Genomic DNA, 56,197 nt, shown 5'->3' with positions numbered 1-56,197 from the left:
GCAACGACATCGACTGGCAGGAGCGCGACACCGTGCTGAAGGCGGCGTGGCCGCTCGATGTGCACGCGGAGCGGGAGAGCGCCGAGATCCAGTTCGGGCATGTGCAGCGGCCCACCCACGAGAACACCAGCTGGGACGCGGCCCGCTTCGAGCTGTGGGCGCACCGCTGGGTGCACATCGGCGAGCGGCGCTGGGGCGCGGCCCTGCTCACCGACTCCACGTACGGGCACGATGTGCGCCGTGACACACGGGCCGACGGCGGAACGACCACCACGCTCCGGCTCTCCCTGCTGCGCGCCCCGCACAGCCCCGACCCACAGGCCGACCGAGGCCGGCACACCTTCGGCTACGCGCTGCTGGCCGGTGCCGGAATCGAGGAGGCCATCGCCGGTGGCTACGCCCTCAACCTGCCGCTGCGGCCCGCCCCGGCCGAGGCGCGGGCCCTGATCACCGTCGACACCGCCGATGTGGTGGTGGAGTCGGTCAAGCTGGCGGACGACCGCGGTGGCGATGTCGTGGTGCGGCTGTACGAGGCGTGCGGGGGAGCCGTGTCGGCGCGTCTGACGGCCGGGTTCCCGCTCGCCGCCGTCCACGACTGCGATCTGCTGGAGCGGCCGGAGCGGGAGGTGGCGCCCATCGACGGCGAGGGCGCCTTCGACCTCGGGTTCCGGCCCTTCCAGATCCGTACCCTGCGGCTTCGTCCCGCCGGAAGCGGTGCCAAGTAGCCTGAGCGGGCAGGCAGGCGGCGCGGTTCGGCCCGGGTGCTCATGGCACCGGGCCGGACCGGCGGCGTACCCTGCCCCATCGATTGCGGGAGAGGCAGTTTGACGACCGACACGGTGCGGACCGCGAAGCGCACGATCCGGCGCGGCACCAATCTGCCGCGGATGGGCGACTTCAACGAGTCCGTGGTTCTCGACGCCATCCGCCGGCACCCCGCGGGGCTGAGCCGGGTGGAGCTGGCGCAGGCCACCGGCCTGTCCGCGCAGACCGTCTCCAACATCACGCGCAGGCTGCTCGACCGGGGAGTGGCCCGGGAGTCGGGCAAGCACAACACGGGCAGCGGAAAGCCCCGGACCCTGCTGGAGATCGTTCCCACGTCGCGCTACGCGGTCGGGGTCCATCTCGACCCGGCCGTCATCACCTGCGTCCTGGTGGACCTGCTCGGCACGGTCGTGGCCCAGCGCAGCCAGCGCACCCCGAGCGGCGGGGACACGGACGGGATCACCGCGGACATGGCCGCCTCGGTGAGCGCGCTCATCGCGGAGGCGGGCATCGACAGCGGCCGCGTCCTGGGGCTGGGGATCGCCGCGCCCGGCCCCATCGACGCGTCCGTCGGCTGGGTCATGGACCCGCCCGAGCTGCCCGGCTGGGGCCGCTACCCGCTGCGCGAACGGCTCAGCGAGGCCACCGGACTCCCGGCCCTGCTCGACAAGGACGTCACCGCGGCCGTCGTCGCCGAGCGCTGGGCCGGGGCCGCCACCGACAGCCGCAACCTGCTCTTCTTCTACCTCGGCACCGGTTCCGGGATGGGCCTGGTCGTGGAGGACACCGTGCTGCGCGGCGTCTCCGGGAACGCGGGCGAGGTCGGCGGGCTCGGCGCCGGGTGCTCCACCCGCACCCTGGTCGACGAGGCCATCGCGCTGGGCGTGCTCGGCGCCGAGTACACCGTCCTCGACCCGGCCGACGCCCAGCGCGGCCTGAAGCGCCTCGCGGAGCTCGCCGCCGGGGGAGAGGCACAGGCGGACGGCATCATCGAGCGCCTGGCACTGCGGATCGGCCGCGGTGTGTGTGCGGCGGCCACCCTCCTGGACGTCGACACCGTGGTCTTCGGCGGACCCATCTGGCAGCTGCTCGCCGACCGCCTCCTCATCACGATCGAGCCCATGGTCGCCCGGTCGCCCTTCGTCCGGGCGACCCACCCGACCGCGGTCGTCTCCACCACGCTCGGCGAGAACGTGGCCGCGGTCGGGGCGGCGTCCCTGGTCCTCGACCAGGCACTGTCCGCGCAGCCCAGGTCACTGCTGCTGACCTGAACACCGGCGGCGGGGCGGCGAGGGCGCGGGGTCAGACGGTGGAGAGGTCGATGGCGCGGTCGATGTCGTCGGGGCGCAGCACCCGCAGGATGCCTTCGAGCAGGTAGTAGTCGGCGTAGGGGAGCGAGATCTCGACGCCGTCCTCGCTGGGGCGGTTGCGGGTGCAGCGGGCCACGACCGCTTCGGCGCGGGTCGACTTCGTGGTGAGGCAGGTCCGGGAGAGCGCGTTCAGCAGCCGCAGGGCCGCCTCGCGGTAGCGGGGCTCGCCGGTGGCCTCGGCCAGGTCCAGCAGGCCACAGGCCATGATCGCGCCCGCCGAGGCGTCCTTGATGTCGTTGGGCGCCTGCGGGGCGAGGTAGTCCCACACCGGGACGTTGTCCGGGGTGAGCGCGCCCAGGGCGAAGTCGGCGAGTTTCCGGGCGGTGGTGAGGAATTCGCGGTGGCCGGTGCGGCGGTAGGTCGTGGTGAATCCGTAGATCCCCCATGCCTGCCCGCGTGACCAGCAGGAGGCGGGGCTGTAGCCCTGCACGGTGGCCGGGCCGAGGGGCGCGCCCGAGACCGGGTCGAAGTCGAAGACGTGCGGGGTCGAACCGTCGGGGCGGGGGAAGTTCCGCTGGGTGGTTCTCGCGTGTTCCACGGCGATGTCGAGGTACTTCCGGTCCCCGGTCTGGCTGCTCGCGAACGCCAGCAGATCGAGGTTCATCATGGTGTCCATGATGACCCGGCCCGCGTTCGCGGGATCGTTCAGCGCTCCCCAGGCCCGGATGAAACGGCCCTTGGCGTTGTACCGGCGGATCAGCGAGGAGGCGGCCCGCAGCGCGCCCGCCCGCCAGGTGTCATCACCGGTGAGCCGCCACGCGGTGACCCACGAGGGGTAGAAGAGGAAGCCAAGATCGTGGGTGCCGGTGTCGTCCTGGCGGGGGGCGAGCTTCTTCGCGGAGGCGAGGGCCAGGGTGCGGAACCGCTCGTCACCGCTGTGGAGCCACGCCATCCACAGCGTTCCGGGCCAGAAACCGCCGACCCAGTCGCCGTTCTGGGAGTACGTCCACTTCTCGAACTTCGTACCGACCGGGAAATCACTCACACCGGGTGCGACCGCGCGCAGCTTCGCCACCGCGTAGTCCGCCGTCTCCTGGAGCGTACGGAGTGCGGCGGCACGGCCGGGAACCTCCTGTGCGGCCTGTGCCGGGGGAGCGATCGAGGTCGCCGCGACCGCGGTACCGGCCGCGGTGGTCAGCAGGGTTCGCCGGGAAACGCTCATGAGTGTCCGCCATTCACGAGGGGGGAATCCGACAACGACATGCGGTGCGGGTACATCAGCCGCCTGTGGGGCGCGGGCGAGGTGCTCGCGCCCCACAGGCGGCTTGCCGGAGTGGGCCGGTCAGCCGGGAGGATCAGGGATAGTCGGTCACGTTCGCGACGTTGCTGTTGGCATCCGAGGGGCCTCCCGTGTCATTGATGACGTGGTTGATGGTGCCGGTGCCGCCGAGCGAGACGGTGACCAGGTCGTGGAACCTCACATCCGGGCTCTGCGGAACCTCGAAGGCGTGCTCGGCGGTCACGGACTTGTTGGTGTTGAAGAAGCAGTAGCTGCCCAGGCCCCACGCCTCATGGCTCTTGACCGAGTCGGCCACCTTGTAGGCGGCGTATCCCTTGGTGGAGCCGTTCATCCAGGCGTCCTGGTCCGGCGGGTCGTAGGGCATCTCGTTCTGGTAGAAGTACGTACGGCCGCCCTCGCCGTTCCAGGTCGTCTGGTGCTTCTGGTAGTGCTCGACGAACAGGCCGTACATGGTCACGTCGTCGCCGTTGACGACGAGCCCCTGGTCGGCCGTGTTGCTGTCCCAGCCGACGCCGTCACCGTGGTCGGCGCGCCAGATCCAGGTGTGGTCACCGATCACATCCGAGCTGTTGACCACCAGGCTCGTGGACGCCTTGCCCACACCCGCGCCGCCGACCCGGAAGAACACATCGTGCAGCGAGGTGGGGTTGTCGCTGTGGCTGGCGGACGAGTCCTCGGGGCCGAGCTCCATCAGCGTCTTGGAGTTCTCGGTGCCCGCGTCGATGAGCAGCCCTGCGAGCTTGACGCCGTCGACGTCGGCCACGTCCATCGCGGTGACCCCGTTGTCGGGAATCAGCGTGGCCAGCCCCAGGCCCAGCACGACGGTGTCGGGCTTGGTCACCTTCAGCGGCGCGTCGAGGTGGTGGACGCCCGGGGTGACGAGCAGATGCTTGCCCGCCTCCAGCGCCGCGTTCATCTCATCGGCGGTGGCACCCGGCTTGACGATGAAGAAGTCGTCCAGCGGGATCGAGGTGCCCTTCGGCGTACCGGAGGACCACGATGTGCCCGTGGAGTCCTTGCGCACCTCCGGCACGAACACCTTGTAGGCGCCCTCGTCGTCGACGTACAGGAACGGCTTCTCACGGGAGACGGGCGTCTTGTCGACCCGGGTGTACGGCGGGTTGGGGAAGTCCCCCGCCGGGGCGTTCCGCGCGCCCACGAACACCATGTTCCAGTTGGAGCCGGTCCAGCTGCCCCATTCGGTGTTGCGGGAGAGCCACTGCTGCTGCGATCCGGACCGCACCTGCCCGTCGACCTTGGTGTCGGCCAGCAGACCGCCGCTGGACCAGCCGCCGTCGTCCAGCTGGAGGTCGCCCTTCAGATGCATCCGGCGGTACGGGGCGGCCTGTGACACGGCCCAGCGGTCCGCGCCGTCGTCGGGGTTGACGGCGAGGTTCTCCGCGTCGCGCCAGAAGTTCTGCGTCGCGTTGCCGTCGAACCAGTCGGCCTCGGCGTGCACCGCGCCGTTGATGGTGGTGTCGTCGGGCGACAGGCCCAGGCCCGCCACCTGTGTGTAGAAGCCGACGTTGGCGTTGACGTCGTAGGAGCCGGGCTTGAACAGCAGGGCGTGCCGGTCCTGGCCGAACTGGTTGGTCTCCTGCTTGCCGAAGACCGAGTCCAGCTTGGACTGGATCTCCTGCGCGGACATCGACGGGTCGAAGATCTGCACATTGGGGCCCAGATCCGGTTCCGCGTCCGCGCCGTGTGCCGACGGTACGGTCAGCGCCGCCGCGACGGCACCGGCCAGCACGGCGAACGCGGCGGTGGCGCGGGCGGCGCGGCGGCGTCCCCGATGGCCGCGCCCGGTGGTGTCGTTGCTCATGGTGGTGTCTCCCTCAGCCCTGGTACCGGGCGAATATTCCGGTGAACTGCCAGGGCTCCTGGGCGACTCCGGAGCAGGTGTCGTCGTTCGGGTAGTCGCCCGGGCAGGGGCGGTCGCGGTTGACGGACCAGAAGGAGAGCCGCGACAGATGGTGCTGGGAGGCGTAGTCCAGGATCGTCTCGAAGTCGTCGGTGGAGACGGTCTCCTTGACGTCCGTGATGCCGTTCATCGAGGACAGGCCGCTGTGCCGGTAGGCGTCCTCGTCGCTGTAGCCGTAGGCGCCCTTGACGGCGTCCTTCAGCCCGTCGGTGGCCTGCTTGGTCAGCTCGCCCATGTTCTGGCCCTCGCCGCCGAAGTCGAACGGCATGATGGTCCAGCTGTCGGCCTCGAAGTCCGATTCGGCGGCCCGGCGGATCATGCCGTCGTCGGGGCCGTTCTGATCGCTGGGGAAGGTGACGTAGGTGAGCAGCCCCGGGTTGTCGCCCTTCACCTGCTTCAGGGCGTCGATCGTCTTCTGCTGGACGGCCGGGTCGTCGTAGGCATCGCCCTCGATGTCGATGTCGATGGCCTTGAGACCGTAGGCGTCGATGACCTTCTGATAGGCACCGGCGAGGGCCTTGGCGTCGCCACACGACTGCTCCAGCTTGGCGCCACTGGCGCCGCCGAAGGACGGTACGACATCGCCGCCCTTGGCCCGTACGGCCTTCACGGTCTGCTCGTCCTGTCCGCCGGTCAGCGGGCGCCCGCCGTCCCACTGCGGGTCGCAGCCGCCCGCGTCGAGGACGAAGGCGAGGGTGAACCAGCTGACGCCGGTGGCGTCCATGACCTCGCCCGGGTCCGGCGGATCGCCCCATCCGTTGTACAGGTACGGCGCCACGGCGGCGGGTGCGGCGGACGCCTCGCCGCCGTCCCGGCCCGATGGTCCGGAGTTGTCGGCCCAGGCGGCCGCGGTCGTGCTCGCGGCCGCGGCCACGACGGCCAGGGCCAGCGCGATGCGCCGCCGACGGCGGCGGTGTGCGCGGTCCTGAACGGAGAAATCTTCGCGGTGGTTCATGTGGGGGGATACCTTCCTGCCACGCGGACGGACCCCGGCAGTGGGCATGTCCGTCGGACAGGCGCCGCCGCGGCCCGCGACATGCGGTTCCGGCCGGAAGGTCACGGCCGGACTCTCGGCCCCATATATTTCGGGAGTTGAACATGTCTCGTCAATAGGTCCGCACCAATGAATGAGGTGCCTTCAAAGGGCGAACTCGCGCTCCCGGGGGCCGGAATGGGCTGGTCGGACACGGTCGGGGCGGTGCCGGGCCGTTGGACACTCCGACCGGTGGACGCGGCCGCGGCCGCGGCTCCACTCCTGCCGCACCGGGCCTAATGTGCTGCCATGCGCGATGACACCCCTGACGAGACGCGCCGTGTCCGACTGAGCCGTACCTTCGACGAGGACGCGGAGCTGTACGACCGGGCCAGGCCCGGGTATCCGCCGGAGCTGTTCGACGACCTCGCCGAGGTGGCCGGCACCGGTCCCGGCTGCCGGGTGCTCGAGGTGGGCGCGGGCACCGGCAAGGCGACCCTGCCGCTGGCCGAGCGCGGTTGCCGGATCACCGCCGTCGAACTGGGCGCGGACATGGCCGCCGTCGCCCGGCGCAACCTGGCCGGGTTCGAGGCGGTGGAGATCGTGACGGCGGACTTCGAGACCTGGCCGCTGCCCAAGGAGCCGTTCGACGCGGTCGTCGCGGCCACGGCGTTCCACTGGATCGACCCGGCGGTGCGGATGGTCAAGGCCGCGGACGCGCTGCGGCCGGGCGGCGCCCTCGCCGTGGTCGCCACCCAGCATGTGGCGGGCGGCACCGAGGAGTTCTTCGCCGAGGTCCAGGGCTGCTACGAGCGTTTCGACCCGGCCACCCCTCCGGGGCTGCGGCTTCCCGCCGCGGCGGACGTGGACACCTCGGATCACACCGACGAGGTCGCTCGCCACGGCCGGTTCGGGCCCGTCGTCCTCCGGCGCCACGAATGGGATCTGACGTACACCACGGCGCAGTACCTGGACGTGCTGCGCACCTACTCCGGCCACCGGGCGCTGCCCCCGGAGGCCAGGGAGGGCCTGCTGGGGTGCATCGCCGGGCTGATCGACGGGCGGTATGGAGGCCGGGTCACCAAGCGGTACCTCACGGAGTTGCGGGTGTCACGGCGCGTGTGACGCCGGGCGCCGGCGGGGCCCTGAAGGACCGGCCGCGGCGCCCGGCGGCGCGTTATGAGCAGGACTTGTAGAACCGCTTCCAGCCGTCGCCGGGCATGGCGGGCGGCTCGGCCCACGACCCGGCTTCGCCGTACTTCTCGAACGCCTCGTAGTCGAAGTCGTTCAGACCGCCGCCCGGCTTCGACAGGCGTACGTCCCGGTCCATCTGCGCATCGCCCCCGTTGTTGAGGATCGCGAGGTCCGGGTAGGCGTCGTCGTTGTAGTGGGCGATGGCGAGCTGCTTGGCCTCGCCGTGGTCGCCGATGTCGGAGTGCCGGGAGTCGGCGGACCCCAGATCGGTCCGGTTCAGCGGACCGGGGCGGTACTCCGCGACACGGGCCGTCGAGGGGTCGTCCCCGTCGGCCGGTTCGACGATGTTGACGACCATGTCCAGCGTGCCGTCGTTCTGGAAGTCGGCGACCGCGGCGGTCGCGATCTCACCCGACCTGGCGCCGAGCAGATCCTTGACGGCCGTCTTCCGGCCGAAGGAACCGCTCTCGGTGCCCCACTGGACCGTCATCCCGGTGCCGGTGTGCCCGGGGTTGATGATCTTGTCCGGGTAGGAGTCGCCGTCGAGATCTCCGAGCAGCGTGGTCGCGCCGGCCAGACACGGGGCCGACGCACCGGTGGCACGGTCGGACCGGTGTGTTCCGCCCGCGTCCGACGACTCGGTCGCCATGGCCTGGTAGCCGGCGACCGTCAAGGTCAGGGCGGCGGCCGCGAGCGGCACGGCGATTAAACGCGTGCGCTTCCGAAGCATGTACGAGCTCCTCTCAATTGCTGTCACGCAGTCAGATGCCGGTGTGATCACGTGAGTTCACACGATGAACGCCGTGTGACGTAAACGTGACATTCGGGGGAACGGAGTACGGGGCGGGGGCGTGGCGGCCACGCGGTGGCGGAGCCAGGACGCCGGAGGCGGCATTGACCGCTCCGGGCGGTCGCGGGACGGTCATGGCGCAACCGGGCGCAATGGACTCGACAGCGGAGGCAGTCATGACATTACGGTTTGTCGGGATGGACCCGAATACCGGAGGTGAGGGATCACCGACGGTATGGGTGGAGGAAGGGAGCGCCGACCTCGTCCTGCAAGGCGAGGAGGCCGAGGCGCTCCTGATGGAGTTGATCGGCAGCACTCAGTGGGTGCCCGGGCACGCGAGGGGGGTTCCCGCCCATGAGCGGGTCATCAGGATCCCCGCTCGGATGGTGCCGATCTTGAGGGAGGCGTGCGATGTCGCTGAAGGCAAGGGCGTTCGCTGACCTGCTCGCGGCCACCCGGAGCAGCGCTGTCCACCTGGAAATGCGCGATCAGTACGCGGTCGGTGACGAGGCCGAGGACTACGCGGCCTTCCTGCGCACCGGAGTGGCCAACACCGACCCGGCCAAGTCGTTCTGGCCCAAGTGGCTTCCGCTGGTGGCCGACGCGGTCGCGCGTGGCGTGGTGGTGCGCCGGGCGCGGATCGTCTCCGAGCCGGTCACCGATTACATCCGCTACGAGCACGCCATCACCTTGCTCAACCTGCGGGCCGGGGAGGACGTACGCTGGCTGCCTCGGCGGCGGGCGAGTGACCTGGCCCTGCCCGGTAACGATTTCTGGCTCCTGGACGGCCGGATCGTGCAGTTCAACCACTTCACCGGAAAAGGGGACTGGGCCAGCAAGGAGCACACCGAGGACCCGGACGTCGCCGCTTTGTGCGCCACCGCCTTCGAAGCGGTCTGGCGGCGGGCCGTCCCGCATGAAAAGTACACCGTCTGAAAAGCAAATGGACAGCCCATGCCCGCATCTCCGTCCTCCAGCGCCCAGGCCGCCCGCGAAGCTCTCGCCGTTCGCCTGGCCCATCTGGTGCGGGACGCCGGGATCACCGGGCGTGAGCTGTCCGCCCGGTGCGGCTGGCACCCGGCCAAGACCTCGCGCATCCTGCGCGCCAAGGCCGCTCCCTCCGAAGCCGACATCCGGGCCTGGTGCGCCGCCTGCTGTGCCGAGGACCAGACCGCGGACCTCATCGCCACCGCCCGCGCGGTGGACTCGATGTACCTGGAGTGGCGCCGCCAGCACCGCGACGGGATGCGCCGCACCCAGCAGGACGTCCTCGCCCGCAACGCCGCCGCCCGCCTCTGCCGCGCCTACACCTCCAACGTCATCCCCGGCTTCTTCCAGACCGCCGGCTACGCCGAGGCCCTGATGCGCGCCATAACCGACTTCCAGGGCACCCCCGACGACATACCCGAGGCCGTCGCCGCCCGCCTGGCCCGCAGCCGTTTCCTGTACGAGGGCGACCACCGGTTCGTGGTCCTCATCGAGGAGTGGGTCCTGCGCACCCGGATCGGATCCACCGAGACGATGGCCGGTCAGCTCGCGCATCTGCTCACCGTGATGCCGCTGCCCTCGGTCTCCCTGGGGATCATCCCCCTGGGGGCCCGGCGCACCGTGTGGCCGCTGGAGGCGTTCTACCTCTACGACGACCACAACACGGTCGTCGAGACCCTCACCGCCGGGATCAGCGTCCGCCAGCCCCGTGAGATCGCCGACTACACCCGCGCCTTCACCGGTCTGGCCCGGATGGCCGTCCACGGCGACGCCGCCCGTACGCTCATACGGGCCGCGATCGACGCCCTGGAGTGAGTCCGCGCCTTCCATGGGTCCGCGCCCTTCATGGGCCGGCGCGTTTCACGGGCCAGTGCCCTTCATGAGTCCGCGCAACAATCCGCAATTTCGTTGAGGCTCGTACCACCGCCTTCGTAGCGTGAGGGCCGACACCACGGCCCGGAGAGGCGGGACCTGACGCGCATACACGAACGCCGGCGCCACCGGGGCACAGCGCCCCTCCCCGGCCCGCTCGCCCGCGTAGGCCAGGAACCGTCCGCCTCCCCGGGCGGCCGCGGCGGCCACTCCGGCGCACCCAGCAGCGAGGCCCGATGACCAGCACCCACACGGTCCTGTACGACCCCCAGGGCCGTATCGAGGGGAAGCTCCCCCTCGACCGGGAAACCCATCAGCGGCTGGTCGCCGCCGTGCTCGCCTGGGCCGGTGACCCGGGGCTGCATCCGAGTGAGTACCACCAGATCGCGCTGCAACTGACCGCGGCCGCCCGCGCGGTGGCCGACGACGTCCGCCGCACCGCCGAGCAACTGCCCGCGGACCACCCGGCCCGGATACTGGCCGAACACATCCTCGACGAAACCCGCCACCGGCTGTCCAAACCCCTGAAGGGCACCGCGAGTTGCGCCCAGGACCGCGCCCGGCTCTGCCGCTCCCTGTACGGGCGCCTGGACCGCCTCACCGACGTCGCCTCGTCCCTCCCGGGCCCGCGACGCTCATCGGCCCACTGACACCGCGCGGCGACGTCGACTGGGAGGCCCGGGTGCGAGCCGCCCTCACCCTGACCGCGGCCGGACTGGCCGGCGGCACCGGCGATGAACCCACGAAGGAAGCCCGATAGGCCGCCAGGCAACTGGTCCATACCAAACTCTTGACAGTGTTTTCCTTCACTTCTTAAATCACGTAATGAACTAAGTACAGCTCAAATCGCTCACCGCACTCCGGTCGGCGCCGTGACCACTTGGTTCAGCTGCGCCTACATGTCTCTCCGCGCCTGTTCATCCACCTGTATCGGAAGGGAGAGTCATGGACTCCCCGCGCTTACCCCGGCGACTGCTGCTGTCCGTCGTCTCGTTCCTCGCCCTCGCGTCGCTGTCCACCGGACTGACCCAGGGGGCATCCGCCTCAGCGGCGGATCGGGCCGCGGATTCCACCGCGAGACCGGCGGCCACCGCGAGACCGGCCAAGGCGGCCGCCGTCACGTTCTCCGACGAGTTCGACGGGGCCGCCGGTTCGGCCGTCAACGGCAGCAAGTGGCAGATCGAGACGGGCGACAACGTCAACAACCACGAGCGGCAGTACTACACGGCGGGCAACAGCAACGCCGCCCTCGACGGCCAGGGCCATCTGGTCATCACCGCCCGCCGCGAGAACCCGAACAACTACCAGTGCTGGTACGGACGGTGTGAGTACACCTCCGCCCGGCTGAACACCTCCGGCAAGTTCACCACCACCTACGGCCGGGTCGAGGCCCGGATGAAGGTTCCGCGCGGGCAGGGCATGTGGCCCGCGTTCTGGATGCTCGGCAACGACATCGGACAGGTCGGCTGGCCCAACTCCGGTGAGATCGACATCATGGAGAACGTGGGCTTCGAGCCGTCCACGGTCCACGGCACCCTCCACGGCCCCGGATACTCGGGGTCCGGCGGCATCGGCGCCGGGTACAGCCTGCCCGGTGGCCAGGCGTTCGCCGACGCGTACCACACGTTCGCCGTGGACTGGAGTCCGAACGCCATCACCTGGTCCGTGGACGGCACCGTGTACCAGCGGCGCACCCCCGCCGACCTCGGCGGACGGCAGTGGGTGTTCAACAAGCCCTTCTTCGTGATCCTCAACCTCGCGGTCGGCGGCTACTGGCCCGGAGACCCCGACGGCAGCACATCCTTCCCCCAGCAACTCCTCGTCGACTACGTCCGGGTCAGCACCGACGGCGGACAGCCGGCCGGTGGCGCCATCACCGGTGTGGGTGGCAAGTGTGTGGATGTGGCGGGTGGCAACAACGCCAATGGCACGGCGGTGCAGCTGTATGACTGCAACGGAAGTGCCGCTCAGCAGTGGAGCGTTGGTTCCGATGGCACGATTCGTGCGTTGGGCAAGTGTCTGGATGTGGCGTCGGGTGGTACAGCCGATGGCACGTTGGTGCAGTTGTGGGACTGCAATGGCAGTGCGGCTCAGCAGTGGGCTGTTCCGGCGGCTCGTGACATCGTCAATCCGCAGGCCGACAAGTGTCTCGATGCCACGGGTGGGAGTTCGGCCAACGGCACCCGGTTGCAGATATGGACCTGCACCGGCGCCGCCAACCAGAAGTGGACGGTGACCAGATGAAAAAGAGACCCGGGCGCAGACCCGCGGTGCGCGGTGTGCTGGGTGTCGCCGCCATCGCCGCCCTCCTCACCGGGCTGACCAGCGTTCCCGCGAGCGGTGCCGCGGCGGCCACCGGACAGATCACCGGTGTGGGTGGCAAGTGTGTGGATGTGGCGGGTGGCAACAACGCCAATGGCACGGCGGTGCAGCTGTATGACTGCAACGGAAGTGCGGCTCAGCAGTGGACTGTTGGTTCCGATGGCACGATTCGTGCGTTGGGCAAGTGTCTGGATGTGGCGTCGGGTGGTACGGCCGATGGCACGTTGGTGCAGTTGTGGGACTGCAATGGCAGTGCGGCTCAGCAGTGGGCTGTTCCGGCGGCTCGTGACATCGTCAATCCGCAGGCCGACAAGTGCCTGGACGCCACGGGTGGGAGTTCGGCCAACGGCACCCGGTTGCAGATATGGACCTGCACCGGCGCCTCGAACCAGAAGTGGACGGCGCCGAGCGGCGGCACCACTCCGCCCGGACCGGGGGCCATGGCCGTGGCTCCGTACCTCTACAACGGCTGGGGCAGCCCGCCGAGTCCCACCACCGTGATGAACGCGACCGGCGTCAAGTGGTTCACGCTCGCCTTCGTCCTCAGCAACGGCTACTGCAATCCGCAGTGGGACGGCGGCCGTCCGCTCACCGGAGGCGTCGACCAGCAGACCATCAACACCGTGCGGTCGGCCGGTGGCGATGTGATCCCGTCCTTCGGCGGCTGGAGCGGCAACAAGCTGGAGAGCTCCTGCGGCAGCGCGGGCGAGCTGGCCGCCGCGTACCAGAAGGTCATCAACGCCTACGGGCTCAAGGCGATCGACATCGACATCGAGGCCGCGGCGTACGACAGCCCGACCGTTCAGCAGCGCACGGTCGACGCGCTGAAGACGGTCAGGGCCAACAACCCCGGCATCAAGGTGTACATCACCTTCGGCACCGGCCAGAACGGCCCCGACAACAGCCTGATCAGCAAGGCAGCCGCCTCCGGTCTGACCGTGGACAGCTGGACGATCATGCCGTTCAACTTCGGGGGAGCCGGCCAGAACATGGGCCAGCTCACCCTCCGCGCCGCCGAGGGGCTCAAGAACACGGTCAAGAGCGCCTACGGGTACTCGGACGACCAGGCGTACCGGCACACCGGTATCTCCTCGATGAACGGCATCACCGACAACGGTGAGACGGTGACCGTCAACGACTTCCGCACCATCCTCGGCTACGCCCAGCAGCGCCACCTCGCGCGGCTGACCTTCTGGTCGGTCAACCGTGACCGGCCCTGCACCGGTGGCGGGGCCGACACCTGCTCGGGCGTCTCCCAGCAGCCGTGGGACTTCACCCGGGTCTTCGCCCAGTACACCGGCTGATCCCGACCCCGGACACGCATATCCTATAGGAATCTTCGGATCCAGATCCGGCGCCTCTCTCGTAGGGGCGCCGGATCTCGCGTTTGTCCGGGGTCTTGACGGGGCGGCTCGGCTGGCACACCATCGCGGCATCAATTTCCTATTTGATTCGTGGGGGTGAGGAGGTGCGTCTTCGGACCAGATCTCTTCTGCCGGGAGTGGTCGCCGTCGCGCTGCTGGCCACGGGCTCGGCAGCGTGCACGCTCAAGAACTCGGGTGAGCCGGCGGGCGGCCGGGGCCCCGCGTCCGCACGGGCGGGCGGCGGCTCCGCCGTACTCGACGACGGGTCGGCCACCAAGGTCGCGCTCGTGCCCGGCGGCGCCCACCCCTACTTCCAGCCCTGGAAGACCGCCGGTGCTCAGGCGAAGAAGACGTACCGGCTCGGGGACGTCAGGTTCGACGAGAGGGCGGAGTGGGACCAGCAGAAGCAGAACAACCTGCTGTCCACGCTCGCCGCACGCGGCTACAACGCCTTCGGCGTCTTCGGTGTCTCGCCGACCGACATCAACACCACCTTCGCGGACCTGAAGTCGCAGGGCCTCACCGTGGCCTCCCTCGGCTCCTGCCCGGCGGGGACGAAGGACGAGGCCGACTTCTGTCTCTCCACGGACGTCGAACTCGCCGCGTACAAGGCGGCCAGGGCCACCATCGACGCCATGGGCGGCAAGGGCAGGATCGTCCATCTGACCGGCAACAACGTGGACGCCAACACCCAACTGCGGATCAAGGGCGTCGCCAGGGCCGTGCGGGAGGCGGGCGGCGAGGTCAAGCTGCTCCAGACCGTCACCGATATCGACAAGGACCTCCAGACCGCCCAGAAGGCGGTGTCCGACTTGCTGACGGCCAAGGGCAAACAGATCCAGGGCATCGTCTCCACCGCCTACAACCCGGCCGTCGCCGCCGCCGACGCGGTCAGGAGCGCCGGTTCGCGGGCGAAGGTCGTCGCTATCGACGACGACGCCAAGATCCTCGGCTCGATCGAGCAGGGCACGGTCGCCGCCACCGTCGTGCAGAACCCGGTGGGGCAGGCCGAGATCGGGGCGTGGGCACTCGCGTTGCTCCAGACGGAGCAGTGCACCATGCGCAGGCCCGGACAGTCCGTCGACTCCGGCTCGTTCGTCGTCACCAAGGAGAACCTCGCGACCTACGACCGTGCGCGAAAGGCGAAGACCGATCAGCTGAAGAAGCGGTTCGCCGACGACGTCCTGACGTGCGGCTGATCCTGCCGTGCCGCACCACAGAAAGCGGACACCACCAGATGAGCATCATCACGACCGCCACGGCCAAACTGGCCGATATCGCCGTGGAGACGGACCGCACCGACGCGGTGCAGTCCTTCGTCAAACAGGAAACGGTACTCGTCGACATCACCACGGCGGACGGCGGCGCGGGAACGGGCTACGCCTACACCATCGGCACCGGCGGAACCTCCGTACTGGCCCTGCTGCGGGACCATCTGCTGCCCGTCCTCATCGGACAGGACGCGCGCAACGTCGAGGCGCTGTGGCAGCGGCTGTTCGCCCTGACCCGCGCGACCACCACCGGAGCCATCACCTCGCTCGCGCTCGCCGCCGTCGACACCGCCTTGTGGGATGTGCGGTGCAAACGCGCGGGCGAGCCGCTGTGGCGGCTGGCCGGCGGCCACCGCCAGGACGTTCCCGTCTACGACACCGAGGGCGGCTGGCTCCATCTGACCACCGACGAACTGGTGCGGGGAGCGCTCCGGGCCCAGCGGGCCGGCTGGGGCGGAATCAAGATCAAGGTGGGCAAGCCGCATACCGCCGAGGACGCGGAGCGCCTGCGCGCCGTACGCGAGGCCGTCGGGCCCGCGCTGCACATCATGACGGACGCCAACCAGTCGCAGACGATGTCCTCGGCCCTCCGGCTGGCGGCCGCGCTGGAGCCCTACGACCCGTACTGGATCGAGGAGCCCCTGCCGGCGGACGACATCAGCGGCCACGCCCGGCTGGCACGTGCGACCCGGATCCCCGTCGCCGTCGGCGAATCCCTGTACGCGCCCACGCAGTTCCGCAACTACCTCGAGACGGGCGCCGCTTCCGTGGTGCAGGTCGATGTCGCCCGCATCGGCGGGATCACCCCCTGGCTCAAGGTGGCCCACACGGCGGAGAGCCACAACGTCATGGTGTGCCCGCACTTCCTGATGGAACTGCACATCAGCCTCGTCGCCGCGGTGCCGAACGGAATGTACGTCGAGCACATCCCGCAGCTGCGCGCCGTCACCCGCGGTGAGCTGACGATCCGCGACGGGCGGGCCGTGGCGCCCGACGTTCCGGGGATCGGCATCGACTGGGACATGGACGCCATCGACGACCGGAGGGTGGCATGACGACGCCCGCCGTCCCGCCGGACGGTGACACCGGCTCCGCCCCGGCCGCACCGTCGCCACCCGTGCACCGGCTGCCGTTCTGGGTCAACCAGCGGCTCGGCCTGCTGGTGCTCGTCGTCGGACTCGGCGCCCTGTTCGGCGTGGTGCGGCCGACCTTCCTCGACGAGCGGCTCGTGCTGTTCCCGCTGCTGCGGGACATCTCGACGCTGACCGTGGTGGCGCTGGCCCAGATGGTCGTCCTCTCGGTGGGACATATGAACCTGGCCGTCGGGCGGATGGCCGCCTTCGGAGCCCTGTTCGCGGGGTTCGGATACGACCGGCTGGAGCTGCCACTGCCACTGGGCCTGCTGCTCTGCCTGTTCGCCGGGGCCGCCATCGGCGCGCTGACCGGCTGGATCATCACCCGTGCGGGGGTGAGCTCCTTCGTCGTGACCCTGGCGATGGACTTCGCGCTGCTGGGACTCGTCTCCCTGCTCTACTCGGCCCTCACCGAGAACGCCGCCTTCACCAGCAAGCCGTCGGGGCTCGCCGAGCTGCGTTCGTACTCACTGGCCGACATCTGCGTCGGGCCCGTGTGCGGCTCCCCGGCCGTACCGCAGCTGGCGCAGTTCACCGTCCTGGCCCTGCTCGGCCTCGGTTTCCTGTACACCTGCACCCGTATCGGCCGGGAGCTGCTGCTCACCGGGGCGAATCCGGCGGCGGCCGAGCTGTCCGGCATTCCCACCGGCCGCCGCCTCATCCTGGCGCATACGCTCTCCGGGCTGCTCGCCGCGCTCGCCGGATTCATGGCCGCCGTCGGCACCGGAACGTTCCGCGCCTCCATCGGGGACGACTTCATGCTGCCGTCGTTCCTCGGCTCGGTGCTCGGCGGCACCCAACTCACCGGTGGCGTCGTCTCGGTGGTCGGGGCCCTGCTGGGCACGGCCCTGGTCGGGGTGATCCGCAAGGGGCTCGATCTGCTCGGGGTCGGTCTCGAGAACCTGAACATCTACCTCGGCTGCGTCCTCCTGCTGGCCCTCTCGGCCGACCGTGTGCGCACCGTGGTGGCCCATCGCAAGGCGGTGCGTTCCACATGATCACAATCCGCGGCCGGGGAGCCGGGGGAGCCGCCGTCCTGCGCCGCTTCTCCCGCTCCACGACGATGACCCTGCTGTGCGTGGTGGTCATCGGCTACCTCGCCCTCGGTGTGGCCTCCTCCGGCTCGTTCTTCGAGGGCCCTTCGGTACGGACGTTCCTGCGCTACCTGGCCACCCCCATCCTCATCGGTCTCGCCCAGATGGTCGCGCTGTGCGTCGGACAGCTCAACCTCGCGGTCGGCGCGCTCGGCGGCTTCACCGCCTGTCTGATGGGCGTCCTCATGGCGGACCAGGGCGTGCCCGCCGTGGTCGCGGTGGCGGCCGGTGTGCTGACGGCCACGGCCGTCGGCCTGGCGACCGGCCTGTTCATCGTGGCCACGAAGATCAATGGCTTTATCGTCACCCTCGGGACGATGACGATCCTCCAGGGAGCGCAGTACTGGCTGGTCGGCACGCGCACCGTCGACGGATACTCCGCCGGTCTGCGGGACCTCGGCGCCGCGGCCCCGCTGAACATCCCACTGGTGTTCCTCACCGCTCTGGCCGCCGCGGCCCTGCTCGCCGCCTTCCTGTACCGCGGCACCGCCGGCCGGCGGCTCCTGGCGGCGGGCGGCAACCCGCTGGCCGCCAGGCTGTCGGGCATCTCCACCGACCGGCAGATCGTGCTCGCCCACACCCTGTCGGGGCTCCTGATCGGCGTGGCCGCCCTGACCGCGACGGCGTCGCTGCCCGGAGTCAACCGCAGTGTCGGCGGCGACTGGCTGCTGCCCAGCTTCGCGGCGCCCATCATCGGTGGCGTCGCGCTCACCGGAGGCTCGGTCGCCGTGCTCGGCACGGTGCTGGCGGCCTTCGTGATGCGGCTCATCGACGCCGCACGCGCACAGTTCTCACTCGACCCGAGCTGGGTGAACTTCCTCATCGGCCTGGTCGTGCTCGGCACGGTGATCGGTGGCCGGATCCATCAGACCCACCTGGGCAAGAGGGGCGGTTCGCACGGCAGCGTACCGCCCGCACCACCGCGGAGCGACGCGCGGCCGGCCGCCGTCCTGCCGCATACGGGAGGTTCCGGATGAGCGACGTCCTTCTCGAATGCCAGGCCATCGTCAAGGTCTTCCCCGGAGTACGGGCCCTGGACGGCGTCGGACTGCGCCTCACCGCGGGGTCCGTCCACGCGCTGCTCGGCGAGAACGGCGCGGGAAAGTCCACCCTCATCAAGGTCCTGACCGGGGTGCACACCCCCAACGGCGGCCGTCTCATCTGGTGCGGCGGCGAGATCCACCTGCGCTCACCCCTGGAGGCCACCCGCACCGGCATCGGCGTGGTGCACCAGGAGCGCAATCTGATCCCGGGCTTCTCGGTGGCCGAGAACATCACCTTGCAGAGCCCTCCCTCGCACCGCGGTCTCATCGATCGCGCGGCCATGACCGCCCCCGCCCTGAAGTGCCTCGACGAGCTGGGCCTGGACCTCGACCCGGACCAGCCGGTGCGTGAACTGTCCGTGGCACAGCAGCAGTTGGTGGAGATCGCGAAGGCGCTTTACACCGAGAGCCGGGTGCTGCTCCTCGACGAGCCGACCGCCTCCCTCTCCCCGCAGGAGGCGGAGCGCCTGTTCGACGTCGTCCGGCGGCTGAAGGCCCGGGGAACGTGTGTCGTCTTCGTCAGCCACAAACTGGAGGAGGTGTTCGCCATCTGCGACACCGTCACCGTGCTGCGCGACGGCACGTCCGTGCTCGAATCCTCCCCGCTCGCCGGCCACACCCAGGACGAGGTGGTCGGGCTCATGGTGGGCCGCGCCCACTCGGCCACCGCGATGCGACCGCGGGAGGTGGACACCTCCGCGGCCCCGGTGCTCTCGTTCGACGCGGTCTGCACCGCCGCCGGCCACCGGGACATCAGCCTGGACATCCGGCCCGGCGAGATCGTCGGCCTGTACGGCCTGGTCGGCGCGGGCCGCAGCGAACTGGTCAAGGCCATGCTCGGCCTCGACCGCGTCACCGGCGGCGAGATCCGGGTGCACGGCAAACCGGTGCGCATCACCTCTCCCCGGCAGGCACTGCACCGCTTCGGCATCGGCTATCTGACCGAGAACCGCAAGGAGGAGGGTGTCTTCCTGGAACAGCCCATCGTCCGGAACATCACGGTGACGGTGTGGAAGAGGCTGGCGAAGGCGCTCGGGTTCATCTCCTCGCGCGAGGAGCGGGACGTCTCGTACGACCTCGTGGAACGCCTCGGCATCCGCACCTCCGGGCTCGGGCAGAACGCCGGAGAGCTGTCCGGCGGCAACCAGCAGAAGGTGAGCCTGGCGAAGTGGCTCGCGGCCGACACCCGGCTGCTCATCGTGGACGAGCCGACCGTCGGTGTCGATGTGCGCACCAAGCACGCCTTCCACCAACTCATCTGGGAGCTGGCCCGCGACGGCCTGCCCATCCTGCTGATCAGCAGCGACCTCGCGGAGATGATCACGCTCGCGGACCGGGTGGTGGTGATGGCCGACCACCGGATCCGGGGTGAGGTCGACAACGACCGCGACTACGAGCGGATGAGCGGCAGGATCATCCGCGTCATCCACGACCGCGCGACCTCGGCCGTGCGCCCACGGACGGGGGAGGTGTGATGCGCGTGGCGCGGGCGTTGTGCGCGTGGCGCGTGTGTGTGATGCGCCCGGCGCGGGTCAGGACTCCTCGTCCCGGCCGAGCTGACGCCGAAGGCTGTGGGCGAGGTGCTCCGCCATCGCCTCGGCCGCGCGGTCGGGGTTGCGGCGCAAGATCGCGTGCACCACGCGCTGGTGCTCCGCGAGGGTCGGGTCATCGGCGCCGAGCAGGCTGCTGAGCCGGAAGATATGCAGATGGGAGTGGAGCCGCCGCACCGCGTCCGCGAGCAGCGGCCGCCCGGACGCCTGGGCGATCGCGTCATGGAGGCGCTGGTCGAGAGCGGCGAAGCCGCGGTAGGCCGCATAGGGCCCGGCGGTGGTCCCCGGGTGGGAGTGCATCTCCTCGGCGATCCGCTCGATGCCGTCCAGCTGGGCCTCACTGGCGTTGACCGCGGCGAGGGCGGCGGCCCTCGGCTCCAGCAGCTGCCGCATCTCGAAGAGTTCCTTGAGCCCCTGGCGGGTCAGCAGCTCGGTGGTGCGGTACCCCGAGAGCGGCCGCTTCACCACCAGCCCGTCCGACTCCAGCCTGGCCAGCGCCTCCCGGATGGGGGTCGGTGAGACGCCGAGGGTGCGGGCCAGGGCCTCGATGCCGACACGTGCGCCGGGGGTGATCTCATGGTCCATGACCATGGCCTTGACGCTCTCGTAAACGCTGTCCGAGAGGGCCTGGCGGGCGGGCGGCAGATCCCGCCCGTGCCCGCCCCGCGGTGCCCCGGGCGCGGACGTGTCCTGCGGCGGCATCCGGCCTCCTGTTGATCGGGGCTTGTCGGGCTTGTCGGGGCTGGTCGGGCTGGTCGGGGCTCATCGGGGTGGCAACAGTTTATCCAGGTGAGGGACGCGGTTCAGGGGTGAGCCGGGTCCGCTTCACCATGCGGGGCGGGCCCGACCCCGATGAGGGGGGCTCGGCGCCTTCGGCTGAACCGTCGTACCGTGCGGTCGGCCTCGGGTCGAATGGTGCGCACCCTCGTCGTCGGCCGGCCCCTGACCTTTCAGGACGGCGGGCAATGAGTCATGATTGTTGTGACCAGAGGCGTGACATCCTGTGAATGGTGTGTCATGCGCCCGGGGGCTCTGATCGTGTACCAAGGAGTTGATCTTCATCAAAGGCTCAGGAGACGCTTCCGCTGCCGCGCTCGGGGCGCGGATCCGCCGCCTGCGCAGATCATGGGGAATGTCCCAGGCCGACCTGGCGGGGGACGACTTGTCGCCCAGTTATATCTCCCTTCTGGAGGGCGGCAAGAGGCTTCCCTCGGCCGAGGTGCTGGAGCAGCTCGCGGTGAGACTCCGCTGCGATGTGCCCACCCTGACCGGACGTGCCGCGGAGGCGTCCGAGTGCGATCTCGAGGTCGAGCTCAAATACGCCGAGATGGCCATGCAGAACGCCGATCCCCTGGCGGCGCTCGCGGCGTACCGCGCGGTCCAGGACAAGACCACCGCCGCGGCGCAGCCGAAGATCTGGTACGCGGCGGAGCAGGGGATCGCCCTGGCGCTGGAGCGGGACGGCCGGCTGGAGGAGGCCGCCGTCCACTACGAGGCGCTGCGCACCGCGTCCGTCACCAGCAAGGAGTCCGTACCGCGGCTGACCGCGGTGATCGGCCTCTGCCGCTGTTACCGGGAGCTCGGCGACCTCTCGCATGCGATCCAGATCGCCGAGGAGACCCTGGACGAGCTCAGGGAGCTGAAGCTGACGCCGACGGTGATCGGTGTCGAACTGCTCTCCACGCTCGTCGGGATCCACTCCGAGCGTGGCGATGTGCATCGCGCCTCCTATCTGGCCTCGCAGGCCATCGAGCAGGCCACCGCGATCACCGATCCGAAGGCGCTCGGCGCCGCGTACTGGAACGCCAGCGTTGTCATGTACCGCAAGGGGAACACGGCGGACGCGCTGGCCCTGATCCAGAAGGCCCTCGCGATCTACGCCGAAGGGGAGGACCAGCGGGCGCTGGCCCGGCTGCGCAACGCGTACGCGAGCATCCTGCTCCAGACCGAGGACCCACAGCCGGAGCTGGCGCGGACGGTGCTCACCCAGAGCCTGGAGTCACTGCTCCAGGTGGGCAGCAGTGTGGATGTCGCGTACTGCCGGTCGGCCCTCGCCCGCGCCGAGCTCCATCTCGGCCGGCCCGAGGCCGCGGTGGCCCATGCCGAGCAGGCGATGGCGGACCTCGGCGTCGGCCACCGCCTCCAGGCCGCGCGCAACCTCCTCCTGCTGGCCGCGGCCCAGCTGAGGCTCGGCCGGCCCGAAGAGGCGAAGTCCTCCTATGAGCGGGGGGCTTTGATGCTGGAGGCATCCGAGGCCGGCCAGCAGGCCGCGTACGCCTGGGCCGAGCTGGCCGAGATCCTCAAGCTGTGCGGTGAGGACGAGCGCGTCCTGTGGGCGTACCAGCAGAGCATGCGGTGCATCGGCTACCGCAACACCCTGATGCTCGACCGGCTGCCGCTGTCGAAGTCGAGCTGACGCGGCGCCACCTTCAGAAGTTCCGCCAGGGATCCCATCGAAGGATCAGCAGCATACGGGTATCTCCTTGCCGTTCGGCGGCCAGTCACCACCGGCCGGCCGCATGAAGTGGGGCGGCGCCCCGGGGGTGGAGTCCGTGGGCAGGGCCTGCACCTGGGGGGCACACAGCGCGCTCAGCAGTACCAGGGCACCGACGAGGGTCGCTCGCGACATGACGCATTTCATAAGGGGCCTCTCAAGGGAGCGTGTTCGAGCGGGAGATGGAGTGGGAGATATGACGCACAGTGGGCGCGGAGATCGGGCCGCGGCCTGCCGACCGGATGCCGATGCGGGGGTGACCGGGGCATCTACGGGAGTGCGGGCAGCGGTGTTCGCCCCCTGCGAGGGATGTTCGCCTTAGGGGGTTCGCCTTGGGGAGTGTGCGCCTCAGGGGGTGTTCGGAAGGAAGACGACGTCCGAGAGCCCGACGGCCTGACCTTGTTCGCTGACAAAGGCGACGTCGACCGGCCGTCCGGTGGATCGGGTACGGCGCAGGAGGCAGGGGCCTTGGGGACGCGGCCGATGGGTGTCCCCCCACTGCTGGAGGGCCGCGAGCACGAGACGTAGGTCGCGTCCCGCGGGAGTGAGGTGATAGGCGTCGCGGTGACGGCAGCCGGGTTCCCGGTAGGCGCGCGTCTCCAGGACACCTGCTGACACGAGGGTCTTCAGGCGGGCGCTGAGGATGTTGGGGGCGACACCCAGGGCTTCCCGGATGTCGGCGTACTTGTGGGTGCCTGTGAAAATCTCCCGGAGGATGAGTAGGGTCCAGCGTTCGCCGAGCACCCGGAGGCTGCGTTCGATGGCACAGTCCGGCTCGTCCGCGGGCTCGGGGTCTGTGGTTTGCGCTTCCATCGTCGTCATTCCTCCTTCCGCTCGGGCATGGCTGATCTCCGAATGCGCGTTAACCCTATTCACGATGAATTGCGAGCCGCAAGTCAGCTGGTCAGAGGCCGCGGGGTGGGCGGGAGGACTGCCGGGACCCTGGGCCACCTGCGCGTTTACCGCTCAACGGCCTGATTTATCAAGGCTGTTCGGCCATAGGGTGCTGAGCTGCCGACCCTGTGAATGCGGTCACTCCGGCCTCCGCGAATACCGTCGCTCGGTGCCCGGATGATGCTCCTGATGCTCCACGGAGAAAGCTGACTATTGTTCTTGTTACTCAGATGGCTGCCCGAATGTGTTCCTCCGGGTGTGTGCACAGCGGCGAGCCCACCCCGGATACGCGGGGTGGGTTCGCCGTCTTCGGTGCTGGGCGGGGCGTGCGCATGGCCGGGGCCGGTGCCCTAGCCGGCCGAGTCCTCGGCCTCGGCCGGGAGCTGCGCGGGGTAGGGCTCGTTGAAGTCGGCCGAGCGGCTGACCTTCTCCCATGCGGTCGCCTGGGCGAGCTGGTGCCGGGAGTAGTCCTGCGCCATGGTCGTCGCGTTCACACCCAGCGGGAGATGGGTCGGGACCTGGCCGCGGTGGACGGTGCGCACGATGATCTCGGCGGCGCGCCGGGGGTCCCCGGCCGCTCCGGCCGTGCTCTGCCGCACCAGCCGGTTCATCTCCCCGACGGTCGCGTCATAGGCGTCGGGGATCGGGTGGACCATCATGGAGGAACCGGCCCAGTCGGTGGCGAAGCCGCTCGGTTCGACGACCATGACGCGCACGCCGAACGGTGCGGTCTCCGCGGCGAGGACCCGGCTGAAGCCGTCGACCGCGAATTTGGCCGCCTGGTAGGAGGCGATGCCCGGCGATCCGCCGACCCGCCCGCCGATCGAGGAGATCTGTACGACGGTGCCGGCGCCTTGCTGCCGCAGGGCGGGAAGCGCGGCCTTGGTCACGTTGTGGACGCCCCAGAAGTTGGTCTCGAACTGGGCGCGGAAGTCCTCGTCGTCCGATGTCTCGATGGGCGACACATTCGCATACCCCGCGTTGTTCACGAGCACGTCGATGCGCCCGAAGCGGGCGAGCGCCGCCTCGACGGCCTCGCGCGCCGCCTCCGGGCGCGTGACGTCCAGTGCGAGCGGGTGGACACGGTCGCCGTACTCCTTGAAAGCCTCCGCGAGCGCCTCGGGGCGGCGGGCGGTGGCCACGACGCGATCACCGGCCTCGAGGGCGGCGGTGACCAGGGCGCGGCCCAGGCCGCGCGATGAACCGGTGATGAACCAGACCTGTGAACTCATACTGTTAGTGAAACACCGTTCTCTTAATTACGCAACGTCGTTCTCTTAAGGGTTCTTATGATGTCCGGCATGACTACGCCTGCCTTCCAACGTGCGCGCAGCGCTCAGGCCAAACAAGCGCGGGAGGAAGCGATCCTGGACGCGGCCCGTACGCTCGGCCATCAGCGCGGGATCCGGGACGTCACCCTCACCGACATCGCCGCGGCCGTGGGGATGCACAAGTCGGCCCTGCTGCGCTACTTCGAGACCCGGGAGCAGATCTTCCTCAGGCTCACCGCGGAAGGCTGGCGGCAGTGGTCCGCCGAACTGCGCGGCGCTCTCGGGGGCAGGGCGCACGCCACGGCCACGGAGGTCGCGGAGACGATCGCCGCCACGCTGGCGGCCCGGCCGATGTTCTGCGATCTGCTGGCCCAGGCGCCGATGAATCTCGAGCGCAATGTGTCGATCGAGTCGGTGCGCACCTTCAAGCTGGTCACGCTCGAGGAGATCGAACTGATCGGCGGCGAGCTGCGGCGGCTGCTCGGCCTGACCGAGCCGCAGACCGTCGACCTGGTCGCCACGGCGACCAGCCTGGCCGGGGCGCTGTGGCAGATGGCCACCCCGGGCCCGCGCCTGCGGGAGCTCTACGAGACCGACCCCCGGCTCGGCCACGCGATCGTCGAGGTGGAACCCCGTCTGCGCCGCGTCCTCACCGCCTTCCTCGCCGGGGTCGGCGCGGAATCCGCCACGACGCCCTCGGGCGACCCCGCGTAGCCGCCCGCTCGCTCACCGGGCTCGAACGCGCCGATCGGAGACGGATTCCGATCGGCGCGTCGCGGAGCGCGGACCGCGGGGTCAGACGAGGTGGCGGGAGAAGAACCTCAGCGCGCTGTCCAGCTCGAACTCGGGGATGTCCCCGTGTTCGCCCGGGTTGACATGCAGCGTCTTCTCGGCCGAGGCGAAGGCGTCGAACAGCGCCAGGCTCTGCTCGCGCGGCACCCGTTCATCGTCCCACTGCACCAGGAATTCCACCGGCACGGTGATCCGCGCGGCGACCTCGGCCGAGGCGAGCGCCCCGCCCAGCCCCAGCACCGCCGCGCGGACCCGGGGCTCCGCGGCAACGAACGGAACGCCGAGTCCGCACCCGAGCGAGACTCCCCAGTAGCCCACCGGACCGGCGCCGACATGGCCGAGCCGCTGCACCGCGTCCAGAACCGCCCGCCACTCCGGGACCGTCTGGCGGGCCACCAGCGCCTTGAAGCCGGCGATCAGCGGAGCCAGCGCTTCCCCGGCCGCCACACGTGCCTGGTTCTCGGTCGCGATCCGGTCGTACTCCTCGTCCTTCGGCCGGTCGCCATGGCCGGGCACATCGACCGCCACCACAGCGAAATCGCACTCGGCCACGAAGCGGCGCGCATGGGCCAGGATTCCGGGGGCCTTCTTGTGCTGACCGCCGCCGTGCCCCATCACGATCAGGGGGCGAGTGCCGGTGGCGCCTTCCGGCGTCCACAGCACACCGGGAATCTCGCCGAGGGTGAAGAGCTGTTCGCGGACACCGTCGGACGATGTCTCGGAGATCTCGGCGATCTCAGGGGGCTCGGAGGTCTCAGGGGTGAACCGCATAGCGTTTCAAGCCTTTCGGGATGCCTTCCGCGGGCACTCCCTGGGCCATGCGGGAGAGGGGGCCCGACCTGTCACATCGTTGATCGGTCTCACCTCCTCGGTTCGCGGTGGCGCACGGCGGCACCGAAGCTACCACGAAGGACTTCAGCTGATCGCGGCCCAGGGCCCTCAGCGTGATGTCCCGGCGAAGGCTTCCGAAGCGTCGACCCCGCAGACCCGCAGCAGGTCGACCACGATGCGATCCAGGTCTTCCCCCACCGCGGTGACCTCTGGAATGCCGAGGCTGCCGAACTCGTCGCTCGGCCGGTGCATGGTGAACACCGCATTGCCGTCGCCGTCGCTGAAGACCAGCATCCGCAGGGGCGCGTACAGCAACGCGCGCGGGTCATGGCGGAACATGCGCTCGGCGATGATGTGGTTGCCCGTCAGATACTCGACGGACCTGGTGGTGTGCCCTGCCGTACCGAACAGTGGGGTGGTGTTGATCCGGGCGTAACGGACCATGTCGTGGGGCGCGTTAGCGGCGACCGCGGCACGTACGTCGTCCCAGCTTCCGCCGGTTTCCACAATGCGTTCCACGGGGCCCGGGTCGAAGGCGGGTGCCGCTTTCTCGAATGCCGCCACGAAGTCGTCGTAGGCGATGCCCGTGGGAATGTCGATCCGCGTCACGGTGTGGCTGTATTGGCTGGTCATGCGGCCACTCCCCATGGTGGGACTCTTGTGCACTCCATCGTGGGCGAGCGGCACGGATATCGCGAGTTCAGCCGTGTGCGTCCGCTTGTGCGCGCGCCACCACGCGGAAATTCCCTACCGCGGTGGCCGGAAAGGGCGGAGACTCGTCCCATGACTGACATGGGGGCGTTCCGGGAGGCGGTCACCGCATGGGCGGCTGGTGGCCCCGGCGGCCCCGCGCGCGAGCTGGCCACGGGGCTGGGGGTCCGGGCGGCCGTCCTGCTCGAAGGGCCGAGCGACGCCGCGGCGGTCGGCGCGCTGGCCGAGCGCCACGGCCGGGACCTGGCGGGCGAAGGAGTCTGCGTCCTGCCGATGGGGGGCGCGATGAGCGTCGGGCGCTTCGCCCGCCTCCTCGGGCCACCCGGTCTGGGGCTCCGCCTCACCGGACTGTGCGATGAGGCGGAGCGTCCCTTCTACGCCCGCGGCTTGGCGCGGGTCGGCGCGGCACCGCAGGGGTTCTTCGTCTGCGCGGCGGATCTGGAGGACGAGCTCATCCGCGCGCTGGGTGTGACACGCGTGGCGGAGCTCGTCCGGGCGGAGGGCGATGTGCGCGCCCTGGAGACCTTTCTGCGCCAGCCCGCACAGCGGGGCCGCACCGCACAGCGTCAGTTGCGGCGCTTCCTCGGCACGAAGAAGGGGCGCAAGATCCACTATGGCCGCGTCCTCGTGGCGGCGCTCGACCCCGATCGCGTACCGGCGCCGCTCGACGGACTGCTCACCAGCCTCTGACCGCCGAGCGAGGCCGGTACCGCCTCAACCGCCGTAGTACGCGTCGAAGTTCTTCGCGAACTCCCCGCCGTTGAAGTTGTCCCAGTTGATCGACCAGGCCATCAGCCCGCGCAGGGCGGGCCAGCTGCCATGGGGCTCATAGCCGCCGCAGTCGGACTTCTTCGTCAGGCAGTTCAGGACCTTGGTCACCTCACTGGGCTGGGTGTGGCCGTTACCCGCGTTGGGGCTCGCCGGCAGGCCGATCGCCACCTGGGACGGGTCCAGCGCCGGGAAGACGTTCTTGGTGTCGCCCGCGACGGGGAAGCCACTGAGCAGCATGTCGGTCATCGCGATGTGGAAGTCGGCGCTGCCCATGTTGTGGAACTGGTCGTCGAGCCCCTTGATCGGCCCGGAGTTGTAGTCCTGGACGTGCAGCAGGGTGAGGTCGTCCCGCAGCGCGTGAATGACCGGCAGATACGCCCCGGCACGCGGGTCCTGGCCGCCGAAGGGGCCCGAGCCGTAGTACTGGTAGCCGAGCTGTACGAAGAAGGTCTCCGGGGCCATGGTGAGGGTGAACCCGGATCCGTACTTCGCCTTGAGCGACTTCACGGCCGAGATGAGGTTGACGATCGCGGGGGTCTTGGGGTTCTTGAAGTCGGTGTCGCCGTCGTCCAGCGACAGCGAGTGGCCCTCGAAGTCGATGTCCAGGCCGTCCAGTCCGTACTTGTCGATGATCGCCCCGACCGACTCGACGAACTTGTCACGGGCGGCGGTGGTGGTGAGCTGCACCTGGCCGTTCTGCCCGCCGATGGATATCAGCACCTTCTTGCCCGCGTCCTGCTTGGCCTTGATGGCGGCCTTGAACTCGTCCTCCGACTCGACGTTCGGACATTCGCTCTGCGGGCAGAGGCTGAAGCGGATGTCACCGGAGGTGGTGGAGGTGGGCTCGCCGAAGGCCAGGTCGATGATGTCCCAGCTGTCGGGGACATCGGCCATCCGGGTGTATCCGGAGCCGTTGGCGAAGCTGGAGTGCAGATAGCCCACGAGCGCGTGCTCGGGCAGCTCCGCCTTCGCGGCGGGGGAGGGGGTGCCCGCGTTGGCGGACGTCGTCGAGGCCGTGGCGAGCAGCCCGGCCGTGGCGACGGCGGCGCACGCGCCGGTCAGGACCCTCTTGCTCAGGGGGAAACGGAGGCTCATGGGGACCGCTCCTAGGTGTGGGGGGAAGGCGGAGCCGAACTGAGGTGGGAGAAGGGACGATCGGAAGGCACGGGCAGGCCGCGCGTCCCCGAGAAAACAGGACTAGACCATTGGGTGTCAATGGTACGGTCCAAATTGGCGGTGAACCCCTTGACGTGCGCGAAGACATCGCCGCCGGACGGGCCGGGACGGGCCCTACGGCCGTTGGCCGAAGCGATCGCGCGCGTCCTCGACCACTACGGCGTCACCCGTAACCAGGTCGTCCGTACTCAGCACACCGCCGGGTGTTTGTCCCCCGAGCGAGCTACACGCGGGTGTCCACCGTGTGGTGACGATTCCTGGCCACCGGATCCGTAGCGTTCGACGCGGTCGCGGCGCTCCCGCCGCGGATCGGGTGAAGGAGTGGTCATGAGACTCGTTTGGCAGTTGGTGACCGTCGGGGCGGTCGCCTTCCTCGGTGGCCAGGGCCTCGCCGCGGTGGACGGGCACGCGTGGCTCACCCTGGCCATCGGCGTCCTGACGGCCGTGCTCGCGGTGCTGGTCTACGGGTGGGTGGTACGGCGGACCGAGCGCCGCCCGGTCGCGGAGGTGGCCCGGGAAGGCGCCACGGCCGCGCTCGGCCGGGGAGCCCTGATCGGCGTCGTGATGTGCGGGTTCGTCATCGCGAACATCGCCTTCCTCGGGTACTACGAGGTCGATGGCCTGGGCTCGCCCACGGGCGCGGTGGGGCTGTTCGGCTTCATGGCCGGGGCGGCGGTCACGGAGGAACTGCTGTACCGCGGTGTTCTGTTCCGTATCGTCGAGGAGCGCCTCGGCACATGGATCGCGCTGACGTCCACCGGTGTGCTGTTCGGCCTGTCGCATCTGCTCAACCCGCACGCCAGTCTGTGGGGTGCCATCGCCATCGCGATCGAGGCGGGCGGCATGCTCGGCGCCGCGTACGCCGCCACCCGCAACCTGTGGCTGCCCATCGGCCTGCACTTCAGCTGGAACTTCGCCATATCCGGCATCTTCAGCACGGAGGTTTCCGGCAACGGCACCCCGCAGGGGCTGCTGGACTCCGCGACCTCGGGCCCGGCGGCCGTCACCGGCGGCGAGTTCGGCCCGGAGGGCAGTCTGTACACGGTGCTGTTCGGTGCGCTGGTGACCATCGCGTTCATGTGGCTGGCCCGTCGGCGCGGCCATCTGATGCCCCGTCGCCGTCGCGCCGACCGGGCCGCCGCCACCGCTACACTCGCCCGATGATCAGTCTTCGGCGGATCCCGGAGGTGTGGCACCGGCTTGACGTCACGGTCCGGGATCTCCCGTTCGGGCTGCTGCTCCTCGCCGGATCGCTCGTACCGGAGTTCCACAACCACGGGACGCAAGTCGGCGGTCTGCCGGCCCGCCCCTTCGACACACTGGCCGTCGCGGCCGTCGCCCTCCAGTCCCTTCCGCTCGCCGTGCGCCGGCGGTGGCCGGTCGTCTGTCTGGCCCTGGTGTCGCTCGGCTTCGCCGTGGACCAGCTCCGCGGCTACCACTCGTTCGCGGGTACCGCGGTGCCCATCGCGCTGCTGAGCGTGGGGGCCCATCTGGAGCGGCACCGGCGCGTCACCGCGCTCCTGTCCTCCGTGGCGTATGTGCCGCTGGCGGTCGCGCTGTACCGGCTCGGTTCGGGCGCCGAGGCGCCCAGCGAGTTCGTGATGTACTACCTGGCGCTGGCCCTCCCCTGGGGCATCGGGGCGTGGCTGCGCTCGACCCGGGTCGCGGAGGCCGAACGCCGCCGCCGTGTCGCCGAGGACACCCGTACCGCCGAACGTACCCGCATCGCCCGCGAGCTCCACGATGTGGTGACCCACCATGTGACGGCGATGGTGGTGCAGGCGGAGGCGGCGCGCTATCTGACCGCCGCGCCGGACCGCCTCGACCAGGCCCTGACCGCGGTCACCGACACCGGCCGGCGGGCCATCACCGACCTGCGCCATCTGCTCGACCTGCTCAACCCCGACTACGGCCCGGAGTCCAGGACACCGGCTGTCGGCCGGTTCCTCACGCTCGTGGAACAGACGCGCCGGGCCGGGCAGCCGGTGGAGTTCACCGAGGAGGGCACACCGGCGGAGTCGACCGGCAGCGCCGACCTCGTGGCCTACCGGGTGGTGCAGGAGGCCCTGACGAACGCCCTCAAGTACGCTCACGGCGGCCGCACCTCGGTCCAGGTGCGCCACGGCGAAAGGGAGATCACCGTGGAGGTCGGCACGGACGGTTCCGGCACACGGGCCGGCTCACCCGGCGGCAGCGGACGGGGCCTGGCCGGTCTCCGGGAACGGGTCGACGTCCTGGGCGGCGACTTCCACGCGGGTCACCGGACCGGTGGCGGCTTCGTGGTCCGGGCACGCATACCCGCGGGGAGCGCGTCATGACCGAATCGATCCGGGTCCTGGTCTGCGACGACCAGGTGCTGGTCCGCACCGGACTGGTGACGATCATCGACGCTCAGCCCGACCTCGAGGTGGTGGGCGAGTGCGGGGACGGGCAGACCGCGGTCGACCTCGCCGGGCGGCTGCGCCCGGACGTCGTGGTGATGGACGTACGGATGCCGGTGCTCGACGGCATCGAGGCCACCCGCCTGCTGGCCGGCGCCGGGGTGCCGCGGCCGGTCAAGGTGCTCGTGGTGACCACGTTCAACCTGGACAAATACGTCTACGAGGCGCTGCGCGCGGGGGCGAGCGGCTTCCTGCTCAAGGACGCGCCGCCGTCCCAGCTGCTGCACGGGATCCGGACCGTGGCCACCGGCGCGGCGCTGCTGGACCCCGAGGTGACCCGCCAGCTCGTGGGCACGTACGCCGCCCGCATCCGGCCTCCCGACGGCACCGCGCACAACATCCCGCTGACCCCCCGCGAACTGGAGGTCCTGCGCCTCATCGCGGACGGCCTGTCCAACAGCGAAATCGCCGGGGCCCTCGTGATCAGCCAGGAGACCGTCAAGACCTTCGTGTCACGCATCCTCACCAAACTCGGACTCCGCGACCGTGTGCAGGCGGTCGTCTACGCCTACCGCCAGGGCCTGGTGACCTGACGCCCGCACCGCCCCGCGGAGGAAGCCGTCGGCGCCAGGTGGCGTAGTTAGTCACTAACTGTCACTATGACACTTGATGTACCGGGGTGGGCGATAGAGCGGAGACGGAGCGGCGTGGCATCGAACAAGCGCAGCGGGATGAGTGAGCACCGGCGCCATCGCTTGCGACTGGAGATCTCACGGGAGGCGGCCCGTCTGTTCTGGGAGCACGGCGTGGACGGGACCAGCGGCGATCAGATCGCCGAGGCCGTGGGTCTGTCGACGCGCACCATCTGGCGCCACTTCCGCAGCAAGGAGAGCTGTGCCGAGCCCATCGTGACGCAGGGCGTGGAATGGGAGATGTCCATGCTGCGCAGCTGGCCCGAGAACCTCTCCCTGGAAGAGCACATCGCCGCGGAGTCCACCAGATACGGCCGTGAGGCCGACGAGGTCAATCGGGCCGACGACATGCTCGCGATGAAGATGATCCTGCTGGCCGACAGGGAGCCGGCCATCCGCACCGCCTGGCTGATGGCCTGCGACCAGGTGGAGCGCGAAATGGCCGAGATCATCGCGGTGCGGCTGAAGCTCCCGGCCGACGACCTCCAGGTACGCCTGCACGCCGCGGCGGCCTCGGCCGCGCTGCGGGTCATCAACGAGGAGATCGGCGCCGCCCTCCTCGGGGGCACCGACCCCCGGGAATTCGCCGACGCCCCCGAACGGGTCGCGCACGCCGTCCGCAACGCCACCGGGGGAGCCGTGGGGGACCCGGTCACCGAGTGATTCGACCCCCTTGCGTGACGTCCATGGGTGACTCACCGGCGCGGTCGGCGCCTAGGCGCCCCAGCCGCCACCGACGGCCCTGCTGGACAGATACGAAGCGCGCAGCGCGCCACGCAGACCGGGGACGAGGGTGTCGAAGTGTGCGGCGAGTGTCGCGAGCGCCCGCTTGTGCCCGCCGCGCTCCGCCCCGCTGAACACGCTGGTGACCTCGACCTCGGCCGCGAACACGGCCATGGTCAGCTCGTCCATCGGGATCGCCGCCGGATCGGGGGCGCCGAACACGGCGGCGCGCACCTTCTCCTGAAGGGCCAGTACCTCCCGCGGATCGTTGACGGCGACCCGGCTGACGGCGAGCAGCTTCAGCCGCCTCTCGTGCTGGACCGTGATCGCACCCCGCGCCTCGAGCTGTGCGCTGACGGGCTTCTCCGCCGTATGGGCCTTGTTGTGCACGAGCGGAAGCCAGCTCTTCGGCTTCTGTGCGGGTACGTCACGCCACACCTCGGCGAGGAACGGATCGCCGGGTGGTTCGCTGGACGACCGGATGACCTTCGTTCCCTCGGAGCCGAGCAGCCCGTCGAGGGTCAGCTCGGTCAGCGCCGCGGCGCGCAGCAACTGGCCGCGCCCCTGGAGGTTGGTGAGTTCGAACTTGCCTTTCTCCACGGTGTAGCAGAGCAGATACAGGCGCTGGGGCAGGGTCAAGGTCATGGTTTCTCCTCGGGGTTCTCGGCGCCGGCGGACGTACGGGCCGCGCCGGGTCAGCTCGATCCGGTGGGCCGCTGTCCCGCCAGGGCCTTGAGCCGCTTGCCCGAGCGACGGCCCGCCCACAGCACGACCAGGAAGGCCAGGGCGAGGAGGGGGTAGCCCATCGCGATCTTCGCGACGGCCAGCCAGCTCGTACGGTCCTGGTCGTAGAGCCACTGCTGTACGGCGACCCGGGCGGCGAAGACGCCCACCAGGGTGAGGGTGGCGATGTCGTAGTAGTGGCGCGAGGGCTTGTCCTTGAGCCAGGCGGTGCCGGTGCCGTTGAGCGCGCCCCAGACGACTCCGGCCAGCGGGCGGCGTACGAGGACCGAGACCAGGAAGAGCACGGCGAGCGCGAGGTTGGCCCAGATGCCCGTCAGGAAGAACCCCTTGGCCGATCCGGTCTTCCAGGCGACGAACGAGGCGACGGCGACGCCGAACAGGCCGGAGAGCGCGGGCTGTACCGACTCCTTGCGCACCAGGCGCAGCACGGAGATGGCCAGCGCCACGCCCACGGCGGTGCAGATGGCGGCCGTCAGCCCGTAGGAGGAGTTGGCGAGGACGAAGGCCACGACCGGCAGCATCATGTACACCAGGCCGGTCGTGCCGCCCATCTGCTCGAGCGGTGTCTTCTGCCGGGCCCGGTGTTCCGGGGGCCGGACCGCGCCGTGCGGGTCGGTCGTCGGGTGGGAGGGGCGTGTCTGTTCGGTCATGCGAAATCAACTCACCACGTAGTCGTTTGCCGGTGGGGCGTGGGTGCGGGCGGGCGTCGGCTACCGCGTGTCCGGCCGTCCGCCGAGGTGGCGGGCGAGGAAGCGGTCGGCCGCGCGGTACACGTCGATGTTGTTCTCCGGGTTCACGAAGCCATGGCCCTCGTCGTCCTTGACCAGGTACTCGACCTCGATGCCACGGGCCCGCAGCGCCTCGACGACCTGGTCGGACTCGGCCTTGACGACGCGGACGTCATTGCCGCCCTGGACCACCATCAACGGGGTGCGGATCTCGTCCACCCGGCTGATCGGCGAACGTGTCCGCAGCTTCCTCTCCTGCTCGGTGTCGTCGGGGTTGCCGGCGTAGAGGTACCAGTTGTTGACCAGTTGCGGCTTCACGAACTCCGGCACGGTCCGGAGGAAGGTGACGAGGTTCGAGGGGCCGCAGAAGTCGATCGCGGCGGCGAAGACATCGGGGGTGAAGGTGACACCGACCAGGGCGGCGTAACCGCCGTAGGAGCCACCGAAGATCGCGACGCGGTCCCGGTCCGCATACCCCTCCCCGACGGCCCATTCGACGGCGTCGATGAGATCCTCGTGCATCTTCCCGGCCAGCTCCCCGATACCGGCCCTGAGGAACGCCTTGCCGTAGCCGGTCGAGCCGCGGAAGTTGACCTGGAGCACGGCGTACCCGCGGTTGGCGAGCAACTGCACCACGGGGTTGTAGCCCCAGCTGTCGCGGGACCAGGGCCCGCCGTGGACCAGCAGCACCAGCGGGAGCCCGGCCGGCTCGGCCCCCACGGGCAGGGTCAGATACGAGGGGAGGGCCAGTCCGTCGCGTGCGGTGATCGTGACCGGTGTCATGGGGGCGAGGGTCTCGGGCTCCAGGCTCGGCATGGGCCGGAACAGCGGCCGGCTCTCGCCCGTGGAGTGGTCGTAGTAGTAGGTGACACCGGGGTCGCGGTCGTGGGTGAAGGCGACCACCCAGCGCTGCCCGCTCGCGTCGGACGATATGGGGGACAGATCGCCGTCGGACAGCTTCTCCAGGTTCTCCAGCACCGCGGCGAAGTGCGGGTCCAGCGGGTGGATCACCTGCCGCTCGCCGAGGTAGCGCACCCCGATCAGCTCTCCGGTGGACCGGTCGCGGATGAGCGGCGACGGCAGCGTGGGGAAGACGGTGGAACGCGTGTCCAGGTCGAAGAGCGGGTGGCTGTCCACCACGGTCTCCTCACCGGTGGCCAGATCGAGCCGCGCCAGCCGGGTTCGGTCGCCGTCCCGGTTGGAGCCGAACCACACCCCGGTGCCGTCCGGGGTGCACAGGTACGGTTGGACGCCCAGCGGGTAGTCGGCGCCGTCGAAGGTGGTGACCGGGTGCGTCTCCCCCGTTCCGGCGTCCCACCTCGACAGCTCGATGTCTCCGTCGGCCGTAAGGGTCTGGGCGTACAGATCGCCGCTCGGTGTGCACAGCCAGCCGGTGATCCGGCCGGGGTTCTCCGCCAGCATCGTGAGGTCACCGGTGGCGATGTCGAGTTCGTAGAGGTCGAACTCCGTGAGCTTCCGGCGGTTCAGGCTGAGGATCGCCTTGCCCGGCCGGGTGACCAGCGGTTCGAAGCTGATCACCCGGGCCCCGGGGAAGGGGGTGAGATCGACCGCCTCGGCGTCCGGGTCGTCCAGGTCGACCCGGTGGATATGCCAGTTCTCGTCCCCGTCGCCGTCCTGCTCGTAGAGCAGCCAGCGCGGATCGTCCGTCCAGTGGTAGGTGAGCACACTGCGGTTGCCGTCCGCGGTGACACAGCGCGCCCCCGCCTCCGAATCGACGCTCTCCACCCAGACGTTCAGCCGGTCCCGCCACGGCGCCAGATAGGCGATCCGCGTGCCGTCGGGTGAGATCGAGGCACGGGTGCGGACGGGTGGGCCGAAGAGATCCTCGATGGCGAGGTGCGGGACCTCGCGCGGCATGGCGAACATGCCAACACTCCTTCTGATGTCGTCTTGGTTCGGTCGGTGGGCGGCTCGATGGACCGCTCGGGGGGCGACGCCCGCGGGCGAGGCCCTCAGACGATGGGGTCGCCGACGGCCCCGCCGGTGGCCGCGCGGATCGCATGGGAGAAACGCCGCGCGGCGGCCCGCGCATCGGCGAACTCCATGAGGTCGGCGCCGGTGAGGACGGCGGCGCCGATGTGCTCGTCCAGCACCCGCAGCACCGCGGCGGCGGCCGCGGAGTGCATCCGCACTCCCAGGTCACCGGCCGGTCGCCGCAGCCGGTCGCCGATGATCACGCATATCTCGCGTTCCGTCTGCTGACAGGCCATCAGCCACGTCGCGCGGAGCAACGGCTCGGTGTCGGCGAGCCGGATCATCTTCATCGCGAGCATCTCGTCGGCGAGGTCGACGTGCGGCGTCTCATGACCGAGCCCGGTGATTTCCGCGGTCAGGTGGTCTTCGAGGGAGATCTGCCGGGGCCAGCGGCGCAGCACGCCCATCAGGGTGACGACGCCCCGCATGACGATCGGCTCCGCACAGCTCTCCTTGCTGCGGAAGTGGCGCCAGATGGTGCGCGTCGACAGGCCCACGGTCGCCGCGATCTGATCGACGCTCGTGGCGGCCACACCCTGCTCCCAGAACAGGCGCGCCGCCTCCCGGGAGATCTCCAGCCGCAGCCGCAGCCGCCGCTGCTCGCTCATCCTCCCTCCGCTTCGCTTCACCGTCGCCATGACGCCTTGCCGCCTTCCCCACGCGATGTCCTCAAGCGACACTGTGTCACTAAGTGACGCGCACGGCAAGTGCATGACGCTCAAGCGCCGAGGTTCCGGGATGGACGAGAGGCCATAACGGCGGCTTGACCGGCGGATATGGCCGGTCGGCCGCTGGCGGGGCGAGCCTCGGCGCGGGGTTTACGCGCGGTCCGCGGCCTGTGAGGTGACGCGCTCTATCGCCCGGACGGCGACATCGGGCTGGTCGACGTAGATGTAGTGCTCGCTCTCGGTGGCGGTGCTCAGCCTGCTGCGGCTGGAGACCCCGCGCCACGCACGCTGGCCGTTGGACCACGCCCGCTCCAGGTCCGGCCCGTAGTCGGGAACCTGCTCGAGGTACCGCTTCCCGTGCTGGATCACCTCCACCGGGATGTCCCCGGCCGAACGGACCTCCCCGTCGGGCACCATCAGCCTCTCCGGCTTCCCTCCCTGGAGGATCGCCAGCGTCTGCGCACGCAATTCGGCCGCCGGGCCGGTGGCGGACTCGGGGATCCCCTTGTTGAGATCGGCGGTCTGGGTCGGCGAGGTGGCATCCATCAGGACCAGCCCCTTGACCCGGTCCCGATGGTCGGGGGCGTACCGGGCGGCGATCAGTCCGCCCAGCGAATGCCCGGCGAGGACGACGGGACGGTCACCGGCGACACGGTCGATCACCGAGGTGAGGACCTTCCCCGTGCTCCGGATGGTCTGCGTCCCGTCGGGCTGGTCGCTGGCGCCTTCGCCGAGCCGGTCGTAGGAGCAGACCCGGTTCTTCCCGCTCAGGGTCTTCTGGATGCCGGCCATCTTCTCCAGGCCATCGCCGCCCCCGGCCATCAGGACGATGACCGGCCTGTTGTCCGCCGGAGCACCCGAACACGACACATTCACCGACCGGCCGTCGATTTCGAACTTCTTGGCGCCGGTGAACGCGCCCTCATCGGCCGTCTCCTTCGGAGCGGCAGTGGTCCTGGTGGCGGACGCGTCCGAATCCGACTTTGTGGATTCCTCGCAGCCGACGAGCCCCACACCGGCGATGGCACAGGACACCGCGATCACGGCGGACAGCCTGCGGTTGTGGTTCATAAATCCTCCCCGTACGAGAAATGACATCGAAAAACGTTGATTTCCGAGGCGGTTGAAGGGTGCGTTCCTACGAACCGCCCCGCCTGTTTCACACGCTACGGATCCGGTGCCCCGGAATCGTCACCATGGCGTGGACACCCGGGCGTAGCTCGCACGGGGGACAACTCCACGTTCTCGCCGGTCTCATCGACGCGGGCGATGCGGGCGACGCGGAGAGCGGAGGTCGAGGCTTGCTCCGGCCGCCACTCGACCGGGCCAATGCATGACCACATGCCTATTCAATCCTTCGGCACAGCGCCCGCGTTCCCGGTAGGCGTGTCGGACGGCACCGTCACGCCCCCCTGGTTAATCTGCGGGCCGCAGGAACAGACCGCACAGGGCTGAATACGCCAGCTGGCGCACACCAATTTCCTTGGCCGATTACTGGCGTATCCCCGTCGAGAGGATACGGACCATGCAGGATTTCCCCCGTCGAAGACTGCTCAAAGCATCGGCCGCCGCCGGTGTCGGCTCGGTCGTTCTCCCGGGCATGACGGCCCCGCCGGTGAGTGCCGCGACCACCGAGGGCGCCGCGGCCAAGGCGACCGGAAGCGGCAAGTGCCCGCCGGCGAAGCTCACCGGACGCGTCGTCACCCCCAACGACCCCGGGTACGCGGAGGCGAGCCTCGGCTGGGACGAGCTCTTCGTCCACTATCCGCTGGTCATCGTCTACGCCCAGCACACCCAGGACGTGGTCAACGCCCTCACCTGGGCCCGGCAGCACGATGTCGCGCTGCGGGTGCGGAGCGGCGGCCACAGCCTCGAGGGCTGGTCGAACGTGGACAACGGCATCGTCATCGACGTCAGCGAGTTGAAGTCGGTCCACATCGACACCGCCTCCCGTACCGCGAAGGTCGGCGCCGGGCTCAGCCAGCTGGAAGCGGTGACCACGCTCGCGCGGAAGGACCTCGCGGTCACGACCGGAACGGAGGGCAGCGTAGGTCTCTCCGGTGCCACGCTCGGCGGGGGCTTCGGCTTCCTCACCCGCTACCTCGGCATGGCGTGCGACAGCCTGACCGCCGCCGAGGTCGTCGTCGCCTCGGATCCCGACTGCGCCAAGGTGATCACGGCGGACCTGAAGCACAACTCGGATCTGCTCTGGGCGCTCCGCGGGGCGGGCAACGGCAACTTCGGAATCGTCACCTCGCTCACGTACAAGACGTCCCCGCTGAGGAGCGTCGCCTATGTGCAAGCCACCTGGGACGGCCTCCGGGATCTGCAAGCGATCTTCGAGGCGTGGCAGCGTACGGGGCCGAGCGCCGACCCCCGCCTCGGAACCCAGCTCGAGATCCACAGGAACCAGATCCTGCTGTTCGGGGTGGTCGCGGAAGGGTCGGCGGCGGAGGCGAGGAAGCTGCTGGCCCCGATCCTGTCGATCGGCACCCCCGAGGTCACGGTGCAGATCGGCAACTGGGGCGATGTATACGCGGGCTTCCAGATCCCGACCGAGGAGGAGCCCGCGAACTGGAAGTTCTTCTCGCAGTTCACCACCAAGCCGTTCCCGAAGAAGGCGATCGGCCTGATCGGCTCGTTCATGCGGGACGCCCCCACGGACGACAGCAACTTCTTCACCCAGGCATTCGGCGGGGCGGTGCGGAGAGAGCCCCGCGGCGGTACGGCGTTCCCGCACCGCGACGCGCTCTTCTACTCCGAGCCCGGTGCGGGCTGGGGGACCCGTGGCGTACCGGGCAGCGGCGATGAGCTCACACCGGTGGCCCAGGCGTGGATCGCCGAGTTCAGCCAGGCGCTGCGGCCCTATGTGCACGGCGCCTACGTCAATGTGCCGAACATCGGGATGCAGGATTGGGAGACCGCCTACTGGGGATCCAACTTCGACCGGCTGCGCAAGATCAAGGCGAAGTACGACCCGCACAACATCTTCCAGTACGAGCAGAGCATCCCGCCCGCGACCCACTGACCCGGGCCCCGGGGACGATCGCCCGCGGGCCCCGGCGGACGGCCGGGGCCCGCGAACGGTCAGGAGGCGGTGGCGGGGGCGTGGAAGTAGTGGCCCTTGTCGAGGTCTTCGAGGAGGCCGGGGTGGGTCGGCCGCCAGTCCAGCAGCTCGCGGGTGAGGGCATTCGACGCCGGGGAGTCGAGCGCGACGAAGTCGCTCAGCCAGGTGAAGTGCTCGGCCGCGGCCTCAGGGGCCACGGAGGCCGTCGGCACGTCCAGATGGCGGCCGATCACCTCGGCGATGTCGCGGAGCGCGATGCCCTCCTCCGCCACGCCGTGCAGCACCGCTCCCGCGGGGGCCTTCTCGACCGCCAGCCGGAACAGCCGCGCGGCGTCGAGGCGGTGGACGGCGGGCCAGCGTTGGTCGCCGTCGCCGAGGTAGCCGGAGACACCCTTGGCACGGGCGGTGGCGACCAGGTGCGCCATGAATCCGTTGTCCCCCTCGCCGTGGCAGGTCGGGGAGAGCCGCACCACGGATGAGCGCACACCGCGCGAGGCGAGTGCCAGGGCCGCCGTGGCGGTGGCCGAACGGAGGGACGCCGGGGTGCCGTTGACGGTGGGCATGTCCCGCTCGGTCGACACCTGCCCCGACTTGAGCCCGACCAGGCCGGAGGCGAGGACGAAGGGGCGGTCGGTGCCGGCCAGCGCGTCGGCGAAGGTGTCGACGGCGCGGCGGTCGGCCTCGGCGGCGCCCTGATAGTCGCCGGTGAAGGCGATGTCGTGCTTGAAGGCGAGGTGGATCACCCCGTCCGCGGCGGTGGTGGCGGTGCCCAGGACGTCCAGGTCGTCGAGGGTGCCGCGGACCACCTCCGCCCCGGCGGCGGTGAGCGCGGCGGCGGAGCTGTCGGAACGGGCGAGACCGATCACCTGGTGTCCCGCGTCGATGAGCTCGGGAACGAGGGCGGAGCCGATCCAGCCGGACGCTCCGGTCACGAAGATGCGCATGGGAAAGCCCCAAACTGTCGATGTCAGTGACTGTCATCGACGCTACCATCTGATGTCAGTGGCTGCCATCGCGTAGGATCTGCGCATGGGCAGATGGGAGCCGAACGCGCGCGAACGCCTGGCGAAAGTGGCGCTCGAGCTCTACAGCGAGCGCGGCTACGAACAGACCACGGTCGCGGAGATCGCCAAACGGGCCGGGCTCACCGAGCGGACCTTCTTCCGGCACTACGCCGACAAGCGTGAGGTGCTGTTCGACGGCTCGGGTGAGCTGCAAGAGTTGGCCGTGAGCGGTGTCGTAGGGGCTCCGGAGTCCGCGGCGCCGCTCGACGCGATGGCGGCGGGGCTCGAGGCGGCCTCCGGATGGTTCGCCGCCCGCCGTGAACACGCCCGGCGGCGACAGGCCGTCATCGTGGCGAACGCGGAACTCCGGGAGCGTGAGCTGATCAAGCTCGCCTCGCTGTCCGCCGCGCTCGCCGACGCCCTGCGCGGCCGCGGCGTCGCGGAGCCCACCGCGAGCCTGGCCGCCGAGGCGGGGATGGCCGTCTTCAAGGTCGCCTTCCAGCGGTGGATCGCGGAGGCCGAGGAAGCGACGCTGTCGCAGCTGATGCGCGAATCGATGGCCGAGCTCAAGGCCGTGACCGCGCACGGCCAGGCCCGGCCGGGGCGGTGACCTCCAGGAGTGCGCGGGCGTGGTTGACACGGGTGGTGAGCGGCCGACGAGGGCCCCAAAATCCTTCGCGCCCGCTCGTCCCGCCCGGTACGGTCTCGAGCGTGCCACCGCGGGGAGCCCCGGAGCTCCGCGCGCGGCCGCCCCGGCAGTTCCCACGCTGAGAGTAGGTTTCGTCCATGGCATGTCGTATCAGTGAGCTCGTGCTCGGCTGCCGCGACCCCGAGGTGCTGGCGCGGTTCTGGTGCGAGGTCCTGGACTTCGTAGTGCTCGACCGCGAAGACGACGGCACCCTCGAGATCGGGCCGCGCGAAGGGTTCGGCGGCCCACAGCCGACGATCATCCTCAGCCGCAGGGACGAGCCGGAGCGGGGGAAGCCCCGGCTGCACATCGACGTCAACGCCACCGACCGCGACCAGGGCGCCGAGCTCGAACGGCTTCTGAAGCTGGGGGCGCGCAAGGCCGACATCGGCCAGACCGGCGAGGAGCCCTGGCACGTTCTCGCCGACCCCGAGGGCAATGAGTTCTGCCTGCTCAAGGCCCGCCTCAACCCGCTCTGACGGCCCTGTGACCCCGGTCGGCCCTGCGACCCCGGTCGGCCCTGCGACCCCGGTGCGGCCCTGTGCCCCCGGTGCGGCCCCAGGCCGCACCGGCCCGGGTCGCGGATGGGCCCCCCGGTGGAACGTCACGGGTGGCCGGTGCGTGCCGGGCGGCGGATCGCGGTCACGAATTTCCACGGCTGACGCCGACCCATGCGAGAGGACACCCACCGTTGTCCGACATTGACGCCCGACCCGGGGAGCGGGAGCCGCACAGGCCCGAGCCCCCGGCGCCGTACGGCAATCACCGTCCCCTTGCCCGGTCGGGCGGGGTGGAGCGGTGAGCGCGGCGGCCGTCCCGGACGGCACCGTGCCCGGCTTCGGTATCGACGCGATCCACGAGGCCGCCCGGCGGCTGACCGGACACGTGGTACGCACACCCCTGCTCAACTCGCCGATGCTGGACGAGCTCGTCGGCGCCCGTGTCCTGGTCAAGGCCGAATGCCTCCAGCTGACCGGCTCGTTCAAGGTGCGTGGGGCGCTCAACGCCCTGCTCACCCTGGACGAGGACGCGCGCCGCGCCGGGATCGTGGCCTACTCCGCCGGGAACCACGGGCAGGGTGTGGCCGCCGCGGCGCGGCTCGCCGGCTGCCCCGCGGTCATCGTCATGCCGAACAGCGCCCCCCGTATCAAGGTCGACAACTGCCGCTGGTGGGGCGCCGAGACGGTCCTCTACGACCCGCGGACCGAGGACCGGGAAGAGGTCGCCCGGAAGATCCTTCAGATGCGCGGCATGACGCTCGTCCCGCCCTTCGACGACCCCGGTGTCATGGCCGGGCAGGGCACCGTCGGCCTGGAGATCGCCGAGCAGGCGCGCGAGCTGGGGCTGACCCCGGACACGGTCCTGGTGAATTGCAGTGGCGGCGGTCTGGCCTCCGGTGTGCTCACCGCGCTCAACGATGCGTTCCCCGGCCTGGCGAACCACATCGTCGAACCGGCCGGCTTCGACAAGATGGCCCGGTCCCTCGCGGCCGGACGCGTATGTGCCAACCCCCAGCCGTCGGGCGGCCTGATGGACGCGCTCGCCGGCCCGGTGGCCGGTGCGCGCCCCCTGGCCGTCCTCCGCCACTACGACGTGACCGGCCTGACCGTCACCGACGAGGAAGCCCTGGCCGCCATGGGCGCGGCGCACCGCTTCCTCAAGATCGTGGTCGAGCCGGGCGGCGCCGCGTCCCTGGCGGCGGTGGTGTCCGGGAAGGCGGACGTACGGGACGAGGTCGTGGTGCTCGTGGCGTCGGGCGGCAACGTCGATCCGGAGGTCTACCGCCGGGCCCTGGCGGACTGAAACCACTTCGGGGAGTTGTCTCCGTCCCCGCTCCGCCGATCGTCTGCCCGCACACCATCCGGCTGACGGTGTGATCCGCGGGAGCCGTCAACGCTTCGTCGGCACGAGGGCGTCGAACGCCTCGTCGACCACGCTGCCCAGCCCCTGGCGCCCCTCGATGGCGACCCAGTGCTCCAGGGCGGCCATCAGACACTCCAGAGCCGCCGCGACGCGCGCGTGGAGTACCAGGGGAGGCATATCCCGAGACCCCGAGCTCTCCGTCAGCGTCTCCACCAGGCGCTGACGCCAGCCGGTCTGCTTCTCGTGAAGACGGGCGCACAGCGCCGGAGTCCGCTGCACCAGGTGGAGCAGCGCGAGCCCCTCGGCGGGCTCGCGGGAGAGGAACGCGACGGCTGGTTCGACGGCCCGCCTCAGCGCGGTCCAGTGGTCCTCGTCGGCGGGGCGGGCCCGCAGCGCTTCGGCCATCTGGTCGCCCAGCGGGTCGAAGGTGAAGAGGACCACCTCTTCCTTGCTCCCGAAGTAGCGCAGGAATGTGCTGCGCGACACCCCTGCGGAGGCGGCGAGGTCGTCGAGGGTCACCGCCTCGAAGCTCTCGCGGCTGAAAAGGCCGAGGGCCACCCGGGCCAGCTCTTCACGGATAGCGCTGCGCCCGATGTCGCGGGTCTTCATCCGGGGGACGTCCATCCGCCCATCGTACCCGCCGAGCGCCACTCGCTCGCACAAGGGACACTTCAATGCTCAGTTGACACTCAGTGTCAGAGTAGATAGCAAGTACCTCGGAGCGGAGGCGGTGGCACGGCTGCCCGGTCGGCCCACCGCCCGGGGCGCTCGGACTCATCACCTATCGGACTCATCACCTGTTGGGAGAGAGCACATGACCCAGACCCTTGGACTCATCGGCAGCGGCATGATCGGCGGCACACTGGCCCGCTTCGCCGTCGGGGCCGGATGGAATGTCGTCGTCAGCAACTCACGGGGTCCCGAGACCCTCGGCGAGCTCGTGGCGGAGCTCGGGGAGCGCGCGAAGGCGGCCACCCCTGCCGAAGCGGCAGCCTCCGGCGACCTCGTCGTCGTGAGCATCCCCCTGTTCGCCTACACCCAGCTGCCTCAGGCGGAACTGGCGGGCAAAGTCGTCATCGACACCCTGAACTACTACCCGGATCGGGACGGACGCCTCCCGGAGCTGGATTCCGACGAGCTGACGTCCAGCGAACTCCTTCAGCGCCACTTGACCGGTGCCCGGGTGGTCAAGGCGTTCAACAACATCACCGCCCCGCATCTCTCCTCCCTGGCCCGGCCATCAGGCGCCCCCGACCGCAGCGCACTGCCCATCGCCGGTGATGACGCGGCCGCGAAGAAGGAGGCCGCGGCCCTGCTGGACGCCCTCGGCTACGACGCGGTGGACATCGGCGACCTCACGGAGAGCTGGCGCAGCAGCCCCAACACCGCGCTCTACTGCCTTCCTTACGGGGGAGAGGCGCCGTCCGGTCTGAGTCCGCAGGAACTGCTGCGCTGGTTCCTCGAGACGCCCGGAGCGCCGTTGCCCGCCCACCGGGTCAGGCAACTGGCCGACGAGGCCGTGCGCGGCCCGGCGGGCGGGGCGCTTGTCGACTGACCGGTCCCGTTGGTGAGCGCGGTGGGAGACCGCCTCACGCGCGGAGCTTCCGGGTGCGTCGCCCCGAGCTCGCGTAGCGCGGCCGACACCTCCCGGCGGCCGGTGCTTCCCGCGCGGCCGGGGCCATCCAGGAGACGGCCCCGCCGCGCGCCACACGCATCAGCCGTGGCGGTGGTCACCGGTCGGCGGTCACGGCCTCGGGTGTGTCCGAGGTACCGCGGATGAGGCCCCGACGGATACCGCCCAGCGCTCCCACTCCGCGGTCCGCGCAGGGTGGACCTGGCCATGGCACCCGGTGGCGGCAAAGGGGCGATCCGGGCTTGCTGACAGCGGCCGGGCCGATCCTCCGGTCCTGGTCGGGGCGGACGGGAACTCAGGTGTGCGGTGGGAGCAGGATGCGGAAGGTGGCGCCCTCGTCCGGGGCCGTGCGGACCTCCACCCGGCCGTGGTGGGCCGTGACCAGGGAGGCGACGATCGCGAGGCCGAGGCCCGCGCCGCCACTTCCGGTGCGGCCACGGGCGTCGTCCGCGCGGTAGAAGCGGTCGAAGGCGCGGGCGGCCTGCTCCTTGGACATCCCCGGGCCCTCGTCGTGGAGTTCCAGCACCGCCAGGCCGCCCTCGGTGCCGACGCCGATCCGGACCGGGGTGCCGGGCGCGGTGTGGGCCACCGCGTTGCCGACGAGGTTGGAGGTCACCTGGCGCAGCCGCGCCTCGTCGCCGAGCACCGGCGCGCCCCCCGGCGGCCCGCCGCCGGGGCCGGTGAGCGTCACGGGGCGCCGTGGATCGAGCGCGCGCAGGTCGTGCAGGGCGTCGGCGGCCAGGGTGCGCAGATCCATCGGGGTGAGGTGGAGCGGGAGGTCCGCCGCGCCGGTGTACTCGTCGAGCCGGGCGAGCAGCAGCAGGTCCTCGACCAGCCGGACCAGCCGGGCCGCCTCCCGTTCGATGCGGCTCATCGCGGTGTCGACATCGGTGCGCTCGGGCATGCCGCCCATCCGGTACAGCTCGGTGAACCCCTTGATGCCGAAGAGCGGCGTACGCAGCTCATGGCTGGCGTCCGCGATGAAGCGGCGCATCCGGTCCGTGGCGGCCGCCCGCGCGGCGTCACTCTCCTCGATCCGGTCCAGCATCCCGTTGAGCGCCGCGGCCAGACGGCCCAGCTCGGTACGGGAAGCGGCCAGCTCCGGGACGCGGCTGGACAGATCGCCGTCCGCGATGGCCGCCGCCGTGGTCTCGATCCGGCGCAGCGGGCGCAGCCCGCCACGCACGGCGAACCACCCGGCCACCCCGAGCAGCGCCAGCACCGCCGCGTCGATGAGCAACACCCGGGTGCCGAGCTGCCGGATCGTCCCGTCGACCTGGGCGAGCGACCCGGCCACGACGACACTGGGGCCGTCCGAGGCCCGCGCTCCCCGGCCCTCGTACGGTACGGCGATCACCCGCCATGCCGCGCCGCCGTCGACGGCCGGGACCTCGAAGGGCCGTCGGCCACGTTCGCCGACCGCCGCCGCGTCCAGCCGGGGCAGCGCGGGGGCACTGTGCGCGGCGGGCCGGATGACCCGCTGGACCTGGCCGTTCGAGCCGAGGTACGCGAGATGGACATCGCCGGTCAACTGCTGCTCCACGGTGTCGCGCACCCGCGATGTCCGGTCGTCGGCCATGTCGTCGAGGCCGGTGAGGCGCGCGGCGACCGTGGCGGCGGTGCGGAGCCGGTCGTCCAGCTGATGCACCAGGTCCCGCTGGAGCAGGGCGACGGCCAGGGCGTTGCTGCCGATCAGCGCGACGACGAGCAGCAGCATGGAGATCGCCAGCAGCCGCCCGCGCAGCGAGAGCCGCCCACGCAGTGAGAGCCGCCCACGCAGCGAGAGCCGCCCGCGCAGCGAAACCCGTCCGTGCGGCGAGAGTCGGCCGCGCGGCCCGTGCGCTGGGCTTCCGCTCACCGCCGGGGCCTTCGCAGCACATAGCCGGTGCCGCGCACCGTATGGATCAGCTTCGGTTCGTCCAGATCCACCTTGCGCCGCAGATAGCTGATGTACGAGGTGACGATGGTGTCGTCGCCCCCGAAGTCGTACTGCCACACCAGCTCCAGGAGCTGAGCCTTCGACAGCACCTGCCCGGCGTTCTCCATCAGCACGCGCAGCAGGCTGAACTCGGTCGGGGAGAGCTCCACGGGCCGCCCGCCCCGGCTCACCTGATGGCTGTCGGGGTCCAGTTCCAGATCCCCGACGACCAGCCGCCCATCCGGCTGCCGACCGCTGGTGCGGCGCAGAATGGCCTGGATGCGCAGCACCAGCTCCTCCAGGTTGAACGGCTTGGTGACATAGTCGTCACCGCCCGCCCTGAGCCCGCTGATCCGGTCCTCGGGCGCATCGCGGGCGGTGAGGAACAGCACCGGTGGATGGCCTGCCGCGGCGATGGGACGCTGCCCGCGCAGCCTGCGGACCACCTCGAAGCCGTCGAAGTCGGGCAGCATCACATCCAGCACGATCAGGTCGGGACGCTGCTCCCGGACCGCGGCCAGCGCCTGTGCGCCGGTCGCGACCGGGATCACGGCGAAGCCCGCCAGCCGCAGACTCGCGGAGAGCAGCTCGCGCAGCGTCGGCTCGTCCTCCACCACCAGTAGCCGTTCCGATGCCGTCATCCGTCCTGTCCCCGCCTGATCGTCCGCGTCCCGGCGCGCCGCCGCCGCGTTCGCAGCAGGATGACAGCCACCACGGCGGCGACCATAAAGGCGCTGGCCGCCATCGTGATGTAACGGTGCACGCCCGAGGCCGAGTTCACCGTTTCGCCGTCGACGACCGTGTTGGTGGACTGGAGTACGGCCGAACCCACGAACTTCAGAATCACCGCCCCGATGGCCACCATGACCATCACCATGCTGGACACGACGCCCTGGCGTTCCGGGGACGCGAGAGTCCCCGCCATGTTGAAGCCGGATGTCACGAGCGTGCCCGCCGTGAGACTCAACAGGAAGGAGCACACGACCGCGAGGGGGAGCACGGAGTCCCCGAAGAACATCCCGACGGTGCCCACCGTTCCGATCGCCACTCCGCCCGCCAGTGTGGCGGCCGGCCCGACACGTGTTCCGAGCGCCCCGGCCAGGGTGCCGCCGAGCACGATGCCGATCGCCGGTACGCCGTACAGCAGGCCCAGCGCCCCCGGGGCGGCGACTCCGTATCCGAGGTGCTCATCCGGGGAGACCTTGGCGATGTGGCCGAAGAGCGTCAGCATGCTCTGGTACGCGCCGGTGCCGAACGCGACCAGGAGGAGTGTGAGCGCCAGGGGCCTGCCGAGGTTCCTGATGTCGACCACGGGCTCGGGAATCCGGCTCGCCACCAGGAACCACCTGGCCAGTGCCGCAGCGCCACCGGCGAGGAGGGCCAGCGGGCCAACGGCGAACCAGCCGAACTCCGATCCGAGGCTCACATAGCTGAGCACCGCCGCCAGACCTCCGCCGAGGAGAGCGGCTCCGGCGATGTCGAGCCTGCCCGGTGTGGTGATCGTGGACGGAGGTACGAGGCCGCGCACCAGAACGCCCGCGATGGCCGCGAATACCGCCGACGCGACGAACACACTGCGCCAGCCGAACGCCGAAGCCGTGATGTCGAAGAGGGCGGGCATGACGATGCTGAGGAGCGCGGAGCCGGAGGTCACGATGCCCGTGGCGACCATCGCCATATCCGGTGCGCACATGTCGTGGATGAGGGCGACCGTGAGGAACACGGCTCCCACGGCCGCTCCCTGGAGCAGGCGTCCCAGGATGAACACCCAGAGGTTGGGCGCGACGAGACATACGAGGGCACCCACGAAGGCGGTGATCAGCGTCATGACCAGCACCCTGCGCTTGCCGTGGATATCGGCGCCCTTGCCGAGCAGCGGCGCCCACATCGCCCCCGCCAGCAGCGAGCTGGCGTCGATCCACGCCGATTGATCGGTGCCGAAGTGGTCGAGCATCTCGGGAAGGACGAGAAGTGGTGCCGTGACGACGCTGTCCACCATGGTGTTCACCAGAATCAGGATGGCCACCTGGCCGACGAGCCGTTTGCTCCACCGTGTGTGTTGCCGTCCGCTGCCGAGCAGTCCGGTTCCGGAACCGCCAACGCCGCTGTCCTGCATGAAGCACCCTCCGCCCGCTGAGGACTTGACCCACGCCTCACGGTGCTCCGCTCGTCTGGGACGGATCTGCGCGAGTGTGAGTGCGCCATGTGAACCGGGAGTCCCGTCCGGGGGAAACCGGCGGGCCATGTCGGCGGGCGGGCCGGAAACTCACGGACAACTCTCAGAAAGCGGCCGTCGGCAGCTGCGACAAAAGGCGCCGCTGGATGTAACGCGCACATGGCAGCCGTACGAAGTCGTCATTGCCCCTCTCCGGAAGGGCGAACGCACGCTTGACCCTCCTTTGACACCGTGGATAGCTTCAGCGGCATGCCGATCTCCCCGCGCTTCACGCGGCGGCGCCCCGTCGATCTGATGCGCCTCGACGCCGCGCTGTGTAGCTGAACCCGAGCAGCGAACACACACCTCCCACTCGCGCGCCCCCACCGCGACACCCGTTGATCCCCGTACGCGCCGATGCCGTACGCCCTGCACTCGGGAATCCGTATGCCCAGGCACGCCCCGCTCGCCATGGCCGCTTTGACCTGCACTCTGCTGCTGGCCGGCTGCGCCGAGAACACCACCTCATCGACCACCGCCGACAGTGAGAACGTCGCCCACATCAAGATTCCGGACAAGGTGAAAGCGAGCACCACGATCACGGTCGGCGCCCCGGACATCCAGGTGGCGCTGAAGCTCTCCGGACAGCTCGACAAGCTCCCCTTCAAGGTCAAGTGGGCCAATATCAGCGGCGGACCACAGTGCTCCGAGGCATTTCGCGCGCATGCCCTGGATGTGTGTTCATCGGCGGAGATCCCGTCGATACACGCCCACTGGACCGGCCTTGACACCAAACTCGTGGCCGCGAGGTTCCGCCAGGACCCGCTGAAGCATCCGGTCTATGAACTCGGCATCGCTCCCGGGGCGGACATCGACACCCTCGCGGACCTACGCGGAAAGAAGATCGCCTACAGCCCGGGGCAGGCCCAGGGCGCGCTGGTGCTGCGCATCCTGGCCAAGGCGGGGCTCACCAAGAACGATGTGCGACTGGTCGAACTGCCCAGCACCGGGGATGTGTACCCGACCGCACTCGGCAGCCACCAGGTGGACGCGGCGCCACTGGGCGGCGTCAACATCAAGCGCTATCCGGCGAAGTACGGCAAGGACGGCGGGAAGACCATCCAGCACGGTCTGCGGGACGACCCCGCGCATCTGTGGGCGCCCACCGAGTCCGTGCGGGATCCGCAGAAGGCCGCCGCCGTACGGGAGTTCATCAGGTTCTGGGCGCGGGCCGAGGTCTGGATCGACCGGCACCCCGAGCGGTGGATCGACGGCTACTACGTCAAGGACCAGGGTCTCACCCGCGAGGATGGCGCCTACCTGGTGAAGCAGAACGGCCATCCGGACATCCCGGCCGACTGGACACCGGCCATCGCACGCCAGCAGAAGATGGTGGACCTGCTGGCGAAGGAGACGGGCCAGAAGAAGTTCGACGCGGCCATCCTCTTCGACCGCCGGTACGAGTCGGTCGCCGCCGACGCGATCGCGGAGGCGGGGAAGCCACGGTGAACACGCACACCACGGAATCCACGAACGCCACGAACGCCACGGACACCACGGGCCGACGGCCGGCCCTCGTCAGGGCGGCGAAGGACGACCCGGTGTCCCGGACCGCCCGGCGCGGGCTCGCGCGCCGCCGCCTCGGCCCCGGCCCGCCCATCCCGTACGGCAGGGCGATCGGCCCCGTACTGCTGCTCGCGGTCTGGTCGGCGGGTTCGGCCACCGGCCTCATCGACCCGCGCAACCTGTCCGCCCCCTGGACCGTGGTGACCACGGCAGGTGACCTCATCGCCGACGGCAGGCTCCAGTCCAATGTGTGGACATCCGCCGTGCGGGCGCTGTCCGGTCTGGCGTACGGGGTGACCGCCGGGCTCGTACTGGCGCTGATCGCGGGGCTCAGCAGACTCGGCGAGGGGTTGATCGACGGCCCGGTGCAGATCAAGCGGAGCATTCCCTCGCTCGCGCTCATCCCGCTGCTGATCCTGTGGTTCGGCATCGGGGAGTCCATGAAGGTCATCACGATCGCCCTCGGCGCCCTCGTCCCGATCTACATCCACACCCACAACGCGCTGCGCACCATCGACAGCCGGTATGTGGAACTCGCCGAGACCCTCGGGCTGAGCCGTCCGCGCTTCCTGCTGCACATCGTGCTGCCGGGCGCGCTGCCCGGCTTCCTCCTCGGCATGCGCTTCGCCGTGACCGCGTCCTGGCTGGCCCTGGCCGTGGTCGAACAGGTCAACGCGACCAGCGGGATCGGCTACATGATGGGGCTCGCCCGCACCTACGGACAGACCGACATCATCATCGTCGGGCTCGTCGTGTACGGACTGCTGGGCCTGCTCTCCGACGGACTGGTACGACTCGTGGAGAGGAAGGCCCTGTCATGGCGACGCACACTGGCGGACTGACGGCCACCGTCCCGGAGACCGGCACGGCCGCCGTCCGCATCAGCGGGCTCGTACGGGCCTTCGGCGAGCGCAGGGTGCTGGACGGGCTCGATCTGAGCCTGCGCGCAGGGGAGTTCGTGGCCATGCTGGGCCGCAGCGGCTCCGGCAAGTCGACCCTGCTACGAGCCCTCGCCGGACTCGACCACGACGCCGGTGGCGAGGGCGAACTGAGCGCGCCCGACCATGTGTCGGTGGTCTTCCAGGACGCCCGGCTGCTGCCGTGGAAGCGGGTGCTGGCCAATGTGACGCTGGGGCTCAGCGGCGCGGACGCACAGGAGCGGGCGCGCACGGCGCTCGCCGAGGTCGGCCTGGCCGGGCGGGAGGACGCCTGGCCGGTGGAGCTGTCGGGCGGTGAGCAGCAGCGGGTCTCGCTCGCCCGCTCCCTGGTGCGCGAGCCCCAACTGCTGCTGGCCGACGAGCCGTTCGGCGCGCTGGACGCCCTCACCCGGGCCCGTATGCACACCCTGCTGGCCCGTCTGTACGAGCGCCACCGCCCCGCCGTGCTGCTGGTCACCCACGATGTGGACGAGGCGATCGCACTCGCGGACCGGGTGGTGGTCCTGGACGGGGGCCATATCGCCGCCGACCTCCCCGTGGACCTCGCGGCGCCGCGCAGGCCCGGCACTCCCGAGTACGCGGTGCTGCGCGAACGGCTGCTGGTCCGGCTGGGCGTCGAGGTGCCCTCCGGGTAGGGGCGGCGTTTGTCCGGGAGGCTCGTCAGGGTCGACGACCGACGGCCGACGACTGGCAGCCGATGGCTGACGTGCTGACGAAAGCGCAGGTCGTCGGGGTTCCGCGCAATGAGACACCCAAAGGTGTCCATTGACAGCGGCTGCTGCGGTCACGACCATATGGGGTATGCATTCAACGCATCCGGGCGTGCTCTGCCGCTACGTGGACTTCCTGCGCACCTCCAGCGCCCTCTGTCGCTGAGCGGCGGCCGCACCGTCCCCGGGGGCCCGGCACCCCGTAGGTGACCTCCACCGGCCACCGTTGACTGGCCACCGGATCGGTCCGGAATCGCTCCTCACCTCCCGTTGAACCCGGGGCCATCAGCCGCCCCCGGGTCGACGGAGACCTCCCTCGGGCCCGGCCTCGGGCCGTGTGCGTCCCCTCCGCCGGTGACGGCCCGGCGTCCACCGCGTCCGATGACCGCGTCCGATGACCACGTCCCCGGGGACCGGGCCCCAGGACCGGGCCGGCCATGGGTGCCGCATCCCGTACCCCGCACGTCCACCACCGCCGACGCGACAGCCACTTCGGAGACCCCGTGACCTCCACCACCGACCGGACCCGCCGCCCCACCGCCCTGCCGCCGCCGGACTACGACCGGCTGCCCGCGCTCACCGCGGCGCTCGCCGCCCGCGCCCCCGCACACGACCGTGACGCCTCCTTCCCCACCGAGGGGATCGCCCTGGTCCACGAGGCCGGGCTGCTCACCGCCACCGTCGCCACGCGGTACGGCGGAGCCGGGGCCGGGCTCGCCGACACCGTCCGCATCCTGCGCGCTCTGGGCGCGGGCGACCCGGCCGTGGCCCTGGTGACGGCCATGACGCTGTTCACCCACGCCGCCGAGGTCCGTACGCCCGCCTGGCCGGTCACCGCCTACGCCGATCTGCTGGCCGCGTCGGCCACGCGCCCGGCCCTGGTCAACGCGCTGCGCGTGGAGCCGGAGCTCGGCAGCCCGGTCCGCGGTGGACTGCCCGCCACCACCGCGCGGCGCGACGGCGACCAGTGGCTGCTGACGGGCCGGAAGATCTACTCCACGGGTGCGGTCGGGCTCAGCCGCATGCTGGTCTTCGCGCGCACCGAGCCCGGCGCCGGGGAGCCCGTACGCGTCGGCACCTTCATCGTCCGCGCGGGCAGCCCCGGGCTGACCGTGGAGCCGACCTGGGACCACGTCGGTCTGCGGGCCAGCCGCAGCGACGATGTGGTCCTGGACTCCGTACCGGTGCCGGCCGGCGATGTCATCGGCCTCGCCGAGCCCGGCGACACACCGGGCGCCCGCCCCGACCCGGTGACCGGGGCCTGGAACGCACTCGGCCTGACCGCGCTGTACCTCGGTGTGGCGGGCGCCGCCCGCGACTGGCTGATCGACTTCCTGCATGAGCGGGTGCCCACCGCCCTCGGCGCGCCGCTCGCGACCCTGCCCCGCTTCCAGAGCGCCGTCGGTGAGATCGAGACCGCCCTCATCGGCGCCGACACGCTCGTGGACGCGCTCGCCGCCCGTGTCGACGCGGGCGACCCGGAGGCCGCCGAACGGGCGGGCGCCGCCAAGGTCCTCGGCATCCGCGCCGCCATCACCGCCGTCGACCAGGCCCTCGCGCTCGTCGGGAACCACGGCCTCACGCACGCCAACCCGCTCCAGCGGCACCACCGGGATGTGCTGTGCGGCCGTGTGCACACCCCGCAGGACGACTCCGTCCTCACCGCCACCGGCCGCGCGGCACTGGCCCGCCGATCCGCGCCCGCCGCCTCCGCCACGTCCGCCGCCTCCGCCACGTCCACCGTGTCCACCGCGTCCGCCCCGCCCAACTCGGCCGTCTCGAAAGGCAATTGACCATGTCCGCGCCCTCCTCATCGCCCGCGACGTCGGTCGAGTTCATCGGCATGATCGAGACCCAGGAGGTCTCCGAGACCCGGCCCGCCACCGGCCCCGCGATCGACCCGGACTACACCATCCGCTTCGCCCGCGCCCACGAGGACGCGGGCTTCGACCGGATCCTCATCGGCTACAGCTCCCGCCGGCCCGACGGAACCCAGGTGGCCGCGCATGTGGCGGCCCGCACCGAACGGATCGGGCTGCTCATCGCCCACCGCCCCGGCTTCGTCGCCCCCACCCTCGCCGCCCGGAGCTTCGCCACCCTCGACCGGTTCACCGGCGGCCGCGTCGCCGTGCACACCATCACCGGCGGCAACGACGCCGAGCAGCGCAAGGACGGCGACTACCTGGACAAGGAGGAGCGCTACGACCGCACGGACGAGTACCTGGGCATCCTGCGGCGTGCCTGGTCCTCCGCCGAGCCGTTCGGCCACGAGGGCCGCCACTACCGGTTCGAGGACTACTCCTCCGACGTCCTGCCGCACCGCGCCGCCGGTATCCCGCTGTACTTCGGCGGCTCCTCCGAGGCCGCCTACCGGGTGGGCGGCAAGCACGCCGACACCTTCGCGCTATGGGGCGAACCGCTCGCGGAGACCGCAGAGCAGATCGCCTCCGTACGCGCCGCGGCGGCGGCCGCCGGACGCACCGGGACGCCCGGGATCAGCGTGTCCTTCCGCCCGATCCTGGCGGCCACCGAGGAGCTGGCCTGGGAACGGGCCCACCGCGTCCTGGACACCATCAGGACCGGGACGGGACGCCCGTTCTTCCACCAGCAGAACGGCGAGCGCACACCCGAGAACGCCGGGTCCCGGCGGCTCCTCGCGGCCGCCGCCAGGGCCGACCGCCACGACCGGGCCCTGTGGACCCCCACCGCAAGCGCGACCGGCGCGGGCGGCAACACCACCGCCCTCGTGGGGACCCCGGAGACGGTGGCCCAGGCGCTGCTCGACTATGTGGACATCGGCGCCACCACCCTCCTCATCCGTGGCTACGACCCGCTCGACGACGCCATCGACTACGGCCGCCACCTCATCCCCCTCGTACGCCAGGAACTCGCCCACCGCGCCGTCACCACCCCGTCCGCCCTCACCGCCACGGGAGGCACCCGGTGACCACCAGCAGCGACCGCGGGGTGGCGGGCACCGGGCAGCGAGAGGAAACATCATGAGCCCGGAATTCCTCTGGTACATCCCCAACACCGTCGAACCGGGCCACCGTGGCGACGACACCACATCCGGCTGGGGATCCATCGAATACTCCACCGACCTCGCCCGAACGGCGGAGCGGCACGGCTGGGGCGGCGCTCTGCTCGGCACCGGATGGGGCCGCCCGGACACCTTCACCGTCGCCACCGCGCTGGCCGCCCGGACCACGACGTTCAAGCCCCTGATCGCGATCCGTCCCGGCTACTGGCATCCGGCGAATTTCGCCGGCGCGGCGGCCACGCTCGACCAGCTCAGCCGTGGACGCGTCCTGGTCAACATCGTCAGCGGACTGGACAACCCGGCCGCGTACGGGGACACCACCGTCGAACCCCCCGAACGGTACGCCCGCACTCAGGAGTTCCTGTATCTCCTGCGGCGCCTGTGGACCGAGGAGGACGTCACCTTCCACGGCGAGCACTTCCGGGTCACCGGCTCGACGGTCGCCCCCCGCCCGTACGCCACCGACGGCAGACCCCATCCGACGCTCTACTTCGGCGGCGCCTCCGAGGCCGCCGAACGGGTGTCGGCGGCCGAGGCCGATGTGCAGCTCTTCTGGGGTGAACCACTCGACGGGATCGCCGAACGCGTCGACCGGCTCAAGGCCATGAGCGAGCAGGTGGGCCGCCGGCACAAGCCGCTGGAATTCGGGCTGCGCATCACCACACTGGTGCGCGACACCACCGAGGAGGCGTGGCGCGCGGCCGAGGAGAAGGTCGCGAAGATGGCGGCCGCCAAGGGCGCGGCGACCTGGACGGGAAACCGCAGGAAGGCCGTGGGGCAGCAGCGGCTCCTCGACCTCGCCGAGCGCGGAGAGGTGCTCGACACCTGCCTGTACACCACCCCCGGCAAGGTCG

The 56,197-nt window shown here is 70.4% G+C and carries 53 protein-coding genes (2 of these 53 cut by a window edge); 32 read left to right on the top strand and 21 right to left on the bottom strand.

The features are described from left to right. Together AB0E24_RS25705 and AB0E24_RS25700 are read left to right on the top strand one after the other, a co-directional pair. Positions 1-725, top strand: partial view of an alpha-mannosidase gene (locus AB0E24_RS25705; protein WP_359380288.1) — the 3' end only. 2,380 nt of this gene lie to the left of the window's left edge; only the last 725 of its 3,105 coding nucleotides appear in the window; its start codon lies beyond the left edge, outside the window; the stop codon is at positions 723-725. A gap of 162 nt (positions 726-887) precedes the next feature. Then, complete coding sequence (locus AB0E24_RS25700; RefSeq protein WP_069862168.1) at positions 888-2,036, top strand: ROK family transcriptional regulator; 1,149 nt, start codon at positions 888-890, stop codon at positions 2,034-2,036. A 31-nt stretch (positions 2,037-2,067) separates the two neighbouring features. Here the strand turns inward: AB0E24_RS25700 and AB0E24_RS25695 are convergent, their stop codons facing one another. From AB0E24_RS25695 to AB0E24_RS25685, 3 genes are all read right to left on the bottom strand, one after another. Continuing rightward, positions 2,068-3,297: a glycoside hydrolase family 88 protein gene (locus tag AB0E24_RS25695; protein ID WP_069861797.1), complete on the bottom strand. Its 1,230-nt coding sequence runs from the start codon at positions 3,295-3,297 to the stop codon at positions 2,068-2,070. Between the two features lie 133 nt (positions 3,298-3,430). Beyond that, positions 3,431-5,197 (bottom strand): pectate lyase-like domain-containing protein, encoded by a 1,767-nt coding sequence (locus tag AB0E24_RS25690; RefSeq protein ID WP_359380285.1) that lies wholly within the window; start codon positions 5,195-5,197, stop codon positions 3,431-3,433. Between the two features lie 13 nt (positions 5,198-5,210). Beyond that, positions 5,211-6,251, bottom strand: a complete 1,041-nt coding sequence (locus AB0E24_RS25685; RefSeq protein ID WP_147964944.1) for a chitinase — start codon at positions 6,249-6,251, stop codon at positions 5,211-5,213. Positions 6,252-6,578: 327 nt separating this feature from the next. Between AB0E24_RS25685 and AB0E24_RS25680 the strand changes: the two genes are divergently transcribed. Continuing rightward, positions 6,579-7,394, top strand: a complete 816-nt coding sequence (locus AB0E24_RS25680; RefSeq protein WP_206331737.1) for a class I SAM-dependent methyltransferase — start codon at positions 6,579-6,581, stop codon at positions 7,392-7,394. Between the two features lie 52 nt (positions 7,395-7,446). Here the strand turns inward: AB0E24_RS25680 and AB0E24_RS25675 are convergent, their stop codons facing one another. Beyond that, entirely contained in the window at positions 7,447-8,193 is a 747-nt protein-coding gene (locus tag AB0E24_RS25675; protein WP_359380281.1) for an FG-GAP repeat domain-containing protein, read from the bottom strand. A 236-nt stretch (positions 8,194-8,429) separates the two neighbouring features. On the opposite strand from AB0E24_RS25675, the gene AB0E24_RS25670 reads away from it, so the two are divergent. The 11 genes from AB0E24_RS25670 (at position 8,430) to AB0E24_RS25620 (ending at position 19,815) form a co-directional block, all read left to right on the top strand. Beyond that, positions 8,430-8,693, top strand: a complete 264-nt coding sequence (locus AB0E24_RS25670; protein ID WP_069861805.1) for a hypothetical protein — start codon at positions 8,430-8,432, stop codon at positions 8,691-8,693. Further along, positions 8,665-9,189 carry a DUF6879 family protein gene (locus AB0E24_RS25665; protein WP_069861807.1) on the top strand — a complete coding sequence of 175 codons (525 nt, stop codon included), beginning with the start codon at positions 8,665-8,667 and terminating at the stop codon, positions 9,187-9,189. The genes AB0E24_RS25670 and AB0E24_RS25665 overlap by 29 nt, the downstream gene beginning before the upstream one ends. An 18-nt stretch (positions 9,190-9,207) precedes the next feature. Then, positions 9,208-10,056: a helix-turn-helix domain-containing protein gene (locus AB0E24_RS25660; protein ID WP_069861809.1), complete on the top strand. Its 849-nt coding sequence runs from the start codon at positions 9,208-9,210 to the stop codon at positions 10,054-10,056. Positions 10,057-10,349: 293 nt separating this feature from the next. Next, positions 10,350-10,763, top strand: coding sequence for a restriction endonuclease (locus AB0E24_RS25655; RefSeq protein ID WP_251770156.1), 414 nt, complete (start codon positions 10,350-10,352; stop codon positions 10,761-10,763). Between the two features lie 295 nt (positions 10,764-11,058). Further along, a complete protein-coding gene (locus AB0E24_RS25650; protein WP_079256749.1) occupies positions 11,059-12,357 on the top strand; it encodes a glycoside hydrolase family 16 protein in 1,299 nt (432 codons plus the stop codon). Continuing rightward, positions 12,354-13,739: a chitinase gene (locus tag AB0E24_RS25645; RefSeq protein WP_174882219.1), complete on the top strand. Its 1,386-nt coding sequence runs from the start codon at positions 12,354-12,356 to the stop codon at positions 13,737-13,739. Before AB0E24_RS25650 ends, AB0E24_RS25645 begins: the two co-directional genes overlap by 4 nt. 164 nt (positions 13,740-13,903) lie before the next feature. After that, positions 13,904-14,998, top strand: a complete 1,095-nt coding sequence (locus tag AB0E24_RS25640; RefSeq protein ID WP_359380272.1) for a sugar ABC transporter substrate-binding protein — start codon at positions 13,904-13,906, stop codon at positions 14,996-14,998. A 38-nt stretch (positions 14,999-15,036) separates the two neighbouring features. Then, positions 15,037-16,125 carry a mandelate racemase/muconate lactonizing enzyme family protein gene (locus tag AB0E24_RS25635; RefSeq protein WP_359380269.1) on the top strand — a complete coding sequence of 363 codons (1,089 nt, stop codon included), beginning with the start codon at positions 15,037-15,039 and terminating at the stop codon, positions 16,123-16,125. Continuing rightward, the gene (locus AB0E24_RS25630) at positions 16,122-17,201 is read left to right on the top strand and encodes an ABC transporter permease (protein ID WP_186000323.1); all 1,080 of its coding nucleotides are present in this window, start codon (positions 16,122-16,124) and stop codon (positions 17,199-17,201) included. The genes AB0E24_RS25635 and AB0E24_RS25630 overlap by 4 nt, the downstream gene beginning before the upstream one ends. After that, positions 17,198-18,274 carry an ABC transporter permease gene (locus AB0E24_RS25625; protein WP_359380266.1) on the top strand — a complete coding sequence of 359 codons (1,077 nt, stop codon included), beginning with the start codon at positions 17,198-17,200 and terminating at the stop codon, positions 18,272-18,274. Before AB0E24_RS25630 ends, AB0E24_RS25625 begins: the two co-directional genes overlap by 4 nt. Beyond that, a complete protein-coding gene (locus tag AB0E24_RS25620) occupies positions 18,271-19,815 on the top strand; it encodes a sugar ABC transporter ATP-binding protein (protein ID WP_232636840.1) in 1,545 nt (514 codons plus the stop codon). Before AB0E24_RS25625 ends, AB0E24_RS25620 begins: the two co-directional genes overlap by 4 nt. Before the next feature lie 57 nt (positions 19,816-19,872). Here AB0E24_RS25620 and AB0E24_RS25615 read toward each other — a convergent pair whose 3' ends face one another. Then, positions 19,873-20,592, bottom strand: a complete 720-nt coding sequence (locus AB0E24_RS25615) for a GntR family transcriptional regulator (protein WP_359380262.1) — start codon at positions 20,590-20,592, stop codon at positions 19,873-19,875. Between the two features lie 349 nt (positions 20,593-20,941). On the opposite strand from AB0E24_RS25615, the gene AB0E24_RS25610 reads away from it, so the two are divergent. Next, on the top strand, positions 20,942-22,306 hold the full coding sequence (locus AB0E24_RS25610; RefSeq protein WP_232564350.1) for a helix-turn-helix domain-containing protein: 1,365 nt from the start codon (positions 20,942-20,944) through the stop codon (positions 22,304-22,306). A 45-nt stretch (positions 22,307-22,351) separates the two neighbouring features. On the opposite strand, the gene AB0E24_RS25605 is transcribed toward AB0E24_RS25610, so the two are convergent. From AB0E24_RS25605 to AB0E24_RS25595, 3 genes are all read right to left on the bottom strand, one after another. Further along, on the bottom strand, positions 22,352-22,519 hold the full coding sequence (locus tag AB0E24_RS25605; protein ID WP_159033404.1) for a hypothetical protein: 168 nt from the start codon (positions 22,517-22,519) through the stop codon (positions 22,352-22,354). Positions 22,520-22,732: 213 nt separating this feature from the next. Next, positions 22,733-23,206, bottom strand: coding sequence for a winged helix-turn-helix transcriptional regulator (locus AB0E24_RS25600; RefSeq protein WP_079152876.1), 474 nt, complete (start codon positions 23,204-23,206; stop codon positions 22,733-22,735). Between the two features lie 422 nt (positions 23,207-23,628). After that, positions 23,629-24,510, bottom strand: a complete 882-nt coding sequence (locus AB0E24_RS25595; protein ID WP_359380257.1) for an SDR family NAD(P)-dependent oxidoreductase — start codon at positions 24,508-24,510, stop codon at positions 23,629-23,631. Positions 24,511-24,579: 69 nt separating this feature from the next. On the opposite strand from AB0E24_RS25595, the gene AB0E24_RS25590 reads away from it, so the two are divergent. Then, positions 24,580-25,263: a TetR/AcrR family transcriptional regulator gene (locus AB0E24_RS25590; RefSeq protein ID WP_069862178.1), complete on the top strand. Its 684-nt coding sequence runs from the start codon at positions 24,580-24,582 to the stop codon at positions 25,261-25,263. An 81-nt stretch (positions 25,264-25,344) separates the two neighbouring features. Here the strand turns inward: AB0E24_RS25590 and AB0E24_RS25585 are convergent, their stop codons facing one another. Continuing rightward, positions 25,345-26,112 carry a dienelactone hydrolase family protein gene (locus AB0E24_RS25585; RefSeq protein ID WP_435865318.1) on the bottom strand — a complete coding sequence of 256 codons (768 nt, stop codon included), beginning with the start codon at positions 26,110-26,112 and terminating at the stop codon, positions 25,345-25,347. 168 nt (positions 26,113-26,280) lie between these two features. Beyond that, the gene (locus AB0E24_RS25580; RefSeq protein ID WP_069861829.1) at positions 26,281-26,805 is read right to left on the bottom strand and encodes a DUF302 domain-containing protein; all 525 of its coding nucleotides are present in this window, start codon (positions 26,803-26,805) and stop codon (positions 26,281-26,283) included. 150 nt (positions 26,806-26,955) lie between these two features. Here AB0E24_RS25580 and AB0E24_RS25575 point away from each other — a divergent pair, with 150 nt between their 5' ends. Next, entirely contained in the window at positions 26,956-27,573 is a 618-nt protein-coding gene (locus AB0E24_RS25575) for a TOPRIM nucleotidyl transferase/hydrolase domain-containing protein (protein ID WP_347234604.1), read from the top strand. Between the two features lie 24 nt (positions 27,574-27,597). Here the strand turns inward: AB0E24_RS25575 and AB0E24_RS25570 are convergent, their stop codons facing one another. After that, complete coding sequence (locus AB0E24_RS25570; protein ID WP_079152878.1) at positions 27,598-28,749, bottom strand: chitinase; 1,152 nt, start codon at positions 28,747-28,749, stop codon at positions 27,598-27,600. 408 nt (positions 28,750-29,157) lie between these two features. Here AB0E24_RS25570 and AB0E24_RS25565 point away from each other — a divergent pair, with 408 nt between their 5' ends. The 4 genes from AB0E24_RS25565 to AB0E24_RS25550 all read left to right on the top strand — a co-directional run bounded on the left by AB0E24_RS25565 (position 29,158) and on the right by AB0E24_RS25550 (position 32,566). Further along, positions 29,158-29,994, top strand: a complete 837-nt coding sequence (locus AB0E24_RS25565; RefSeq protein ID WP_359380252.1) for a CPBP family intramembrane glutamic endopeptidase — start codon at positions 29,158-29,160, stop codon at positions 29,992-29,994. Then, positions 29,991-31,148 carry a sensor histidine kinase gene (locus AB0E24_RS25560; protein WP_069861834.1) on the top strand — a complete coding sequence of 386 codons (1,158 nt, stop codon included), beginning with the start codon at positions 29,991-29,993 and terminating at the stop codon, positions 31,146-31,148. Before AB0E24_RS25565 ends, AB0E24_RS25560 begins: the two co-directional genes overlap by 4 nt. Beyond that, complete coding sequence (locus AB0E24_RS25555) at positions 31,145-31,804, top strand: response regulator (RefSeq protein WP_069861836.1); 660 nt, start codon at positions 31,145-31,147, stop codon at positions 31,802-31,804. Before AB0E24_RS25560 ends, AB0E24_RS25555 begins: the two co-directional genes overlap by 4 nt. Before the next feature lie 114 nt (positions 31,805-31,918). After that, the gene (locus AB0E24_RS25550) at positions 31,919-32,566 is read left to right on the top strand and encodes a TetR/AcrR family transcriptional regulator (protein ID WP_231981557.1); all 648 of its coding nucleotides are present in this window, start codon (positions 31,919-31,921) and stop codon (positions 32,564-32,566) included. A gap of 51 nt (positions 32,567-32,617) precedes the next feature. On the opposite strand, the gene AB0E24_RS25545 is transcribed toward AB0E24_RS25550, so the two are convergent. The 5 genes from AB0E24_RS25545 to AB0E24_RS25525 form a co-directional block, all read right to left on the bottom strand. Beyond that, the gene (locus AB0E24_RS25545; protein WP_206331728.1) at positions 32,618-33,271 is read right to left on the bottom strand and encodes a GOLPH3/VPS74 family protein; all 654 of its coding nucleotides are present in this window, start codon (positions 33,269-33,271) and stop codon (positions 32,618-32,620) included. Positions 33,272-33,321: 50 nt separating this feature from the next. Continuing rightward, a complete protein-coding gene (locus tag AB0E24_RS25540; protein ID WP_359380245.1) occupies positions 33,322-34,020 on the bottom strand; it encodes a DUF3159 domain-containing protein in 699 nt (232 codons plus the stop codon). 60 nt (positions 34,021-34,080) lie between these two features. Continuing rightward, positions 34,081-35,985 carry a S9 family peptidase gene (locus AB0E24_RS25535; protein WP_359380242.1) on the bottom strand — a complete coding sequence of 635 codons (1,905 nt, stop codon included), beginning with the start codon at positions 35,983-35,985 and terminating at the stop codon, positions 34,081-34,083. Positions 35,986-36,071: 86 nt separating this feature from the next. Beyond that, a complete protein-coding gene (locus tag AB0E24_RS25530; RefSeq protein WP_206331727.1) occupies positions 36,072-36,701 on the bottom strand; it encodes a TetR/AcrR family transcriptional regulator in 630 nt (209 codons plus the stop codon). A gap of 210 nt (positions 36,702-36,911) precedes the next feature. Further along, positions 36,912-37,832, bottom strand: a complete 921-nt coding sequence (locus AB0E24_RS25525) for an alpha/beta fold hydrolase (RefSeq protein WP_206331726.1) — start codon at positions 37,830-37,832, stop codon at positions 36,912-36,914. Positions 37,833-38,286: 454 nt separating this feature from the next. Here AB0E24_RS25525 and AB0E24_RS25520 point away from each other — a divergent pair, with 454 nt between their 5' ends. Continuing rightward, positions 38,287-39,789, top strand: coding sequence for an FAD-binding oxidoreductase (locus AB0E24_RS25520; protein WP_359380239.1), 1,503 nt, complete (start codon positions 38,287-38,289; stop codon positions 39,787-39,789). A gap of 59 nt (positions 39,790-39,848) precedes the next feature. On the opposite strand, the gene AB0E24_RS25515 is transcribed toward AB0E24_RS25520, so the two are convergent. Beyond that, complete coding sequence (locus AB0E24_RS25515; protein ID WP_359380237.1) at positions 39,849-40,772, bottom strand: SDR family oxidoreductase; 924 nt, start codon at positions 40,770-40,772, stop codon at positions 39,849-39,851. An 85-nt stretch (positions 40,773-40,857) separates the two neighbouring features. Between AB0E24_RS25515 and AB0E24_RS25510 the strand changes: the two genes are divergently transcribed. From AB0E24_RS25510 to AB0E24_RS25500, 3 genes are all read left to right on the top strand, one after another. Beyond that, complete coding sequence (locus tag AB0E24_RS25510) at positions 40,858-41,442, top strand: TetR/AcrR family transcriptional regulator (protein ID WP_359380234.1); 585 nt, start codon at positions 40,858-40,860, stop codon at positions 41,440-41,442. Between the two features lie 176 nt (positions 41,443-41,618). Next, on the top strand, positions 41,619-41,999 hold the full coding sequence (locus tag AB0E24_RS25505; protein ID WP_069861854.1) for a VOC family protein: 381 nt from the start codon (positions 41,619-41,621) through the stop codon (positions 41,997-41,999). A 319-nt stretch (positions 42,000-42,318) separates the two neighbouring features. After that, the gene (locus AB0E24_RS25500) at positions 42,319-43,323 is read left to right on the top strand and encodes a threonine ammonia-lyase (RefSeq protein WP_232636828.1); all 1,005 of its coding nucleotides are present in this window, start codon (positions 42,319-42,321) and stop codon (positions 43,321-43,323) included. A gap of 87 nt (positions 43,324-43,410) precedes the next feature. Here AB0E24_RS25500 and AB0E24_RS25495 read toward each other — a convergent pair whose 3' ends face one another. After that, the gene (locus AB0E24_RS25495; RefSeq protein WP_174882205.1) at positions 43,411-44,007 is read right to left on the bottom strand and encodes a TetR/AcrR family transcriptional regulator; all 597 of its coding nucleotides are present in this window, start codon (positions 44,005-44,007) and stop codon (positions 43,411-43,413) included. A 190-nt stretch (positions 44,008-44,197) separates the two neighbouring features. On the opposite strand from AB0E24_RS25495, the gene AB0E24_RS25490 reads away from it, so the two are divergent. Next, on the top strand, positions 44,198-44,938 hold the full coding sequence (locus tag AB0E24_RS25490) for an NADPH-dependent F420 reductase (RefSeq protein WP_435855298.1): 741 nt from the start codon (positions 44,198-44,200) through the stop codon (positions 44,936-44,938). Positions 44,939-45,311: 373 nt separating this feature from the next. Here the strand turns inward: AB0E24_RS25490 and AB0E24_RS25485 are convergent, their stop codons facing one another. The 3 genes from AB0E24_RS25485 to AB0E24_RS25475 form a co-directional block, all read right to left on the bottom strand. Continuing rightward, positions 45,312-46,733: a sensor histidine kinase gene (locus AB0E24_RS25485; protein WP_359380344.1), complete on the bottom strand. Its 1,422-nt coding sequence runs from the start codon at positions 46,731-46,733 to the stop codon at positions 45,312-45,314. A gap of 137 nt (positions 46,734-46,870) precedes the next feature. Further along, a complete protein-coding gene (locus AB0E24_RS25480) occupies positions 46,871-47,575 on the bottom strand; it encodes a response regulator transcription factor (RefSeq protein ID WP_079256727.1) in 705 nt (234 codons plus the stop codon). Then, the gene (locus tag AB0E24_RS25475) at positions 47,572-49,050 is read right to left on the bottom strand and encodes an MFS transporter (protein WP_359380225.1); all 1,479 of its coding nucleotides are present in this window, start codon (positions 49,048-49,050) and stop codon (positions 47,572-47,574) included. Before AB0E24_RS25475 ends, AB0E24_RS25480 begins: the two co-directional genes overlap by 4 nt. Before the next feature lie 486 nt (positions 49,051-49,536). Here AB0E24_RS25475 and AB0E24_RS25470 point away from each other — a divergent pair, with 486 nt between their 5' ends. From AB0E24_RS25470 to AB0E24_RS25445, 6 genes are all read left to right on the top strand, one after another. Further along, complete coding sequence (locus tag AB0E24_RS25470; protein WP_359380222.1) at positions 49,537-50,598, top strand: ABC transporter substrate-binding protein; 1,062 nt, start codon at positions 49,537-49,539, stop codon at positions 50,596-50,598. Next, entirely contained in the window at positions 50,595-51,497 is a 903-nt protein-coding gene (locus tag AB0E24_RS25465) for an ABC transporter permease (protein WP_435865317.1), read from the top strand. Before AB0E24_RS25470 ends, AB0E24_RS25465 begins: the two co-directional genes overlap by 4 nt. Further along, positions 51,473-52,228, top strand: a complete 756-nt coding sequence (locus tag AB0E24_RS25460) for an ABC transporter ATP-binding protein (RefSeq protein ID WP_069861868.1) — start codon at positions 51,473-51,475, stop codon at positions 52,226-52,228. Before AB0E24_RS25465 ends, AB0E24_RS25460 begins: the two co-directional genes overlap by 25 nt. A 578-nt stretch (positions 52,229-52,806) precedes the next feature. Continuing rightward, a complete protein-coding gene (locus tag AB0E24_RS25455) occupies positions 52,807-54,096 on the top strand; it encodes an acyl-CoA dehydrogenase family protein (RefSeq protein WP_359380219.1) in 1,290 nt (429 codons plus the stop codon). Positions 54,097-54,098: 2 nt separating this feature from the next. Then, a complete protein-coding gene (locus AB0E24_RS25450) occupies positions 54,099-55,250 on the top strand; it encodes an LLM class flavin-dependent oxidoreductase (RefSeq protein ID WP_359380216.1) in 1,152 nt (383 codons plus the stop codon). Positions 55,251-55,302: 52 nt separating this feature from the next. Next, positions 55,303-56,197, top strand: the 5' portion of a protein-coding gene (locus tag AB0E24_RS25445; protein WP_359380213.1) for an LLM class flavin-dependent oxidoreductase. It continues 179 nt past the right edge of the window; the window shows 895 of its 1,074 coding nt (coding positions 1-895); the start codon lies at positions 55,303-55,305; the stop codon falls past the right edge of the window.

This window comes from Streptomyces malaysiensis subsp. malaysiensis (assembly GCF_040653035.1).
GTDB lineage: Bacteria > Actinomycetota > Actinomycetes > Streptomycetales > Streptomycetaceae > Streptomyces > Streptomyces malaysiensis.
The sequence above is the reverse complement of the archived record's forward strand: the minus strand, read 5'-3'. Positions and strand labels throughout refer to the sequence as shown.

Coding starts and splice junctions, on each gene's coding strand:
- AB0E24_RS25700 (WP_069862168.1), top strand. CDS start 888: ATGGGCGACTTCAACGAGTCCGTGGTTCTCGACGCCATCCGCCGGCAC.
- AB0E24_RS25695 (WP_069861797.1), bottom strand. CDS start 3,297: ATGAGCGTTTCCCGGCGAACCCTGCTGACCACCGCGGCCGGTACCGCG.
- AB0E24_RS25690 (WP_359380285.1), bottom strand. CDS start 5,197: ATGAGCAACGACACCACCGGGCGCGGCCATCGGGGACGCCGCCGCGCC.
- AB0E24_RS25685 (WP_147964944.1), bottom strand. CDS start 6,251: ATGAACCACCGCGAAGATTTCTCCGTTCAGGACCGCGCACACCGCCGC.
- AB0E24_RS25680 (WP_206331737.1), top strand. CDS start 6,579: ATGCGCGATGACACCCCTGACGAGACGCGCCGTGTCCGACTGAGCCGT.
- AB0E24_RS25675 (WP_359380281.1), bottom strand. CDS start 8,193: ATGCTTCGGAAGCGCACGCGTTTAATCGCCGTGCCGCTCGCGGCCGCC.
- AB0E24_RS25670 (WP_069861805.1), top strand. CDS start 8,430: ATGACATTACGGTTTGTCGGGATGGACCCGAATACCGGAGGTGAGGGA.
- AB0E24_RS25665 (WP_069861807.1), top strand. CDS start 8,665: ATGTCGCTGAAGGCAAGGGCGTTCGCTGACCTGCTCGCGGCCACCCGG.
- AB0E24_RS25660 (WP_069861809.1), top strand. CDS start 9,208: ATGCCCGCATCTCCGTCCTCCAGCGCCCAGGCCGCCCGCGAAGCTCTC.
- AB0E24_RS25655 (WP_251770156.1), top strand. CDS start 10,350: ATGACCAGCACCCACACGGTCCTGTACGACCCCCAGGGCCGTATCGAG.
- AB0E24_RS25650 (WP_079256749.1), top strand. CDS start 11,059: ATGGACTCCCCGCGCTTACCCCGGCGACTGCTGCTGTCCGTCGTCTCG.
- AB0E24_RS25645 (WP_174882219.1), top strand. CDS start 12,354: ATGAAAAAGAGACCCGGGCGCAGACCCGCGGTGCGCGGTGTGCTGGGT.
- AB0E24_RS25635 (WP_359380269.1), top strand. CDS start 15,037: ATGAGCATCATCACGACCGCCACGGCCAAACTGGCCGATATCGCCGTG.
- AB0E24_RS25630 (WP_186000323.1), top strand. CDS start 16,122: ATGACGACGCCCGCCGTCCCGCCGGACGGTGACACCGGCTCCGCCCCG.
- AB0E24_RS25625 (WP_359380266.1), top strand. CDS start 17,198: ATGATCACAATCCGCGGCCGGGGAGCCGGGGGAGCCGCCGTCCTGCGC.
- AB0E24_RS25620 (WP_232636840.1), top strand. CDS start 18,271: ATGAGCGACGTCCTTCTCGAATGCCAGGCCATCGTCAAGGTCTTCCCC.
- AB0E24_RS25615 (WP_359380262.1), bottom strand. CDS start 20,592: ATGCCGCCGCAGGACACGTCCGCGCCCGGGGCACCGCGGGGCGGGCAC.
- AB0E24_RS25605 (WP_159033404.1), bottom strand. CDS start 22,519: ATGTCGCGAGCGACCCTCGTCGGTGCCCTGGTACTGCTGAGCGCGCTG.
- AB0E24_RS25600 (WP_079152876.1), bottom strand. CDS start 23,206: ATGACGACGATGGAAGCGCAAACCACAGACCCCGAGCCCGCGGACGAG.
- AB0E24_RS25595 (WP_359380257.1), bottom strand. CDS start 24,510: ATGAGTTCACAGGTCTGGTTCATCACCGGTTCATCGCGCGGCCTGGGC.
- AB0E24_RS25590 (WP_069862178.1), top strand. CDS start 24,580: ATGACTACGCCTGCCTTCCAACGTGCGCGCAGCGCTCAGGCCAAACAA.
- AB0E24_RS25585 (WP_435865318.1), bottom strand. CDS start 26,112: ATGCGGTTCACCCCTGAGACCTCCGAGCCCCCTGAGATCGCCGAGATC.
- AB0E24_RS25580 (WP_069861829.1), bottom strand. CDS start 26,805: ATGACCAGCCAATACAGCCACACCGTGACGCGGATCGACATTCCCACG.
- AB0E24_RS25575 (WP_347234604.1), top strand. CDS start 26,956: ATGACTGACATGGGGGCGTTCCGGGAGGCGGTCACCGCATGGGCGGCT.
- AB0E24_RS25570 (WP_079152878.1), bottom strand. CDS start 28,749: ATGAGCCTCCGTTTCCCCCTGAGCAAGAGGGTCCTGACCGGCGCGTGC.
- AB0E24_RS25565 (WP_359380252.1), top strand. CDS start 29,158: ATGAGACTCGTTTGGCAGTTGGTGACCGTCGGGGCGGTCGCCTTCCTC.
- AB0E24_RS25560 (WP_069861834.1), top strand. CDS start 29,991: ATGATCAGTCTTCGGCGGATCCCGGAGGTGTGGCACCGGCTTGACGTC.
- AB0E24_RS25555 (WP_069861836.1), top strand. CDS start 31,145: ATGACCGAATCGATCCGGGTCCTGGTCTGCGACGACCAGGTGCTGGTC.
- AB0E24_RS25545 (WP_206331728.1), bottom strand. CDS start 33,271: ATGACCTTGACCCTGCCCCAGCGCCTGTATCTGCTCTGCTACACCGTG.
- AB0E24_RS25540 (WP_359380245.1), bottom strand. CDS start 34,020: ATGACCGAACAGACACGCCCCTCCCACCCGACGACCGACCCGCACGGC.
- AB0E24_RS25535 (WP_359380242.1), bottom strand. CDS start 35,985: ATGTTCGCCATGCCGCGCGAGGTCCCGCACCTCGCCATCGAGGATCTC.
- AB0E24_RS25530 (WP_206331727.1), bottom strand. CDS start 36,701: ATGAGCGAGCAGCGGCGGCTGCGGCTGCGGCTGGAGATCTCCCGGGAG.
- AB0E24_RS25525 (WP_206331726.1), bottom strand. CDS start 37,832: ATGAACCACAACCGCAGGCTGTCCGCCGTGATCGCGGTGTCCTGTGCC.
- AB0E24_RS25520 (WP_359380239.1), top strand. CDS start 38,287: ATGCAGGATTTCCCCCGTCGAAGACTGCTCAAAGCATCGGCCGCCGCC.
- AB0E24_RS25515 (WP_359380237.1), bottom strand. CDS start 40,772: ATGCGCATCTTCGTGACCGGAGCGTCCGGCTGGATCGGCTCCGCCCTC.
- AB0E24_RS25510 (WP_359380234.1), top strand. CDS start 40,858: ATGGGCAGATGGGAGCCGAACGCGCGCGAACGCCTGGCGAAAGTGGCG.
- AB0E24_RS25505 (WP_069861854.1), top strand. CDS start 41,619: ATGGCATGTCGTATCAGTGAGCTCGTGCTCGGCTGCCGCGACCCCGAG.
- AB0E24_RS25495 (WP_174882205.1), bottom strand. CDS start 44,007: ATGGACGTCCCCCGGATGAAGACCCGCGACATCGGGCGCAGCGCTATC.
- AB0E24_RS25490 (WP_435855298.1), top strand. CDS start 44,198: ATGACCCAGACCCTTGGACTCATCGGCAGCGGCATGATCGGCGGCACA.
- AB0E24_RS25485 (WP_359380344.1), bottom strand. CDS start 46,733: ATGCTGCTGCTCGTCGTCGCGCTGATCGGCAGCAACGCCCTGGCCGTC.
- AB0E24_RS25480 (WP_079256727.1), bottom strand. CDS start 47,575: ATGACGGCATCGGAACGGCTACTGGTGGTGGAGGACGAGCCGACGCTG.
- AB0E24_RS25475 (WP_359380225.1), bottom strand. CDS start 49,050: ATGCAGGACAGCGGCGTTGGCGGTTCCGGAACCGGACTGCTCGGCAGC.
- AB0E24_RS25470 (WP_359380222.1), top strand. CDS start 49,537: ATGCCCAGGCACGCCCCGCTCGCCATGGCCGCTTTGACCTGCACTCTG.
- AB0E24_RS25460 (WP_069861868.1), top strand. CDS start 51,473: ATGGCGACGCACACTGGCGGACTGACGGCCACCGTCCCGGAGACCGGC.
- AB0E24_RS25450 (WP_359380216.1), top strand. CDS start 54,099: ATGTCCGCGCCCTCCTCATCGCCCGCGACGTCGGTCGAGTTCATCGGC.